Genomic DNA, 57671 nt, shown 5'->3' with positions numbered 1-57671 from the left:
GCCGTTGAGGAACACGTCGTTGGTCGGCACGTTCTGCCAGTCGGCGTCGTAGTCGCGGGTGTCCTCGAGGTCCGGGTTCCAGACCGGCTTCGGAGTGGCGTTGCGCGGCTGGATCTTCGCCCCGAACAGACCGACGACAGCGGAGCCGTGGGTGCCGTCGACCTGGAACTCGACGAGCTCGTCGCGGTTGACGCGGACGGTCCAGCTCGAGTTGATCTCGGCGACGATGCCGCCCTCGATCTCGAAGATGCCGTATGCAGCGTCCTCGGCGGTTGCGGTGTACTTCTCGCCGTTCTCATCCCAGCGCTCCGGGATGTGCGTCGCCGCCTGCGCGTAGACGCTCTTCACCTCGCCGAAGAGGTTCTCCAGCACGTAGTTCCAGTGCGGGAACATGTCGCTGATGATGCCGCCGCCGTCTTCGGTGCGGTAGTTCCAGCTCGGCCGCTGAGCCGGCTGCCAGTCACCCTCGAAGACCCAGTAGCCGAACTCGCCGCGCACCGAGAGGATGCGGCCGAAGAAGCCGGAGTCGATGAGGCGCTTGAGCTTCTGCAGGCCGGGCAGGTAGAGCTTGTCGTGCACGACGCCGGTCTTGACGCCGGCTTCCTGGGCGAGGCGCGCGAGCTCGAGGGCCTCTTCGAGGGACTCGGCGGTCGGCTTCTCGGTGTAGATCGCCTTGCCTGCGGCGATCGCCTTGCGGATCGCGGATGCGCGGGCCTTCGTGACCAGGAAGTCGGCGTAGATCTCCCACCGCGGGTCGGCGAGCGCCGCGTCGAGGTCGGTCGTCCAGTCCTCGATGCCGTGGAGGGCAGCGAGCTCGGCGAGCTTCTGCTCGCTGCGGCCGACGAGGATCGGCTTGACCGTGACGCGGGTGCCGTCGGAGAGTTCGATGCCGCCCTGGTCGCGGATCGCGAGGATCGAGCGCACGAGGTGCTGCCGGTAGCCCATGCGCCCGGAGACGCCGTTCATGATGATCCCGATCTCGCGGGTCGTCGTCTGTGACATTGCTGGTCCGTTCTCTGGGAAGTCGTTGCGCCGCCATTCGGGTAAGCGCTTTCCGACAGCATGCCACGGTTCCGTGAGGACTGCAAGCGACTCCTCCCGCCGCGGCGCTTCGCAGAGCGCAAACGGCTGGATCTCGCCGCCAGATGGAGCCGTTTGCGCTCTGCGAAGAAGACGACATCGGCATGTTCAACTCTGTTCATCTGTTCACGTCTGTGCAGCCGCGGCTGTCACGATGACAGCAGCCGTCTCCCGACGACGGCTCATCATGCTGATTCGAGGAGGAGTCACGTGCACAAGACACGAACACGGATGCTGGCGGCAATCGCGGCGAGCGCGATCTGCCTGACCGCAGCACCCCTCTCGGCCGCGGCCGTCGAGGGCCTGCCCGGCGGAGTCCACTACGCCAGCGATCTCGACTGGATCACGGCGGACAACGGCTGGGGACCGGTCGAGAGGGACTTCAACAACGGCGCCAGAGCCGTCCCCGACACCACGCGCCAGAAAATCTCCATCCGCGGCACCGTCTACGACAAGGGACTCGGCACGCACGCTCCCTCGAAGATCGTCTACGAGGTGAACCAGGAGTGCACGCAACTGCTCGGCTACGTCGGGATCGACGACAGCCAGGCGGGCAAGGGACGCGTCGACTTCGTGGTCGCCGTCGACGGTGTGGAGCAGTTCCGTCTGCAGCGCACCGGCTCCGATCCTGCTGGCCGGTTGAACCTCGATCTCCGGGGTGCCGACCTGATCGAGCTCCGCGCCGAAGCGGGCCCTGAGGGGAACGGCAACGATCACGCGGACTGGGCCGACCTGAGGTTCAACTGCACCGACGCCTTCCTCGCGCAGCCCCTCACGCTCACTCCGCAGGACGCGGATCTCTCGCTGCTCTCGCCGGGGATGCCCGTCACCCTGCGGGTCGAAGGCGCGAACCCGCAGACCCCGGTGACCGTTGCGTTCGACGGCGAGCCGACCGTCACCAACGCCGACGATCAGGGCGTCGCCCTCGTGACATTCGTCGTGCCGGCAGACGCCCAGAAGGGCGACCACACGATCACCGCGTCCGCTCCGTCTCTGTTCGACACGATCGCCGAGGGGACCATCGCGGCACGCGTCGTGCGCGTCTCCGACCAGGCCTACTTCGTCGACTGCTCGCGCGAGGAACCGGGCGACGGCACCGAGCAGGCGCCGTTCTCGTCGCTGGAGGAACTGGCCGGCGTCGGCGCGTTCTACCCCGGCGAGCGCGTGCTGTTCCGGCGCGGCACCGAATGCCTCGGCACCTTCGCCCCGAACGGGTCCGGCTTCGACGACGCGCCGATCGTGGTCTCCGGTTACGGCGAGGGTGAACAGAAGGCCACGATCAACGGGAACGGCGCCCTCGCCGGCATCCACCTGCTGAACGTGAGCAACTGGACCGTCGACGGGATGCGGGTGATCAATCCGGGCACCCCCGATCAGCGCCGCGTCGGCATTCTTTACGAGATCAATGACGGCACCGTGCGACGAGGAGTCGTGCTCACGAACAACCACGTCGAGAAGGTCGCCGGCTGGTCAGACAAGACCACACTCGGCAATGCGTTCTCCCGTTCGGCCGGAATCTCGGTGCTCGGTGACGGCGTCGGAGCATTCGCGGGCATCACGATCACCGACAACGAGGTGAACGACACCGCGGCCGGCGGAATCAAGCTCTCCGCGCCGGACACGACGAAGCTCTACAACACCGACGTCTACGTCGCCCGCAACGACATCCACGACGTCGGCGGAGACGGCATCGTGATCCACAACTCCGACAAGCCGGTCATCGAGTACAACTCGGCGATCGACCTCGGACACGGCGAGTACCCGTTCATCAACGGCAACTTCGCCGGCATGTGGCCGTACAACTCGGTCGACCCGCTGTTCCAGTACAACGTGGTCGGCAACAGCGTGCGCTCGATCTACGACTCCACCGCGTGGGACTGCGACATGAAGATCAAGGGCACGTGCACGTTCCAGTACAACTACTCATACGGCAACGCCGGCGGCTTCTACCTGGACTGCATCTCCGGCTGCGGGACGGCCTCCACGACGGCGAACGCCGTGCTCCGCTACAACGTCTCGCAGGACGACTGCCGCCTCGGCGGCGCCAGCGGAGGTCCCGGTATGCACCTCATCTACAACAACACCTTCTCGTGCATGAACCGACCGTTCGAAGACGACATGACCGCGCCGCGTGAGATGAAGAACAATATTTTCATCGCGCCGGGCGGAACGTTGAAGACCGCGAACGCCGTGTACTCGAACAACGCGTACTCGGGTGGCATCCAGCCCCCGGCGATCGAGACCGGCGCGGTCACCGCCGATCCCGGCCTGATCGCGGCGGGCAGCGGCCAGCAGACGCGTGAGCTGCCCGGCTATCGCCTCGCGGTGGGCTCGCCCCTGATCGGTGCGGGCACGGCGATCGCCGACGCCGGTGCGCAGGACTTCTTCGGGAACCCGATCCCCGCGGATGCTCCGAACATCGGCGCCGATCAGGGAACCGGGGTCGCCGTCGCCCCACTCCCCTTCACCGCCCTGGTCAACCAGACGTCGGTGGCGAGCGCGGCGAATCCGCGCAACGGCGCGATCACGACCGACTACCGGGTGTTCTCCGCGTCGGCGCTGGCGGACGCCGGACTGCGGGTCGGCGAGCAGGTCAGGGCGTTCGACACCGAGATCGACTGGCATCCGAATGCGATCGGCACGCCGGACACCGTGAAGGCGGCCGGGCAGCAGTTGGCGCTCGAAGGATCCGGCGATGCTCTCGTCGTGGTCGGCTTCTCGACGGGGCAGGCGACCGCCGGAACGGCGACGGTGCACTATCAGGACGGCAGCAGCCAGAAGGTCGTGATCGAACTGCCGCTGTGGTCGACGGCGGACGCCGGCAGCGACCCCGACACGACCCTCATCGGCAGCGCCTCGTCGTATCTGAAGCGCGACCGCCCGTATCTCGGCGGCACCGTCGCCGAGATCCAGGGCGCGGCATCCGTCTTCGCGCAGCGGATTCCGCTGTCCGGGAAGCCGGTCGCCAGTGTGACGCTGCCCGCGGGCAGCGCGATGGTGGGCGAAGGGCTGAACCTGTTCGGTGCCGGACTGCATCAGGCCGACGTGAACGCGGCGGCCTCAGTGAGCACCCGCTGCAACGGCGGCAAGGCAGAGCTCGCCGTGACAGTGAGCAGTTCGGAGAACCGGGCGATCACGGTCACCGTGACGACACCATTGGGCACCAAAGCCGATCAGCGCCTCGCATCCGGGAAATCGATGACGGTGTCTTTCAAGGCCCCGCTGCGGTTCCCTGCCGGAACCGTCGAGGTGACGGCGACGGCCGGCGGCGACACCACCACACTCGAGGTCCCCTACGCAGCGCGCAGCTGCCGCTGAACCCTTCACCCGGGCGGCACGTCTCTCGCGAGAGACGTGCCGCCCGGACTCACGCAGGATGCATGCCCATGAACACGCCCACCCGGCGACTCGCTAGCCTGATGCCGTGATAGCCGAGGAGAGACGCGAGCGGATTCTTCGCGAACTCGTGCTGCGGGGCCGGGTCGAGGTGCCAGAGTTCGCCGCACGCCTCGGCCTCTCCGGCATGACGATCCGCCGCGATCTGGCTGTACTCGCCGAGCGCGGGCTGCTCCGGCGGGTGCACGGCGGCGCTGTGCTGCCCGACGCGGCGGATGCGCCGGCGATCGGCGCGCGCGGCATCGGCTCGTCAGGCAGGCCGATCGCGACGATCGGGCTGATCGTGCCGGATGCCACGTATTACTTCCCGCCCGTCATCCGCGGCGCGAGCGATGCGGCCAGGGCGGCCGGTGTCCGGCTCGTGCTGGGAACGACGAGCTACGACGCCCGCGAGGAGGCGCGCCAGCTCATCCGGCTCAGCGAAAGCGGCGTCGACGCGATCATGCTCGTCACGGCACGGCCGCAGATCGACGACCAGGCCACGTGGGACACGATCGCGAAGATCGGCACGCCCGTGGTTCTGGTCGAGCGCTCAGCCGGCGGCGCTCCGACCTCGCTGCGCATCGACGCGGTCCGCAGCGATCACAGCTACGGCGCCGAGATCGCGGTCGATCACCTGGCTGAGCGCGGTCACCGCAGCGTCGGCCTGCTCTGCCGCGAGAGCGCGACGGCACCCTGGATCGTGCGGGGTCATGCCAGGGCGATCGAACGGTGGGGACTCGACCCGAGCGCGCCGGTCGCCACCGCCCCGTCCCCGCGATGGGGCGACGGGTCGACCGCTGACGTGCTGCGGCAGTTCCTGGACGGCTGTCTGGCCGCCGGGGCACGGGCGGCACTCGTCCTTCCCGACGACCTCGCCCTCGGTCTTCTGGGCGTCGCGGAGGAGCGCGGGCTGCGCGTCCCCGAGGACTTCGCGATCGTCGCATACGACGACGAGATCGCGTCGCTCGCCAGCGTGCCGCTCACGGCCGTCGCACCTCCCAAGCTCGCCGTCGGTCGCCGGGCTCTGGAGACCTGCTTCATGAGGCTCGAGGAACGAGACGAGACGCCCTCGCAGCGCACCAAGCTCGCACCGGCCTTGAACGTGCGCGACTCGACCTAGACGCGCGAGCCCGAGGTCGATTCGGCTCGATTCGATCTCCCGGAGCTCCGTCAGAGCCCCCCGACGGGCTCCGCGCTGAACAGCTCCGTGATCATGTCGTACCCGGCCCCGCGCGCGAAGATGTCGCCATCCGCCGGAACGGTGACCAGGAACGGCGGCACGGCGTCACCGAACGCGTACTCCGCCGTGAAGGCTTCCCGACACGCCTCCTCGAACACGGTCTGGCCGATCTCGGCCGCAAGCACGAGCACCACCCGCTCAGGGCCGAACATCTTCGACGCATTCGCGATCGCGAGCCCGAGCTTCGCCCCGCCATCGCCGAGCACAGCGGAGGCGGCCGGGGCGACGAGATCAGACGGATCGATCCCGCGGGTCTCGAGAGCCTGCCGCAAGCCCCACACGCTGCTCTGCGTCTCGAGGCATCCGTGAGCCCCGCAGTGGCAGAGCGCCCCACCGTCTCGACGACCGATTGCGGAATGCGCGAAGCCCCCCGCCCCGCCCCGGAATCCGCGGTGGATCCGCCCGTGCGTCAGCATCGACGCGCCGAGACTCGCACCGACGCTGAACACGATGACGTCGCGCTCTGCAAGATCGGTGTCGAGGAGGAGGAGTCCCGTGGTGAAGCTGTTGACGAGGCTGTCGATCGCTACCCGCCGACCGAGGCGGCCGGCGAGCATCGCGGCGAACGGCACATCCTCCCAGCCCAGCGCCCCGCTGTGGCGGACGATGCCGCGAGGACGGTCGACGACACCGGAGAGCGCGACGCTGACGCCCCGGAGCTCGGAACCAGGATGGCTCGCGATCACGGATGAGACGGCCGCAGCAACGATGTCGGCGGCAGTGTCGGGAGTCGTCGAGGAGAGCGGGACCTGCAGGGTCGAGACGACGTCTCCGCGCAGATCCACGAGCGCGATCTCGACGGCGTCTGGTGAGAGCTGCACGCCGGCGACGACGACCGCATCCCTGCCGAGCTGGAGCAACCGCGCGGGGCGGCCTCCCGTGCCACGCAGCACATCGCTTTCGAGGAGCAACCCTTCCCCGACGAGCTGCCCGGTGATCCCCGTGACCGTGGCCGGGCTGAGACCTGTGGAGCTCGTGATCTCGGCGCGGGACGTCGTGCCCCTGCGACGCACGACATCGAGGACGAGCGCCTCGTTGATCTCCCGAATGAGCGCCTTGCTGCCGACGCGCCCCGCCGCACGCTCCGCTGTTGCCTCGTCGGCCATCGCCACTCCTTCGTCGTCAGGTCGTCCCTTGATTCTATTATTTTTGTCATTGACAAAACGAATATCGGCTGATTGAATTCTCGGCATGTCGAACGACGCCGTCCGAGTAGCGGACTCCGAGCCGCATCCCACCGCGCGCATCCTGGTGAGCATCGCCACGGCCGAGCGCACCGCGTTCTTCCCGACCGCGGCGCTGAACGCCCTCGCGGCACGAGCATCCGCGTTCGATACCGGCGAGCCCGCGGCGATCACCTCATCCGCGGCGCTCGCGCAGACCGAGATCGCCGTCGTCGCATGGGGATTCCCGCGGCTGGACGCCGACCTGCTGTCGCGGATGCCGCGTCTGCGCCTTGTCGTCAACGCCGCCTCCTCCGTGCGCGGCCTCGTCAGCGATGCGTTCTGGGACGCCGGGATCCCGATCAGCCAGGCGGGGGCGGCCATGTCGCCTGCCGTCGCCGAGATGTCGCTCACGCTGACGCTCGCATTGCTGCGCCGCACGCACCGCATGGATCACGCGCTGCGCACAGGTCGCCCCTGGGACCAGGCGCGAGCGATCGATCGTGCACGGGAGATCTCCGGGTCGCGCATCGGCGTCATCGGCGCGTCCCGCACCGGACGCGAGTTCATCCGGATGTGCCGCGCTCTGGGCGCGCAGGTGCGGGTGTACGACCCGTATCTCCCGGCGGGCGACCCGCTCACAGCGTTCGCGACGGATCTCGCCGACCTGCTCGCCACGAGTGACATCGTCGCCGTCCACGCTCCGGCGACGGCGGAGACCTCCGGGATGCTGGGCCGTGAGCAACTCGCGTCGATGCGCGACGGCGCCGCCCTCGTCAACACAGCGCGGAGCTCGATCATCGACATGGACGCCCTGTACGGCGAGGTCGCCTCCGGCCGGCTGGACGCCGCGCTGGACGTGTTCGACACCGAGCCGCTGCCGCTGGACGATCGCTGGCGCGAGCTTCCGAACGCCCTGCTCACCGCCCACGTATCCGGTGCTACCGCAGAATCACGCGCCCGAGCCGGACGGATCGTGATCGATGAGATCGACCGGTTCCTCGCCGGTGCGCAGCTCCAGCACCGCATCACTCGCGAAGCACTCGAGAGGATGGGCTGAGATGGCGCGCAGCATCCTGCTCCTGCACTGCCACGACCTCGGTCGCTTCCTCGGCGCATACGGGGTCACGACGGTCAGCACTCCGCACCTGGACCGATTGGCCGCCGAATCGACGGTGTTCGAGTCGGCCTTCGCCACATCGCCGCATTGCAGCCCTGCGCGCGCCTCGTTGTTCACCGGGTCGTACCCGCAGCAGCACGGCGTGCTCGGGCTCACCCACGAACCCTTCGGCTGGGATCTGATCGACCCGACCACGCACATCGCGCACCGGTTGAGCCGGCTCGGGTACGCCACCGAGCTCATCGGCGTCCATCATGAATCCCGCACGCTCCCCGACGATGAGCTCGCCTCCCGACTCGGATTCGGCCTCGTGCGCACCGGCGGCGATCGCGACGTGGTGGTCGAGCGCACCACCGATGCGCTCCGGCGAGCGGCGTCGTCCGATCAGCCCTTCTACCTCCAGGTCGGATTCCACGAGCCTCACCGCACCCCCTCCCGTCGCGACCGCGACGGCATCATGGGCTTCCTCGGCGACGGCTTCGAGGCCGACGAATCGCGCGGCGTCTCGGTTCCGGCCTACCTCTCCGACACCGCCGAGGCGCACGAGGAGATGGCCGAGCTGCAGGGCGCGGTCCGGCACATGGACGAGGGCGTCGGCGCCATCCTCGCCGAACTCGATCAGCTCGGCCTCGCCGAAGACACCCTCGTCGTATTCACCACCGACCACGGTCTCGCGCTGCCTCGCGCGAAGTGCACGCTGTATGACGCCGGCGTCGGCGTCGCGCTGTTCATGCGGGTGCCAGGTGCGGCGGCCTGGCACGGCCGACGCATCCGCAGCCTGGTCAGCCACGTCGACGTCGTGCCCACGCTTCTCGAGCTCGCGGCATCCGCCGATCCCGCGGGCGCCGCCGGGACCAGCCTGGTCGCACTCGTCGAGCACGACGCGGCACCACGCGCCTTCACGTTCGGGCAGCTGACGTACCACACCTATTTCGACCCGAAGCGCTCCGTTCGGTCGGCCGATGCGAAGCTCATCCTCAACCTGTCCAACGCTCCGCGCGCGATGGACCCGACCCAGTCCTGGATGCACCGCAGCATCCCGGTGGACCTGACCGGGCCCACCATCGGGACCAGCCCACTGATGGAGTTCTACGACCTCGGCGCCGATCCTGAGGAGCTCGTCAATCTCATCGACGAGCCGGCACGGGCACCGCAGATCGCCGAACTCGCCACCGCGCTGCAGGAATGGATGCGCGAAACCGAAGATCCGCTGCTGTCGAGCCCGGCATCGCCGCGGCACCGTCTCGCTCTGACGAGTCTGGACCGCATCGCACGGATGCACCGAGCCGAACCGATCGACGCCCCCGCCTGACCTGCAACACACCCCTGAGAGAAAGATCACTGCAATGACGCACCGCATCGTACGAGCCACCGCCCTCACCGGCGTCGCCCTTCTGGCACTCACCGCCTGTTCCTCTCCCTCTGCGGAGACGGAGAAGCCCGTCGATGGCGAGGCGAAGGGCGAAGTGACGCTGTGGATGTACCCGGTCATCCGCGACGAAGCGGCCAGCAAGAGCTTCTGGGAGGACACCGAAGCGTCCTTCGAGAAGGCCAATCCCTCGATCGATCTCACCATCGAGCTGCAGACGTTCGACAAGCGGGACGAGCAGATCTCGGCTGCTCTCGCCGCCAACTCCGGCCCCGACATCGTTCTGATCACGCCGGACCAGGCGGCGACGTACCTCAATGTCGGCGGCCTGCTCCCGGTCGACGACGCGATCGCTGCCGAGCGCGACGTCTTCTACCCGGCGACGCTGGATGCCGCGACGTTCGAGGACGAGCTGTACGGTGTTCCGCTGTTCCAGAACGTCTTCACCACGGCCTACAACAAGGCCCTGTTCGAGGATGCCGGTCTCGATCTGCCGAAGACCTGGGACGACATCCGCGATGCTGCGCCCGTGCTCGCCGAGAACGGCGCCGCCGTGCTCGACTACGTGGGCTCGCCCGAGCAGACCCTCAACCTCACCTTCTATCCGCTGCTGTGGCAGGCAGGCGGCACCGTCTTCTCCGAGGACGGCACCGAGATCGCGTTCGACTCGAAGGAGGGCGTCGAGGCGCTCGAGTTCCTGGTCGACTTGAAGAAGGAAGGCGGCATTCCTGCGGATGCAGCCACCCAGACCACCGGCATCGAAGGCTCCCCCGTCGCCGCCGGCAAGGTCGGCATCCGTTCCACCACGTCGCCGGCCGAGCTCGCCCAGATGCGGGCCGCGCTCGGCGAAGACGCCGTGGTGGTGGGCCCGCCGCTGAAGGGCGAGGCGCAGGCGACCTACGGGAACCCCGGCCTGCTGTCGCTCACTTCGATCAACAAGAAGGAGAACCGGGCGGCTGCCTACGAGGTGCTCTCGTTCCTCACGTCGGCTGACTTCCAGACCGAGTTGAACGCGACGGCCGGGAACTTCCCGACCCGCACCGACGTCGAGATCGCCGGCGCCGAAGCCGACAGGGCCGCGTACGAGGCGGCCCTCGAGGTGGCGAACCCCGGAGAGCCCAACCCGGCAGCACGCCAGGTCATGGCCGTCCTCGCGCCCTACATCCAGGCCGCTCTGCGCGGCGACATCTCCGCCGAGGAGGCTCTCGAGAAGGCCGCCGCCGAGGCGCAGGCAGCTCTCGACCGCTCCTGACCCGACCGGTGCGGGGGTTCGTCCCCCGCACCGCACATCCTCTGAGAGGAACGACATGTCCGTCAGCACCACATCACGACGAGCGTCGGATGCACGCCTCATCGCGGGCCGAGCCACGCGCCGCCGCGAGGCCTGGGCCGGGGTGCTCTTCATCCTGCCGACGCTGGTCATCTTCGCGCTCTTCAAGTTCCTCCCCATCGCGGGCGCAGGAGCCATGAGCCTGACCAGATACCGCCTGAACGGTGACATCGAGTTTCTCGGCGCCGAGAACTACACCCGACTCTTCGCCGACCCGCATTTCTGGCAGAGCCTCTGGGTGACTCTCGTCTACGTCGTCATCTTCGTTCCACTGATCATGATCATCTCTCTCGCCGGCGCGGTTCTCCTCAACCGTCTGGTGCGGATGAGCGGCTTGTTCCGGGCCCTGCTGTTCGTGCCGTACCTCAGTTCGTTCGTGATGGCCGGCATCATCTGGAAGTGGATCTTCGGCGTCGACGGCCCCCTCAACGCTGTGATCGCCTCGGTCGGGCTCGACCCTGTGCCGTTCCTCACCGGCGACCAGTGGCTCGTGCTTGCCAGCCTCGCGATGGTGGCCGTCTGGAAGGGGTTCGGATACTCGATGCTGATCTTCCTCGCGGGGCTCAAGGCCCAGCCGGCCGAAGTGCACGAAGCCGCGACGATCGACGGCGCGGGGCCGTGGAAGACGTTCTGGCACATCACGCTGCCGCTGCTGAAACCCGTGGTGTTCTTCGTCCTCGTCATCGAGACCATCGTCGGATTCCAGGTCTTCGACACGATCTACGTGATGACAGGCGGCGGCCCCGCCCGTGCGAGCTACAGCCTCATCTACTTCCTCTACGACCAGGGCTTCAAGTTCTTCGACTTCGGATACGCCGCGGCCGTCGGCATGGTCCTGTTCGCCATCGTCCTCATCCTCTCGCTCATCCAGCGAGGATTCTTCGAAAGGAAGGAGCGGTGATGACCTCTGCACTCGCCCCCCGTGTTACCGCTCCGAACTCCGGCGGTCACAGCGCAGCATCCGTTGCCCCCCGTCGCAGGCGGCGATCAGGCCAGCGGTGGACGGTCATCGCGCTCACCGCGATCTCGTTGTTCACGGTCGCCCCGCTGATCGCCGTCGTGGTCCTCGCGCTGTCTCCGGCGGACGCGCCGACGATCCCCTACGCGATCCCGGAGGCGCTGACACTCGACAACATCTTCCGCATCTTCCGCGTCGGCGAGTTCCCGACCTGGGTCTGGAACTCGGTCGTGTACTCCGTGGTGTCGGTCGTGATCGTGCTGTTCACCGCATCGATGGCCGCTTATGCGCTCGCCAGGAAGCGATTCCCCGGTCGCAGCGCGCTCCTGTGGTCGATCATCGCGACGCTCATGGTCCCGATGCAGGCAACACTCATCCCGACCTTCATCCTGGTCGCCGGCGCCGGAGGCGTGAACACGCTCTGGGGTCTCATCCTGCCGACGCTCGCGAACGCCCAGGCCGTCTTCCTGATCCGTCAGTTCATCATCGACATGCCCGATGAGCTCTTCGACGCCGCACGCATCGACGGCGCCGGCGAATGGCGCACGTTCGTCTCGATCGTGCTGCCGCTGCTCAAGCCGGTGCTGGCGACTCTCGCGATCTTCGTCTTCCTCTGGCACTGGAACGACCTCCTCTGGCCGCTCGTCGTCGGCCAGTCCGACGAGGCCCGCACGCTCACCGTCGGGCTGGCGACCCTCAACACCGAGACCGTGTCGACCTCGAACATCATGGCCGCCGCGCTGATCAGCTTCATCCCCTGCTTCCTGATCTTCATCTTCCTGCAGCGTCACATCGTGGAGAGCATCACCGCAAGCGGGATCAAGGGATGATCACGCAGGAGCCGATCAGATTCGGCCTGATCGGCGTCGACTCATCGCACGCCATCCAGTTCACCCGGCTTCTCGGCGACGGCCGCACCGGTCGGATCGAAGGCGGCACGGTTGCCACGGCGTGGCAGGGCCCGGTCTCCGCAGACTTCCCACCGAGCCGCGACCGCAGCGACGCGAACGCCGCCTTGCTGGCGGCAACGGGAGTCGAGATGCGCGATTCCGCTGAGGCGGTCGCCGAGGCGTCCGACGCACTTCTGCTGGTGAGCTCGGACGTGCGCACCCGTCGTGAGCAGTTCGCACGTGTCGCGCCTTTCGGGAAGCCCGTGTACGTCGACACCCGCTTCGCCGCAGGGTTGCAGGATGCCCAGCAGATGCTGCAGCTCGCGGAGGAATCGGGCTGTCTCGTGCTGAGCGGTTCGCCCAAGCGATTCACGCCGGAGTTCCAGACCGTGCTCTCGCAGGAGATCGAATCGATCGAGCTCACCGGGCCTCTGGTCGAGCAGCCAGGGCATCCGGGGCTCGCGTGGTACGGCGTGCATCTCGTGGACCTGGCCGTCGCGATCTTCGGGCCTGGGTGCATTCGCGTCGAGCCCGCGGGCAGCGGCGTGCGCATGGTGTGGCCGGACTCCAGGACAGCGACGATCGACGGACCCGCGGAATGGGCGCCGTGGACGAGAGGTCGCGCACGGACCGCGGAAGGCGATACCGCGTTCGAGATCGAAGCGAACGAGGACATGCTGACCGGCCTGCTGGCCTCGGTCGTGGAGTCCTGCCTCACCCGCGAACCGAACATCGATGCGGCGCAGATCCTCGAGATCTCCGAGCTCGTCGCCGCCGGTACCTCCGTGCGCGCGCGCCACGCGCCGGTCGACCTCACCCGACGACCGCCGCGCCCCAGCGCGATCTGAACCGGCAGGAGTCCATCGTGCTCGCGAATGACCGGGATGCCGAATGGTACGGTGTCCCGCGATGACTCTCGAGACCCCCAACGACTGCGGGGCGTCCTGCACCTGCGGGCCACCAGCTCGCAGCCGGCTGCTGTCGATCAACGTCGGCCCTCCCCAGTTCAGCGCGACCGCGGACCCTGGCGCGCATGCGGTGCGGCAGGCGGAGGTTCCGCCGGGACGATTCCTCATGGGCGATTCCTCCGGCGACGGCAATCACGGCGACGGCGAGGAGCCACGGCATCCGATCACCCTCGATGGGTTCTCGATCGACGCCACGACCGTGACCAACGATGATTTCTCGCGCTTCGCCGAAGAGACCGGGTACCGCACGGAGGCCGAGGTCTTCGGATACTCCGCCGTGTTCCACCTCGCGATCACCGCAGCAGAGAGCGACATCATGGGCCCGGCTGCTCGCACGCCGTGGTGGGTAGGGGTCAAGGGTGCGGATTGGCGGCATCCCGGCGGACGCCTCTCGGATGTCGACGGTGACGGCTTCGGAAGGCATCCCGCCGTGCACGTCAGCTGGAATGATGCCATCGCGTACTGCGAATGGGCCGGTCGTCGCCTTCCCACCGAGGCCGAATGGGAGTATGCCGCGCGCGGCGGACTGGACGCTGCCACGTATCCGTGGGGCGACGACGCGCCGGATGCCGGCGGCTGGCGGGCCAACATCTGGCAGGGGCGATTCCCCCACGACAACTCCCTCGACGACGGGTACCTCACCACCGCGCCGGCCGACTCATTTGCGCCCAACGGTTACGGACTCCACCAGGCGGTCGGCAACGTCTGGGAGTGGTGTCAGGACTGGTTCTCGGCGGGCTACTACCGAGACTCCCCGTCGTTCTCTCCCACCGGCCCCTCGACAGGCACAGAACGGGTACTGCGCGGCGGAAGCTATCTCTGCCATGACTCGTACTGCAACCGATATCGCAATTCGGCACGTTCCCGGAACACTCCGGATTCGTCGATGGGCAACGCCGGCTTCCGGACGGTCGCGCGATGAGCCGCGGGCGCCGCTTCCCGCGGCACGTCTATGACCACGGGCGGGAACCGGATGCACGATTCACGCTCGCCAACGAACGCACATTCCTCGCCTGGATCCGTACATCCCTTGCGCTGCTCGCTGGCGGCGTCGCGTTGGAGCTGCTCGGCCTCGACCTCGAACCGCGGCTGCGCTTGGCCGCGTCGCTGATCCTCGTCATCGCCGGCGCGGTCACACCCGTCCTGGCATGGCTCGGCTGGGGCCGCACCGAGCGCGCACTGCGCGAGGATGCACCGCTGCCCGGATCGCCGCTCGGAATCCTGCTCGGCGTCGCCGTCACGGCATCCGGCATCCTCGTCGTGCTCGCGACACTGCTGCGATGAAGCCGCCGTTCGATCCCGGTCTGCAGCTCGAACGCTCCGAACTCTCCTGGCGACGCACGTGTCTCGCCCTTGGCGCTGCGTCTCTCGTGGCGATGAGGCTGCTGCCGGCGGTCTTCGGCGATGCGCTCTGGACGCTCGGTGGCGCGGCAGGGGTCGCGCTGTCGACCACGCTGTGGATCGCCTCGCGGCGCCGCTCCCGCACGATGTCTGCCGCTCTCGACGAACAGGGTGATCGCGCGCGGCTTCCGGACGGAAGTCTCGCGCTGGCCCTCACCATCGGCCTCACCGCCTGTGGAGTAGCGTCCCTCGTCGTGGTGCTCGCGGCGGCCACCGCCGCTTTCCGGTGATTTCCAGGCTCGGCGCATACGCGCCCTCGATCATGCGACGCTCCCTCGCAGCTCCCACCGCCCGCCCGCCGTCTCCGGTGCGAACACGATCCGCGAGATGAACTCGCCCCACGACCGATGCAGATAGGGATCGTCGACGGTCCGCGTCTCGATCACGACCTCTGCGGGGTCATGGACCAGCAGAAGGGAACGGGATGCGTGCCGACCGGGCACGAGGATGCCGTCGCCCACCCGCTCGGGCACGCCGGCGCATACGACGGCGATGCGGGTGCCCGCTGCGCCGACGGCGGCTCCCTGGTCGCGGATGATCACCTCGCCGTCGCGGAGGCGGATCTCCCTCGTCCACTCGCGCTCGGCGCCCTCGGGCCACGGGTATGCCGCGCTCAGGTCGATCGACCAGCCGTCGTCGAGAGGCCGCATCGGTGCTTCCCATTCCGGACCGGGCAGCTGCTCGAGCCCGGACGGATGCGGAAGGCTGTGCCATTCGCTGCTCAGATGCCACAGCGAGTACCGCTGCTCGGAGAAGGTCGTCGCGGTGTAGACGCCACGGCCGAGATCGGCGAGCAGCGGCACCCCGTCGACCGCGACGGACACGGATCCGAGATCGTTGTGGTTGTGGCTCTCGCCGTTGTGCCCCGCCTTCGCGATGACGGTGAGCCCGGTGGATTCACGTTCACGCTCGCGACGGATGCCGACCGCGATCGAAGCCCACTCGGCGAGGCGGGGATAGGGTGCCCCGCCCGGCGGGGTCGTGCGCCACCGGGCATCGAACGACTCGCCGACCATGCGACCGATTCCACCGACCGTGTCGGCCTCCAGCCCGAGGATCCTTCCCTCGCGCCTCCGGCCCGCCGCGAACGCCGCGGTCTCCTCGAGCCCGCAGAGGTGGGCCGCGCGAAACAGCGAGAACCAGGGCGTATCCGCTCCGATCCGTGCCTCCGCGTCGGAGTAGCTGGCGACCCAATCCTCGCCGAGCAGCATCCTCTCGGGGAAGCGAGCGAGCTCGCGCAGTCCGGCCAGCGCACCGTCGACCGCCTCCGCCCTGATCAAGCCACCGGACAACGTGTCGAGCAGCACCAGGCCGTCGAAGGCACGACCGGCCCCCTGCCACCAGTATGCGAAGCCCTCGTCGATGCCGCCGTCGGCCGGGAGATGCGACAGGTACCGGTCGATGCCGTCGACGCATCTCTCGAGCAGTCGGGCTCGGCGCTCCCCCGCGCTGAACGCGACCGCGGCAGGGATGACGTTGCCGACGATCCACGCCAGCCAGTTGTTGATCTCGCGGTTCTCCCACCACCAGTCACGGCGCTGCATCAACGGCGACAGGATGCGGCGTTCGACCTCGGCGCGCAGCCGCGGGATCAGTCCCGGCACCTCGGTATCGAGGGCGTCGCCGATAATGAGAGCCGCCCATCCGGCGAGAGCCGCGCACTCCCCCGCCCCCAGATCGAGGAATGGTCGGTCGACGTCGGTGGTGAGCAGCCCCCGCGAGAACGAGTCGTCGTGCGCAGGCCAGCACCAGGTCGACTGCTCGCAGAGCGTCCACAGACCGTCGGCCGCCTCGATGACACGCGCCGGTGACGGGTCGATCGCGGCGGCGAGGACGGCCAGCCGAATGCGCCGCTTGTGTGCGAATTCGGCCGCTTCGTAGCCTCGGCGATCCCCGGTCCGTGCGAAGTCCGACCACTGCGAGAGCCGAGGTACGAGCCAGGCTTCGCCTCGCTCGGCGTCGGCCGCCGACAGGATGAGATCTCGCGCCTCCTGGTCGATCGACTCCCAGGCGGCGCGATCGGAGGACTTCGGCACCAGATGCGGCGCGGCGTCTGGCTGCGACGACTGCCAGATGCGCAGCAGCGCTCCGCGCTCGATCAGCCCAGCGGGGCCCTCATCCTGTCCGTCCATGTGCCGCTACGCGCTGAGCTCCATGTCCGGCCGCGTGATCACCTGCGACAGGATTCCGCCGCGGAGCAGGGTCTCGATGTCGTCGAGGGCCGAGTCTGCGAGCCGCCGCGCCTCGGTGCCCATCGATCCGGCGATATGCGGGGTCAGCGCCACATTGGGCAGCTCGCGCAACGGCGATTCGGCCGGCAGGGGGTCGGGCTCCGTCACGTCGAGGACGGCGTCCAGCCGCCCGGAGGCGCACTCCCGCAGGAGGGCCTCGTGGTCGAGGATCCAGCCGCGCGCCGTGTTGATCACGGTGGCACCGTCGCGCAGGGCGGCGAGTTCGGTGCCGCCGATCATGTGGTGCGTCTCCGGCAGGGCCGGAGCATGCAGCGACAGCACATCCACCTGTCCGAGCATCGACCCGAGAGGGACGAGTTCCGCCCCCGCCGCCGCGACGGCATCCGGCGCGACGAAGGGGTCGGCGACGAGGATGCGCACATCATCGAGCTGCCGCAGCATCCGCACCACCCGGCGCCCGATCCGCGAGAAGCCGACGATGCCCACCGTCCTGCCGACGCTGCCGTACTTCGGCGAACCGACCAGGTCTCCCCAGCCGAGGACCGCCGCGGGAGAGCGCATGTGCACGAAGGCACGCTTGAACGCGAGGATGATCGCGGCGAACGTGTACTCCGCAACGGGCACCGCGTTGGCATCGGCCGCGGAGGTCACAGTGATGCCGCGCTCCCACAGCTCATCGGAGACGAGCCCCTGGACGCTCCCGGCGGCGTGCACCACGGCGCGCAGCCGCGGCATGCGGTCGAGCAGCTCGGTGTCGAGACGGGGTGCCCCCCACGAGGTCAACAGGATCTCGGTGTCTGCAAGATCGCCGTCGTCGATCGCCAGACGCGGCGACGACGAGGTCAGCGCGCGCAGCCGCTCGAGACGGGCGGAGTCGAACAGCAACTCGAACACCTCGGGGCTCATCGCGGTGCGAACCCTCACGCCCGCACCTCTTCGAGGTCGAGAACAGGGCGCAACGTGTAACGACTGTTCGCCCACGCGACGTACAGCGCCGGCGCGCAGGTCAGGCCGATCGCGATCGCCGGCATCGTGGTGAACAGCGCCAGCTGCACCCCCAGAACCGCGAACGACAGCGCCGTCAGGTACCAGCGCCGCACGCTCAGGTAGAGCGCCGCCTTGAGGATGTCACGCAGCCGTGCCTGCGGTGCCTCGGCGAGTGCGGCGAGGGCGACGAGCGCAGTAGCGACGGCGACCACGGTGAGCAGGGCCAGAACCGGGACCACGACGACGGACGCCGGCAGCGCCGCCACCGCGCGCACGTCGACGAGCAGGACGACGACGGATGCCGCGGCGGCAGCGCCGATCAGCATCCCCTTGCGCCAGGTCGCCTTCCAGCCTCGGAAGAACGACCGCACCACCTGCGGCTCACCGCGCCCGAACTCACGGAACGCGGCGAACGCGCCCGTGAGCGCCGGCGCAGCCAGGGGCACCGCGAGAGCCAGCAGCGGCCAGGAGAGCACCGGGTCGGTGGTGATCAGCAGCACCATGAGGGGCGCTGCGGTGACGAGCACGAGGAAGTTCACCATCAGGCCGAGGTAGACGACGCCGAGGATCGTCGCCCAGGTGTCGTGTGAGATGCGCTTCATCGGTCAGCCCTTCATCCCGCTCGTGGCGATGCCCTCGACGAAGTACTTCTGGCCGAGCAGGAAGATGATCGCGATCGGCAGGACCGAGATCGTCAGGCCGGCGAACAGCAGGGCGTAATTCGTGTCGAAGAGGTTCGAGACGAAGCTCTTGAGTCCGAGCTGGATCGTCCACAGGTCGGGGTTGCGCAGATAGATGAGTGGTCCGAGGTAGTCGTTCCATGTGTTCACGAAGGTGAGCAGCGTGAGGCTCGCGATCGCCGGGATCGACAGCGGCAGCATGATGCGCCGCCAGATGCCGTACTCGCTGAGACCGTCCAGGCGTGCGGCCTCGCTGAGCTCCTCGGGGATCGTCTCGTAGAACTGCTTCATGAGGAACACGCCGAAGGCGCCGAAGGCCTGCAGCAGGATGATCGACCACAGAGTGTTCGACACCTTGAGGTTCGACAGCAGGATGAACTGAGGGATCATGTACGACTGCCACGGCACAGCGATCGTGCCGATGTAGGCGAGGAACAGGATGTCTCGGCCGGCGAAGCGGATGCGGGCGAAGCCGTAGGCGGCGAACGATCCGGTGAGCACCTGGAGGAACGTGACGCTCACTGCCAGGAACAGGGTGTTGCGGATCCAGACGAGCATGTCCGACTTCGTCCAGATGTCGACGTAGTTCTGCCACACGAAGATCTCGGGCACCCAGACGACCGGCACCGAGAACACCTCGTTGGCGTTCTTCAGCGAGCTCATCACCATCCAGGCGAACGGGGCGAGCAGACCGATCGCGGCGATGATCAGGGCGATGTAGCCGATGACGCGGCCGACCGTGCGGCGGGTGCGTATGCGGCCGGCCGGGGTGGGGTCGCTGAGCTTGCGCAGCGAGCCCCCGGTGACGAGGACCTGGGTCGCGGTCATCATGCGCTCCGCTTCTTGTTCCAGAGGAACTGGCCGATGGTGACGATGATGCAAAGGAAGAACAACGCGACGGCTGCGGCGGATGCATAGCCGAACTGCGATTCTTCGAAGCCCTTCTTGTAGATGAACTGCGACAGGACGAGCGTCGATTGGCCGGGGCCGCCGTCGGTCATCACGAGGATCAGATCGAAGATCTTGAAGGAGTTGATGGTGAGCATCACGGTGACGAAGAACATCGTCGGCCGCAGGCACGGCAGCGTCACGTTCACGAAGCGCTGCCAGACGCTCGCGCCGTCCACCCTGGCGGCCTCGTGCAGTTCTCTCGGCACCGTCTGGAGCCCCGCGAGGAACAGGATCATGTAGTAACCCATGTCTCGCCAGGTGCTGACGATGACCACGGCGGGCATCGCCCACTCCGACGAGGTGAGCCAACCGGGGGGCTCTGAGATGCCGATCGCACGGAGGATCTCGTTGATGGGCCCGTAATCCGGGCTGAAGAGCAGGTTCCAGACGACCGCGATCGCGACGATCGAGGTGATGTACGGGAAGAAAGCGGCGGTGCGGAAGAACGCGACGCCGCGCAGCTTGTTGTTCAGCAGCAGCGCCAGCCCCAGCGAGACGATGATCGTCAGCGGGATGTGCATCACCGAGTAGTAGAGAGTGTTGCCGAAGGCGATGCGGAAGCTGCCATCGCCGATCAGGCGCTGGAAGTTCGCCAGTCCCACCCAGTCGGCCTTGCCGAAGACGTTCCAGTTCGTGAACGCCATGTAGAAGAGGATCAGCACCGGCAGCAGGGTGAGGAACCCGAATCCGATGAAGTTCGGCAGGATGAAGCTCCAGCCGATCAGGGCGTTGCGGCGGCGCAGCGCCGTGCCGCGGGGCGGGGCCTCGGTGGTGGTCATGTCTCTCATCTCCTGGATGCGGCGCGGGGCGCGATGTCGGGGGCCGGCCGGCGGCCGGCCCCCGAGTGGGTCAGCCGACCTCGTTCTTCACGCGGTCTTCGGCCGTCTTGATCGCGTCGCCGATCGCCGCCGAGCCGGACATCACGGCGGTGTGCAGGTCGGCGAGGATGCCCTGGATCGTCGCCGTCTTGCTGGACGTCGGGTTCTCGGGGAGCACCTCGTGGGTCGACCAGGCGAACTTCGACAGCTCGTCGGACGGAGCGCCCTCGACCGAGAAGTAGGTGTCGACCACGGCGTCGTTCGTCAGCGCCGGGGTGATTCCGATCCCGGCGAGCGCCTGGGCGCCGTCCTCGGACGCAGCGAACTCGAGGAACTGCTTGGCCGCGTCGGCCTTCGCGGAGTCGATGTTCGCGTTGATGCCGAAGCCGGTCGGGTCGCCGTAGGTCACCGGGGTGTTGTCGGTGCCCGCGGTCTTCGCGTCGAGCTGCGGAGCGGGAGCGATGCCCCACTCGAAGTCGTTCGCGTCGCCCGAGGCCTGCTGGGCGATCAGGGTCGCCGTGTACCAGGTGCCCATCAGCATCATCGCCGCCTTCTGGGTACCGAACTCGCCCTGATAGGTGAGCTGGTTGGCGGTCGAGGTGTTGAAGTCGACCTGGTAGCCGGCATCCTGCAGCGCCAGCGTGTTGTCGTAGTAGTCCTTCAGATTGCCGTAGTCGCCGTCGAGGACGCTGGTGCCGGTCTGCGCGTTCGCGAAGCCCTGCACGGTCGACTGCCAGCGGTGCAGGTAGGCGCCCTTGACAGTGTCGGTGGTGAGCGCCTTCGCGGCGTCGGCGTAGTCGTCCCAAGTCCACGAGCCGTCGGGGTGTTCGACGCCCGCGGCGTCGAACAGGTCCTTGTCGTAGAAGAGCACCCAGGAGTCCTGGCGGTAGGGCACCGCGTACGAGGCGCCGTCGACCTTGTAGGAGTCGGCGCCGCTGATGCCGTCGGGGAGCTTCACATCGGAGACGTCGAGCAGTTGACCGCCCTCCTGGAAGGTGGTGACGTACTTGACCTCCTTCTGCGTGATGATGTCGGGACCTGAGCCGGCGGCGAGGTCGGCAGTGACGAGCGTGTTGTACTCGGCGGCGTCGTACTCCTTGAGGTCGATCGTGACGTTCGGGTGCTCCTTCGTGAACGCGTCGGCGAGGGTCTGGAACTCGGGCGTGGTCTCGATGCTCCAGCCCGACAGCGTCAGGGTGATGGGGGCGTCGGGGTCGGTGCTCTCAGCGGCGTCGGTGCCACCGGAACAGCCGGCGAGGGCGAGGGCCGCGACTGCGGCGATGCTGCCGGCGGCGAGGATCTTGCGGTTCATGTGGGTACTGCTCCTTTGCAATTGCGGGTGCCCAGGACGGGTCGGGGGTCCGGCTCAGGCGAGCCGGTGTTCGGTGGCGGTGGAATCGGGCCAGGTGACGGCGACAGCGTCGCCGTCGATCCGGACGGAGGGGGCGGATACCGGCGCGTGATCGGAGAGGTGCACCGCGGTGGCGATCCACCCGCCGATCACGACCGGGTAGGTGATGACAGGAACGGATGCCGCAGCACCGAGCGGGCTCGCATCCTTTCGGGTCTCGACGGCAGGCGCACCTCCGGGGGTGAGGGCGACGATCGTGCTGTGACGGCCGCCGGCCGCGGCTGCGGCGCTGTCGGCGGAGACCAGATCGTCGACGGCATCCGCTGCGATCGCCCAGCCGCCGATGCGCAGCACGGTCGGCGCGGCATCCGCTGCCACGGCGTCGACGCGCACCAGGCGCACCTCCCAGGCTCCCCGCACGATCGACCAGGTGGAGACGGCACCGGCGATCTCGACGGAGCCGACGATCCCCGAGCCATGTCGGGTCTGGTTCGCTGCCGGAGCGATCCAGTGCGCATTCGCCAGGGATCCGGCGATCGCCGCCCCGCCATCGAGCCGGATGCCCTGCACCTGCATACCGGCACGGTGCGTCGCCCGGCCGTCGGCGTGGATCAGGGCGGCTGACTGCTCGAGCGGTTCGGCCCAGGCGTCGCCGTTCAGCAACGGGCTCGCAGCGGTGGAGTAGCCCAGGCGGGCGTACAGGGGTGAGTCTCCGACGAGGTCGCCGGGGCGCGCGTGGTCGGCGCCGTGGTTGATGATGCGCACGATGCCGTCATCGACGGTGGCCGAGATGATCCACGCCGGAGCGACGGCGATACGCAGGGTGTCTGCGGTCTCGGCGGGCAGCGGCACGGGCGGCGCTGACCAGACGGGGTGGTCTTCGGGCAGGGCGATGCCGAGCAGCCCCTTGGCCGCCCAGTAGGGCGACCCGGTGCCCGAGTAGTTCTGCGCGAGACGGCGCCATTCTCCGTGCCAGCCGAGGTCGAGAAGCCCCTCGCCGTTCGGCACGCCGTTGGCGGAGAAATGGCGGACGATGCCGGATGCCGCACGGCGCAGCTGCGCCGCCGGAACCGACGGCACCTCCGCGATCACGCCTGCCCAGTACGGCGCGGCCGCCGCGAAGCGGTAGACGAGGCTGCGACCCTGGATGAGCGGCGAGCCGTCGGCGCCGACCATCGCGATCGCGTCCTGCAGGAAGGCGTCGAGACGCGCGATATCACCGGCCGTGCGGCCGTTCGCGAGTTCGGCTGCGCCCTGCATCCGCGCCCACAGCACGGGATAGAGGTGCAGTGCCCAGCCGACGTAGTGATCATAGGCGCGCTCGTCTCCGTCGGAGATCCAGCCGCTCTCACGGAGGTAGGAGTCGTGACGGGCGAGATCGTCGTCGATGTCGGCCTGCGACCACGGGCCGCCCACCGAACGCAGGAAGGTCTGCACGACCACCCGGAACCACAGCCAGTTGTTGCCGGGGTAGGTCTCGTCACCGACGACCGGCGAGAGGTAGTCGATCATGCGTTGCCGGGTGAGAGCGTCGAGGCGATCCCAGATCCACGGCCGGGTCATGTCGAGGATGAGCGCGATGGAGGCGGCTTCGACCTTGGCCTGCGCATACTCATCGAGGCGCACCCAGCGATCCTCGTTCTCGGGATCGACGCCGGCGACAATGCCGCGCGAGTAGAAGTCGATGAGATCGTCGACTCCTTCACCTCGGGCGCCGGCGATGCGGAAGCCGGCCAGCAGGAAGGTGCGCACGAAGCCCTCGAGCCCGTCGACGTCGACGCCGTAGCCGCCGGATGCTCCGGGGAGCGTGATGCGGGCGCCGGTCTCGGACGCCCAGGGACGCACGGCCGCCAGCAGTCCGTCGGCGTAGGCGAGCAGATCATCGCGGGTCCATTCCGCATCGCTGCGGTGACTTTTCGCCGCTTCGCTGGTGGGCTCGAACGCCACGGGCTTCTCCTTTGAATACTGCTCCGGGTACCGCCGTCGGACTCTCTCCGTTCGCGATCGTTTGGAGATTATCATTCTGTTTCGATCAAGACAACCCGTAATTAATCCACATTCGATCATTTTCGATCAGCTATGCTGAATCCATGACCGATCAGCAGCACGTCCCCCTGGCGCCGGCGCGCCATGCGCACATCCTCGCCGCCCTGGTGCGCGACGGGATCGTGCGGGTCTCGCAGCTCACCGAGGAGCTCGGCGTCGCCCCCGTCACTCTTCGCCGGGATCTGCAGCAGCTCGAGGAGGAAGGCCACCTCGAGCGGGTGCACGGCGGAGCCGTTCCCACGTCGGGCGCGGTGTCTGTCGAGGCCACGGAGTCCGTCAGCGGCGGGGCGATCGCCGTGCTGGTTCCCTCGCTCGCGTACTACTGGCCCGGCGTCTTCCGCGGCATGGAGACCGAAGCGCAGCGCCGCGGCCTGCGCCTGGTGCTCCGCGGAGCCTCGTACGAGCTGCAGGACGAGCGACCGGTCCTCGAGCGCCTCGTGGCATCCGATGACATCCGGGGCCTGATCGTGGCCCCGAACCCCGACGCCGCCCACGCGCAGGACGTGGTGCAGTGGCTCGCGTCCTCCGACATCCCGAGCGTGTTCGTCGAGCGCGATGCGGTCGTGCTCCCCGGACGAGAGCCCGTCGAGAGCGTCACGACCGACCACGCGTTCGGCGCCGTGCTCGCTGCCAGGCACCTCGCAGAACTGGGCCACCGCCGCCTCGGCTTGATCGTCTCGCGCGACTCCCCCACCGGCCGCAAGGTCGTGAAGGGGTGGGCCGCCGCGTGCGAGGAACTCGAACTGGGTCCCGATGCCCACTTCGAGAGCCTGATCCCCGATCGCAACGTCCCCGGCTTCACCTCGGCCGTGAACGCCGCGATCGACACCGCGCTCGAGAAGGGGGCGACCGGGCTGCTCATCCACCCCGACCCCGCGGCGATGGCCTTCATCGACATCGCCCTCAACCGCGGCCTCGCCGTGCCGGAGGACCTGTCCGTCATCGCCTACGACGATGAGGTCGCCCAGCTGTTCACCCCGGCGCTCACCGCGGTCAGCCCTCCGCGCGGTGCGGTCGGCGCCGCGGCGGTCGATCTGCTCGCTCGGCGCCTCGCCGACCCCTCGCGCCCCGTGCACCGGGTCATCCTGAGCCCGACGCTGCATGCGCGCGAATCCACGGCGCCGGCGCGCTGACAAGTGAGTGCGTGATCTCGGCCTGAGGCGAGGAGGCGTCAGCGCACGCTCGCGCGTTCGATCAGGGACGTCGGCACGATGACGGGACCTGCCGCCACGCTGCCACCCTCGATCTCTGCCACGAGCGCCTCAACGGCGCGGTGCGCGAGGGCTGCGAAGTCCTGTCTGATCGTGGTCAGCGGCGGCCGGTAGTTCGCCGCATCCGGCACGTCGTCGAAACCGATCACCGCGACGTCCTCCGGCACCCTTCGACCACTGTCCGCGAGAGCGCGCAGCACGCCGAGAGCCATCTGATCATTGGCGCAGAAGACGGCGGACGCCGCGTCCAGGGCGACCCCGGCCGCGTACCCCGACTCGGCACTCCAGTCGCCGCGAACAGGAGCCGGCGCATCGGCCCCCGCGGCGACGAGCGTCTCGCGCCAGCCGCGCTCGCGCTCGGCCGCAGCGAAGGAGTCGGCGGGGCCGGCGACGTGATGCACCGCGACGTGCCCCTGGGCGAGGAGATGCGCGGTGGCGGCGGCTGCACCGCCCGCATGATCGCTGTGCACGGAGACGAACCCGGCATCCACAGCCGCGTCCACGACGACCAGTCGCAGCCCACGAGGGCGCTCGACCGTGGCGACCTGGGCCGAGGCCTCGTTCAGGACGATCGCGCCATCGACCTCCTGTTCGGCGAGGCTCTCGAATGCGGCCGCGACGCCGTTCGACGCGGTGACGAGAGTGAGTGCATAGCCCCGCTCGGCTGCAGCCTCGGCCGTCGCCTGCAGCATGCGCGAGTTGCCGACGGTGGCGAGTGTCGTGACGACGAGACCGATGGTCTGGGAGCGACCGGTGCGCAGGGCGCGGGCGGCGCGGTGCGGGCGATAATCGAGCTCGGCCATCGCGGTCTCGACGCGCGCACGGGTCTCGGGGTCGACGCGGGGGCTGTCGTTCACGACGCGGGAGACGGTCTGGCCCGACACCCCGGCACGCGCGGCGACCATGGCCATCGAGACCCGTCCGGTCGAGCCGCGGCGGCGACGTGGTGTCGGCTCTGCCTGGTCCGATCCAAGCACGAGATCCTCAGCGGTCATCGCAATCCCCCTCTCCGTGTTGACGTTACCACGGAGGCTATGTCACCATGTTTACGTGAACACGCACGAAACCCCCCAGACGCGAATCGAAGCACTGAGCGCCGGCGTCACGAAGCGCGCCACCGTGCTGGCCGACGGCCGCGACCTCATCTACTACGACGACCCAGACACGACGCTCGACGCCGAGCGTTCCGTCGACGCCCGCACCCTCGACCCGCGGCCCGCGACGGCGACGATGCGCCTCGATGTGCTCACCGCCGACTGGATCACGGTCGCCGCGAACCGTCAGAACCGCGTCATGATGCCCAGCGCCGACGCAGATCCGCTCGCGCCGCAGACGCCGACGAACCCGTCCGAGGTGCCGTCGCTCTATGACGTCGCCGTCTTCGAGAACCGCTCTCCCGCGTTCGGCCCTGCCCTCGCCGAGGCCGTCGGCACCGCGCCGGGCGCGAGCAATCCGCCACGAGGCCTCGATGATCTCGCGGCCCTGGGCCTCGGCCGCACCCGCACCTCGGTCGGCCGCTGCGAGGTCGTGTGCTTCAGCCCCGAGCACGCAGGATCCTTCGGCACCCAGTCCGTCACCCGCGCCCGCACCGTGATCGAGGCCTGGGCCGACCGCACCGCCGCGCTCTCGCTCCTCCCCGGCATCGAGCAGATCTTCCCGTTCGAGAACCGCGGCGAGGCGATCGGCGTGACCCTCCCGCACCCCCACGGCCAGATCTACGCCTATCCGTACGTCACCCCGCGCACCGCCCGGGTATTGGAGAGCATCGACCGCACCGCGCCCGATCTGTTCCAGCGCATCCTCGAGTTCGAACAGGGGTCGGAGCGCGTGGTGTTCCAGGGGGAGCACTGGACGGCGTTCGTCCCCTTCGCAGCCCGCTGGCCGCTCGAGGTACACCTCATGCCGCACCGCCACGTGCCCGACTTCGCCGAGACGACGGAAGCGGAGCGCGACGAACTCGCCCCCCTCTACCTGAAACTGCTGCGCGGTGTTGACGCCCTCTACGACACCCCGACCCCGTACATTGCCGCCTGGCATCAGGCGCCGGTGCACATCGGCCGCGAGAGCGTGCGCCTGCACCTGCAGCTCACCAGCCCCCGTCGCGCCGCCGACAAGCTGAAATTCCTCGCCGGATCCGAGGCCGCGATGTGGGCCTGGGCCGCCGAGGTCGCCCCCGAACAGGGTGCCGCCCGTATTCGCGAGGCCATCGAAAGGGCATCCGCATGATGCGTCGGCAGCCCTCGACCGGATCGACCGAAGGAAACGAGATGGCTGAGTCGAATCACGCCACCCAGGTCGCCGCACGCACCCTCTTCACCGACCTGACCGGCCGCGAGCCGGACGGCCTCTGGTCGGCACCGGGTCGCGTGAATCTCATCGGCGAGCACACCGACTACAACGACGGCTTCGTGCTGCCCTTCGCGATTCCGCACCGTACCGTCGCCGCGGTCGGCAGGCGCGAAGACGGGAAAGGCCGTGTGCGCGTCGCATCGACGTTCGCCGCGGAGCCGGTCGAAGTCGCGCTCGACGATCTCGACGAGATCTTCCCGACAGCGACCGGCAGCGAACCGGCCGTGCCGGAGTGGGCGGCGTACCCGCTCGGCGTCGCGTGGGCGCTCCGGCAGACCGGACTCGTCGGCAGCGGTGTCGACATCGCGATCGCCTCGGATGTACCGGTCGGCGCCGGGCTGTCCTCCTCCGCCGCGATCGAGGGGGCCGCCGCATCCGCGCTGAACGACCTCTGGAACGCCGATCTCGATCGCACGGCTCTTGCCCGCATCGGTCGTCGCGCGGAGAACGAGGCGGTCGGCGCACCCACCGGGATCATGGATCAGATGGCATCGATGCTCGGTGAGCCGGATGCCGCGATCTTCCTCGACTGCCGATCACTGGAGGCGCAGCTGGTGCCGGTCGGCATCGCCGAGGCCGGCCTCGCGATCCTCGTCATCGACACCCGGGTGAAGCACGCGCACTCCACCGGCGGCTACGGCGAGCGCCGAGCGTCCTGCGAGCTGGGCGCATCGATCATGGGTGTCGCCGCGCTGCGCGACGTGTCCGTCGACGATCTCCCCCGCGCGCAGGAGCTCATGGACGACATCACGTTCCGCCGCGTGCGCCACATCGTGACCGAGAACCAGCGCGTGCTCGACACCGTCGAGGTGCTGCGCACAGAGGGTGCCCGCGCGATCGGCGATCTGCTCGTCGCCTCGCACGTCTCGATGCGCGACGACTTCGAGATCTCGGTGCCCGAGCTCGACACCGCGGTCGAGGCCGCGCTGGCGGCCGGCGCGCTCGGTGCGCGGATGACCGGCGGCGGCTTCGGCGGCGCGGCCATCGCGCTCGTCGAGCAGGACGCCGTGGCATCGGTGTCCGATGCCGTGAACGCCGCGTTCGCCGCATCCGGATTCTCCGAACCGCACATCTTCACGGTGACCCCCTCCGCGGGCGCGCACCGCGACGCCTGACAGACTGAATACCGCGCGCCAGCGCGATGAGAGGAACACACATGTCTTGGATCGTCACCGGCGGCGCCGGCTACATCGGAGCGCACGTCGTGCGCGCACTCGCGGATGCCGGCCTCACCCCCGTCGTCCTCGACGACCTCTCCAGCGGCGTCGCCTCGTTCGTCCCTGAGGGTGTGCCGTTCGTGCACGGCAGCATCCTCGACCGCGACCTCGTCGAGAAGACGCTCCGCGACCACGACGCGCAGGGCGTCATCCACGTCGCCGGCTTCAAGTACGCCGGAGTCTCGGTGCAGCGGCCGCTGCATACCTACGCGCAGAACGTCGAGGGCACCCGCGTGATCCTCGAGGCGATGGATGCTGCGGGCGTGACGAACATCGTCTTCTCGTCATCCGCCGCTGTCTTCGGCACCCCCGATGTCTCGCTCGTCGTCGAGGAGACCGAGAAGAAGCCGGCGAGCCCGTACGGCGAATCCAAGCTCATCGGCGAATGGCTGCTGCGTGACCAGGCGACCGCGACCGCCGGCTCGGAGAAGCCGCTGCGGCACACGTCTCTGCGCTACTTCAACGTCGTCGGCTCGGCCGACCCGACGGTGTACGACGTGAGCCCGCACAATCTGTTCCCGATCGTGTTCGAGAAGCTGATCGCCGGCGAGACCCCGCGGATCAACGGCGACGACTACGCCACGGAAGACGGCACGAACGTGCGCGACTACGTGCACGTCGGCGACATCGCCGCGGCGCACGTCGCCGCCGCGAAGCGCCTTGCCGCCGGTGAAGCGATCGAGGCCGCGTACAACCTCGGCTCCGGCGACGGCCTGAGCGTGAAGCAGATCATGGATGCCATGGTCCGCGTCACCGGCATCGACTTCTCGCCCGAGATCGGCCCTCGCCGCGCCGGCGACCCCGACCGCATCGTGGCGACCGGTGAACTCGCCGCCCGCGACTTGGACTGGACGATGCGCTACACGGTCGACGAGATGGTGCGCACCGGCTGGGAAGCCCGACGCAACGCCGGTTGAGTTCTCCGGCCAGCCGCTGGCAGGGGACGCACTCGGCCGCATCCCCCGCCGTCAGGCGACCATCTCCGACACCTCCCCCGCGAGAGGGGACGCACTCGGCCGCATCCGACGCGGCGAGGCGGCCATCTCCGCCCCCTCCCGCCCTCGCCGCTAGCCTGAAGCGATGACGCAGCTGGTGATACGCGAGGCTCTGATCGATGATGCCGACGACGTCGCAGGCGTGCACGTGCGCTCCTGGCAGGCCGCCTACCTCGGGCTCATCGACCAGAAGGTGCTCGACGAGCTCTCGGTCGCCGATCGCGCCGATCGCTGGCGGAGCATCATCGCCGAGCCGCTGCCGACGACGCTCGCCCTCCTGGTCGCGGAGCGCGATGGCGAGGTCGTCGGCTGGACGTCATTCGGATCCGGCCGCGACCAAGACGGCGCGGCGGATGGCGAGGTCTACGGAATCTACGCAGACCCCGCCGCGTGGTCCACCGGCATCGGGCATGCGCTCCTCGCCGCAGCCGAGGAGCGCATCGCCGGTGCCGGGCACACCCGCGCCTACCTCTGGGTGCTCGACGGCAACGTTCGCGCCGACGCGTTCTACGAAGCGCACGGCTGGGTCGCCGACGGCGCGACGAAGGTCGAGGAGCGCCCCGACGTCGCGCTCGCCGAGCACCGTCGAGTGAAGGAACTCGTCAGGGCACCACGGGTGCGCTGACCTTGTAGACCTTCGCGTCATCTCCGCCGAGATACATCGTCGCGCCATCCACGGCGATCGACGTGTACATGCCGTAGTCGGGGATCATCTCCCCGTTGTGATCCCAATAGGTGGTCGCGGGGATGACGGCGGGAGTCGCCACCTGGGTCCAGTTCGCGCCGTCCCTGGTCGCGAAGACGACGTTCTTCGTCATGTCGATGCCGGTGCCGGCGAACCAGTTCCCGACCGAATAGACGACCCCGTTGTGCACGGTGATGTCGCGCGAGGCGAAGGATGCCGGGAGGTTCGACATCTGCACTCCGCCGTTCTTGCCCTTCGCGTTCAGGTCGATGTACCCGGTGGTGTTGCTGTCCGACAGGATGATCCTGCTGCCGAGGACCTCGTACTTGGTCGGCTCGTGCCGGTGTGCGAGTGAGAACAAGCGCCCCAGGTCGATCGTGCTCCATCGGCCGCCGCTGTACACGTCCAGCACACGGTTCGTGTTGCCACTCGCATCGCGGACCTCCGCGATCGCCGCGATCTTCCCCCCGACGTTGGCCAGCCAGTAGTAGCGGTCGTAGGCACTGGAACCACTGGCCGACGACCTCGCCTTGGTGATCGACCAGGTCTTTCCGCCATCAGAGCTCTTCTTGATCACGGCGAGGTCAGGGGTCGGCCCGTACACCGCGGGATCCGGGTTGACGATGCTGCCGGCGAGGAAGATCTCGCTGCCGCTCTTCGCGATGTCGAAGACGTGCTGGAACGGGGTGGCCGCGTTATATGTCCAGGATCCGCCGGCGTTCGTGGCGTACCCGACGTTGGCCGTCCACGCGGCCTTCGGGTCGACATCCGCGGCGTAGACCTTGCCGTCGATGACGCGGAGTGCCTTCAGCTCCTCGCTGTTCAGAGTCAGCTGCTTCGTCAGCGCACCCGTGGTGACGTTGAGCGAGTTGAGATCGACCGGGCCGGTGTTGGCGTCATAGTCGCCGTAGCTGGAGTAGACCTGTCCGCCTGCCACCGCCAGATCGGTGAGGACGTCGGCAGCCGCCGCGGCCGAGGTGTTGGTGCCGAGCAGTATCGGGGTGTCGTCGGCGGCGAAGGCGGGTGAGGAGAATACAGGGATGAGAAAAGCCGTCGTTGCAGCGACAACGGCGGCTTTGGTGGGTGTGCGCACGAGCCCTCTTTCGTAGGCGTTCATTGGGGACGCCATTCCCGTAGATCGGCAACTTCCCCAGCGCACGCTTACGACAGCGTCACTCTATTGCCGCGACTCATTCCGCCGACACGTGACTTTCGTCGCGTGTGGCCAGACTTTCGTCGGGCGGTTCCCCGTTCCCCGATCAGCCGAGCGCCGACATCACGTGTTTGATGCGCGTGTAGTCGTCGAATCCGTACTGCGAGAGGTCCTTCCCGTACCCGGAGTGCTTGAAGCCGCCGTGCGGCATGTCCGAGACGAACGGGATGTGCGTGTTGATCCAGACGCACCCGAAGTCGAGGTCTCGGGAGAAGCGCATCGCCCGCGCATGATCGGTGGTCCAGACGGATGACGCGAGCGCGAAGTCCACGTCGTTCGCCAATTCCAATGCCTCTTCATCGGTCTCGAAGGACTGCACGGTGAGCACAGGGCCGAAGACTTCGCCCTGCACGACCTCGTCGTCCTGCCGCACGCCCGAGACGATCGTCGCCTCGAAGAAGTACCCACGATCGCCCTGCCGCCGACCACCGGTCTCGATCTTCGCGTGCGCGGGAAGCCGCTCGATGAAGCCGGAGACCTGAGCGAGCTGCGCCGCACTGCTGAGCGGGCCGTAGAGCACGCCCTCCTCGTGCGGGCCGCCGGTGCGAGCATCCGACTGCGCCCTCTTCACCAGCGCTTCCACCAGTTCATCGTGCACGGACGCGTGCACCAGCACGCGCGTCGCGGCCGTGCAGTCCTGGCCAGCGTTGAAGAACGCACCGGTGATGATCCCCTCCACCGCCTTCTCGATCGAGGCGTCCGCGAACACGATCGCAGGCGCCTTGCCGCCGAGTTCCAGGTGCACGCGCTTGACATCGTTCGCGGCCGAACGCGCCACGGCCATGCCGGCGCGCACGGACCCGGTGATCGCGACCATCTGCGGCGTCGGATGCTCGACCAGGGCCACACCGGTGTCGCGATCGCCGAGCACGACGTTGAGCGTTCCTGCCGGGGTGTGCTTCGCCACGATCTCGGCCAGCAGCAGGGTCGACTGCGGGGTCGACTCTGCCGGCTTCAGCACGACCGTGTTGCCAGCGGCGAGCGCCGGTGCGATCTTCCAGACCGCCATGTTCAGCGGGTAGTTCCAGGGAGTGACCTGCCCGATCACGCCGATCGGCTCGCGGCGCACGAACGAGGTGTGTCCGGCGAGGTACTCCCCCGCCGCTCTCCCCTCGAGACTGCGGGCAGCACCCGCGAAGAACCGCAGTTGATCGACGGACTGCATGATCTCATCGGCCACCAGGGTCGCCCGCGGCTTGCCGGTGTCCTGCGACTCGAGATCGGCGAACTCCTCCGCGCGGTCCTGCATCTCGTCAGCGATGCGGAACAGCGCGAGCTGACGGTCTGCCGGCGTCGTGTCGCGCCAGAGCGGAAAAGCGGCGGATGCTGCCGCGTACGCGGTGTCGACGTCGTCGCGATCCGAGACCGGGAGCGTCCCGTACACGTCTTCGGTCGCGGGGTCGATGAGCGGCATCGTGCCGTCCCCGTGCACAGGGACGTAGCGGCCGCCGATGAAGTTCTGCAAAGAAAGCTCTGTGCGCATGACCGTCATCATATCCGGAGCGCTACGAATTCTGTAGCACTCATCCAGTTTTCACGACTGAATCAGTTGCATCGACCGACCCAGCGTGTCAATATCGACACATGAGCGCCAAACAGAAGCAGCCTGCCCTCGATGAGGTCTCGAAGAAGATCATCGAGCTCCTCCAGGAAGACGGCCGCCGCCCCTACGCCGAAATCGGCCGTGCGGTCGGCCTCAGCGAGGCCGCTGCCCGGCAGCGCGTGCAGCGCATGACGGAGGCCGGGATCATCCAGATCGTCGCCGTCACCGACCCGATGCAGCTCGGATTCCATCGCATGTCGATGATCGGCATCCGCGTCTCGGGGGACCCGCGAGCGATCGCACAGGAACTCACGCAGATCACCGAGCTCGCCTACGTGGTGGTCACCCTCGGCACCTTCGACATCCTCGTCGAGGCCGTCTGCGAGAGTGACGAGCACCTGATCGATCTGATTGCGACCCGCATCCGCACCCTTCCGGGTGTCACGCACACCGAGAGCCTGCTCTACGCGGGGCTCTACAAGGACCTCTACAACTGGGGAACGCGCTGATGGGCACCACTGTTTTCGAGCGCCGCCGCCCCGCGGCATCCGTCGTCGACCACGCCCTGCAGAGCACCGCATTCGCCGCCTTCTGGCTCGACGACGTGCAGCGCACGGAGTACCCGCGTCTCGCGGGCGACGTCCGGGCGGATCTCGCGATCGTCGGCGGCGGGTACGCCGGACTCTGGACGGCGATCCGGGCGAAGGAGCGCGAGCCCGACCGCCGTGTCGTGCTGCTGGAGGCCTCGCGCGTCGCCTGGGCGGCATCCGGACGCAACGGCGGCTTCTGCGAGGCGAGCCTCACGCACGGTCACGAGAACGGGGTCAACCGCTGGCCGGAAGAGATCGACCGCCTCGAGGAACTGGGCGTGGAGAACCTCGACGGCATCGCCGACACCGTGCAGCGCTACGGCATCGACGCCGACTTCGAGCGCACCGGCCAGCTGGCCGTGGCGGTCGAGCCGCATCAGGTCGAGTGGTATCGCGGCGAGGAGGGATTCCTCGATCAGGATGCCGTGCGCGCCGAGGTGCACTCGGACACGTACCTCGCCGGCTCTTGGGACCGCGAGGGGTGCGCGATGGTGCACCCGGCGAAGCTCGGTCTCGAACTGGCGCGCGTGGCCACCGAACTGGGCGTCGAGATCTTCGAGCAGTCGCGGGTGCGCCTCGTCGACGGTGACGGCGCCGACCCGGTCGTGCTGGAGACCGACGGCGGGCGGGTGACGGCGGATGCGGTCGCCCTGGGCACGAATGTCTTCCCGTCGCTCCTCAAGCGCAATCGCCTGATGACGGTTCCCGTGTACGACTACGTGCTGATGACCGAGCCGTTGACCGACGCGCAACTGGCCTCGATCGGCTGGTCGAACCGGCAGGGGCTCGCCGACAGCGCGAACCAGTTCCACTACTACCGGCTGTCGGCCGACAACCGCGTCCTGTTCGGCGGCTATGACGCCGTCTACCACTTCGGCGGCAAGGTGCGCCCGGAGTACGAGGACAGGATGGAGAGCCATCGCCGCCTCGCGGAGCACTTCTTCACGACGTTCCCGCAGCTGGAGGGCGTGCGCTTCACGCACCGCTGGGCCGGGGCGATCGACTCGTCCAGCCGCTTCTGCGCGTTCTTCGGCACCGCGCGACGCGGACGCGTGGCGTATGCCACCGGCTTCACCGGACTCGGCGTCGGGGCCGCCCGCTTCGCCGCCGACGTCATGCTCGACAAATTGTCGGGAATCGAGACCGAGCGCACGCAACTGCGGATGGTGCGGGAGAAGCCGATCCCGTTCCCGCCGGAGCCGGCGGCTGCCATCGGCATCAACCTGGTGCGGGCAGCGATGAACCGCGCCGACCACAACGAGGGCAAGCGCAATCTGTTCCTCAAGGCGCTCGACGCCGTCGGTATGGGGTTCGACTCGTGAGTCGTGAGGAGCTCGCGGGCGAGCTGGCGGCAGGGACCGGCGTGGATGCGGCGGGCTTGGCGCTCGCGCACGAGCCGCTACCTGCCGCGGAGGTGCTGTCAGGTGCACCGACGACGGCGTCGCACGCCCTCGCGACAATCGACGACACCGAGATCGGCATCTGGGAGATGACGCCGGGAACGGCATCCGACACCGAGGTCGACGAGGTGTTCGTCGTGCTGTCCGGGCGGGCGACGATCGAGTTCGTCTCGCCCGCGCTGCCAGCGCTCGAGGTCGGACCTGGCAGCATCGTCCGCCTCGATGAGGGGATGCAGACCTTGTGGACCGTCGCCGAGACGCTCCGCAAGGTCTACATCGCCTGAGACGAGCTGCCCGTCAGCGCTGACTGACCCGGATCTTCACGAGGTTGCGTCCCTGGATCGCGTAGAAGTCGTCGTTCTCGTCGACCGCGGCTCGCGGGATCCCGTACCACTCGCCGTTCAGCGTCACGAGGTCGGTCCGGTCGAAGGTCCGCGGGTCGAACCGGAAGAAGGCCGCGCTGGATGTTCCGTAGACGACCCCGCGATTGACCAAGAGCGTCCCGTAGTTCGGCACCACGTCGCGGTGGCGCGATCGATGGATCACGACGCGGGTCTCCAGATCGACCACGGCGAGTTCTCCGCGATACCCCATGACGTAGAGATGGTGCCCGTGGACCGCAAGGCCGGTGACCCCGGCCGTGTCCGTGAGCGGATCGACGCGCCAGAGCTCGGTCTGCCCGACCGGATCCCACGCCACCACCACCCCTCTGCCTCCGGTGACGTCACCGCCGAGATACGCGATGCCGTCGTGCGTGGCCACTGAGCGGATCATCTGCCTGGCATCGATCGGGTTGATCGCCGAAGTGAGGACGTCCCGCACGGGATCGTAGGTGAGCAGACTGCCGCCGCCTTGCGTGTCGTTCTGCAGGCCGAGCAGGAGCAGCTGGTTCGCCTCGTCCCAGACGACCTGATGCGGACGGTTCTGACCTGCCGGGAACTTCTCGACGAGACGGGGCCACGCGCCGTCGGCCGCGGGGTCGTGACCCAGGATGCCGACGCTGCTGTACTGCCCGAAGTACGCCACGCCGTTCACGATGCCGATGTCCTTGGCCTCCGAAGGCGCGAAGAGGCGCGTCACCGCTCCGGTCGCGGTGTCGCGGCGCGAGACGGCATTCGTCCCGCCCACATACACCCCGCCTCCGCCTGCCGCGACCGACATGGCGAGCAGAGCCCCGGCGGGGGCGCCGGCCGCGATCAGGTCGTGCAGGGTGTGCTCACCTGTCGCGAGGTCGACCTCGACGGCGAGCGCGAACGCCGAGACGGTCCACAACTTGCCGTCGCGGACGAACAGCCCCCAGAGCTCGCCGAGTTCGACGCCCTTCGGAGTGAGATCACGGACCGTGCGGGTGGCGGTGTCGTACTCGAAGAGCCCGCCGAGGATCGCGTAGATCTTGCCGTCGGCGTGCGCGAGATTCTTCGCCGAGCCACCGCGCCCGGCAGGCGCGATGACGTACGACGACGGGTCCGCCCGGTTGATGAAAGCCAGCGCCGCCCCCTGCGGCGTGATTCCGCTCACGCACAGGGTGTTCTCGTCCACGATGATCAGGTCGCGCACCTCGACGCCACCTGCGAACTCCGGAGGGAGGATGGAGCGGACGGCGTTCGTCGCCCTGTCCAGCACCCACAGACCCGCCTTGCTGCTCGTCGGGAGAGCGTTCAGCACGCTGCCGGTGCCGATGTACACCTCGGTCGCGGTGGCGGCGACGCAGCGGATCATCGTGGCCTTCGGGTCGGGGATCGCGACTTCGTCCAGAACCCCGGTCGTCGTGTCGTATCTGCGCAACCTCGGGCGAAGATCAGCGCTCATCTCGCGGCCGCCGAAGTACACCACGCCGTCCGGCGTGACGCTCAGGCCATAGGGGTCGAGGGCGGGGATGTCGTGCAGATCCTCCTTGGGCGCGTCGGGCTGGCCGAGGTCGATCCGAATGAGACCGGGACCCGGCGCGGTGGCGTACTGGCGGATCGCGGAGTACAGGTAGCGGCCGTCGACATCCGGGACCAAGAGCTGCGTGCTGACGCCCGGACCATCGGTGACGCTCGTGACCGTGCCAGTCGGGATGTGATAGCCGACGACCCGCATCGGGGCGATGTTGCGCGAGGCGACGTAGACGGTGTCACCGACTCGCGTCGCTGCGGCGTGCGTGAATGCCGTCACCCCCGGACCGAGGTCCGTCACAGTGACGCCAGGACCCGCGGAGCCTGCGGAGGGACCGCGGCCGGCGAGCGCCGGCGGGGCGGCGAAGACGGGCGTCGCGGCCGACGCGGCGAGCGCGAGACCTCCGGCGACGCCGAGTCGAAGGATCTGGCGGCGGGAGAACGAAGGGCAGGACTGAGCGTTCATGAGCTTCCTCATCGTCGAGGCGGGCTGGGGTGCTCACACCGTAGCCACGGCAGCCCGCGGAAATCGACGAAGATAACAATCTCTAACAGCGGTGCACTCAGCGCGACGTCGCCGTGTACGCCGAGAGCGCCAGGTGCAGGGCGGCGAGCGTCTCGCCGTCTTCGAGGTCGGCATCCAGCAGATCGCCGATGAGGGTCAGCCGCTGGTAGAACACCGAGCGCGAGAGATGGGATGCCGCCGCGGCGGCCGTGCGACTGCCCGGGTGCTGCACGAGCGCGCCCAGCACGGCGAGCAGGTCGCCGCCGGAATCCTGGTCGTATCGGATCAGCGGCCCGAGCATCCGCTCGCTGTGCTCCTGCAGCCGGTGATCCCCGTGCAGCGCATTCACCAGACGCGCGAGGGGTCGGTCGTCCACGCGCCGGAAGCCGCCGGGCGGCAGCCGCCGCGCGAGGGCACGAACAGCCGGCAACGAGTCCAGCAACTCGGCGAGGGAATCGGATGCCGCGCCGACGGCGAGTCCTCCGGCGTCATCGAGACCGGCGGCGATGCGACGGGCGGCCGCATCCGACACGGACGCACCGGCGGGAAACGACAGCAGGATGACGGCAGCACCATCGAAGACGGCGCCGATCGAGCGCGCTGCGGGTTCGGTGTCTTCGATGGCGGCGCGTACCGCCTCCGCGCTGCTCGGCGAGGCGGCATCCACGACCAGCGCCTGCAGCCGTCGCCCCCGCACGGGAAAGCCGCTCGCCTCCAGCCGCGCCTGCGCATCCGCGGTCGTCGCATGCTGCTGCTCGAGCAGGGATGCCAGCAGCCGGCGCTGCGAGAGCAACTCCCACGCGCCGTCGCCGTCGGCGAGCCGGGCCAGAGCGAGTGCCGTCGCCGCCTGCTCGAGCACCGTCGTCCGGCCGGCAGGATGCGGCGCTCCCGGAGCCACGAGCAGGCTCCCCCAGCGGATTCCGCGGCCCTCGACCGGCACCAGGATCCATCCCTGTTCGCGCCCGTCGGCGATCCGCCGCGAGCGCGCCGCCCATCCGTCCAGAAGGCCGGCGTCATCGACGGTGCGGGCATCGGCCGCGACGACCTCGTGCGCGAGGTTCTCCAGCACGACGCCGGCGTCGAGGGCTCTGGCGGTCTCGCGCACGATCACGTCGGCCGGCGCGCCGCGCAGGCTGAGCGTGGTGAACAACTCGTGCAGTTGCTGACGCTGCTGCAGCGCGTCGAGCTGACCGGCGATGATCCGCCGATGCACGGCCTCGGTGACGGCGACGAATTTGACCTCCCGCTCGAGGCTGATCAGCGCGACCCGGAATCGGCGGCATGCGGCGACGAATGCCGGTGGAGTCACCGTGAAGCGGGTGCCGAGTTCGAGCACGATCCCGGCGACACCGGCATCCGCGAGTTCGGATGCCAGCACCGACAGCCCTTCGGCATCCCCCGGCCAGCCGGCGCCGGTGGACAGCAACAGCTCACCCCCGTCGAGAAGCGCGGCGACCCGCGGGCTGTCCGAGACGTGCACCCAGCGGACCGACGGCTGCAGGGTGGTGACGTCCGTGAGGACCTCGGGGAAGCCGGCCTGCAGGGCAGGCATCGACAGCACCTCGGCGACATCAGGCAATCCGGCGAGCTGTTCGACGATGCGATCCATACACTCTGTCCGGATTCTGGTGAAGTTCACGACGTTCTGCCGCCTCCCATCGATCCTGCCCTCTGAAAACATGGAAAGCAAGCACGTTCATCTCGCCGGTCAGAGTGTTCGACCGCCGCACATCACCTGGGAGTCCATCCGTGAGCATCGTCCGCCACCTCATCAACGGCACAGAGACCGCCGAGGCCGCCCGCACCGGCGACATCTTCAACCCGGCTACCGGCGCGGTGCAGCGACAGGTCGCATTCGCCTCCGAGGCCGAAGTGGCCGCCGCCGTCGCCGCCGCGAAGGCCGCGCTCCCGGGCTGGCGCTCATCGAGCCTCATCAAGCGCGCGGACGTCTTCTTCCGGCTGCGCCAGATTCTCGCCGATCGGACCTCGGAGCTCGCGGCGATCGTCACCGACGAGCACGGCAAGGTGCTCTCGGACGCGGCCGGCGAGGTCTCCCGCGGCATCGAGAACGTCGAGTTCGCCGCCGGGCTCGTGCACCTGCTCAAGGGCGAGCGCGCCGAGCAGGTCTCGCGCGGCGTCGACGTGCACTCCGTCAAGCAGCCCGTGGGCGTCGTCGCGGCGATCACCCCCTTCAATTTCCCGGTCATGGTGCCGCTGTGGATGGTGGCCTCGGCGATCGCCTGCGGCAACACCGTCATCCTGAAGCCCAGCGAGAAGGACCCGTCAGCCGCCGTCTGGCTCGCCAAGGCTTTCCAGGAGGCAGGACTCCCCGACGGCGTGCTGAACGTCGTGCACGGCGACAAGGTCGCGGTCGACGCGCTGCTCGACGCACCCGACGTCGCCGCCGTCAGCTTCGTCGGCTCCACCCCGATCGCCCGCACGATCTACCAGCGCGCCTCGGCGAACGGCAAGCGCGTTCAGGCCCTCGGCGGCGCGAAGAACCACATGGTCGTGATGCCGGATGCCGACATCGACGGCGCCACCGCAGCCGCGATCTCGGCCGCGTACGGCTCGGCCGGCGAGCGCTGCATGGCCGTCTCGGTGCTCGTCGCCGTCGGCGACATCGCCGATGACCTCGTCGCGAGCATCCGCGACCGCATCGCCACGCTGCAGATCGGTCCCGGCACGGACCCGTCCAGCGAGATGGGTCCGCTGATCACCCGCGAGCACCGCGACAAGGTCGCCTCCTACGTGACCGGTGCTGCGGCCGAGGGCGCCACGGTCGTCGTCGACGGCAGCCGGAAGTCGTTCGCCGGAGACGGGTTCTTCATCGGCGTGAGTCTGCTCGACGACGTGAAGCCCGGCATGAAGGTCTACGATGACGAGATCTTCGGACCGGTTCTCTCCGTCGTCCGCGTCGAGACGTACGCGGAGGCGGTCGCGCTGATCAACGCCAACAACTACGGCAACGGCACCGCGATCTTCACCCGCGACGGCGGCACCGCTCGTCAGTTCGAATTCGACATCGAGGTGGGCATGGTCGGCGTGAACGTGCCGATCCCGGTTCCGGTCGGGGCGTTCTCCTTCGGCGGCTGGAAGGACTCGCTGTTCGGAGACTCGCACATCTACGGTCCCGAATCGGTGCACTTCTACACCCGGTCGAAGGTCGTCACCACCCGCTGGCCCGACCACACGTCCGCACAGGTCGACCTCGGGTTCCCGAGCAACCACTGACCGTCGTCCGATTCTGAGGAGTCACGCATGAACTTCACCGACCGGCACAACGCCGCCCACACCCTCCCCGCTCCGGATGCCGAGGCGCAGGTCCGCGCGGACGACCGCGGTCACGTCTTCCACTCCTGGAGCGCCCAGGCGCTCATCGACCCGATGCCCGTCGCCGCCGGCGAAGGCGCCACGTTCTGGGATTACGCCGGCAACGCCTACCTCGATTTCTCCAGCCAGCTGGTGAACCTGAACCTCGGGCACCAGCATCCGGATCTCGTCTCCGCGATCCAGCAGCAGGTCGGCCGACTCGCGACGATCCAGCCGTCGTTCGCGAACGACGTGCGCGGCGAGCTCGCCCGGCGCATCGCCGCGGTCGCTCCCGACGGTCTCGAGAAGGTGTTCTTCACGAACGGCGGCGCCGAGGCGAACGAGTACGCGGTGCGGATGGCGCGCCAGGTGACCGGCCGCCGCAAGGTGCTGTCGATGTACCGCAGCTACCACGGCTCGACGTCGACCGCGATCTCGATGACCGGCGACCCGCGCCGCTGGGCGAACGACCCGAGCGACATCGCGACCGTGCGCTTCTTCGGCCCGTACCTGTACCGGTCGGCGTTCCACTCCTCGACGATCGAAGAGGAGTCGCAGCGCGCCCTGGAGCACCTCGAGCAGACGATCCTGCTGGAGGGCCCGGCGACGATCGCGGCGATCATCATCGAGACCGTCGTCGGCACGAACGGCGTGCTGGTGCCGCCGCCCGGCTACCTGCAGGGCGTCCGCGAGCTGTGCGATCGCCACGGCATCCTGTACATCGCCGACGAGGTCATGGTGGGCTTCGGGCGTCTCGGCGAGTGGTTCGGCATCGACGCGTTCGACGCGAAGCCCGATCTGATCACCTTCGCGAAGGGTGTGAACTCCGGGTACGTGCCGCTCGGCGGTGTCGTCATCTCCGCAGAGGTGGCGGCGCACTTCGATCGGGTGCCGTTCCCTGGCGGACTCACCTATTCCGGGCATCCTCTGGCGTGCGCCGCGGGCGTCGCGACCTTCGAGGTGTTCGAACGCGACGGCATCCTGGAGCGCGTGCGCGATCTGGGTACCCGCATCGTCGAACCGACGCTGCGTGCCTGGGCGGAGACGCACCCCAGCGTCGGCGAAGTCCGAGGGCGCGGACTGTTCTGGGCCGTCGAGCTCGTGCGCGACCGCGAGACCCGCGAGCCGCTGGTGCCGTTCAACGCGAGCGGAGCGGATGCGGCACCGATGACCGAGTTCGCCGCGGCGGCGAAGCGGGGCGGCGTGTGGCCGTTCACGCACTTCAACCGGATGCACGTCGCTCCTCCCCTGGTGATCTCCGAAGACGACCTCGTACGCGGCCTGCGTGTGCTCGACGAGGCGCTCACCGTCGCCGACGGCTACGTGCGGGGCTGACGACCCCTCTCCGCCCTCGGACCACGGCGAGGGGTCGCACATGGTCGCCTCCTGGCACTCGAGACGACCATGTGCGACACCTCCTGCGCCGCGAGGGCCGCACATGGTCGCTTCTGCAGACGCAGGGCGACCATGTGCGACTCCTCTCGACGCGGGGCATCCGCCCGCGAGAGTCCCGAGTCAGGCGTTGGCTGCGGCGATGAGCTGATCGACCTGTGCGCGGTCGATGCCCATCCCGGGGAAGCCGGCCATCCGGCCGATCGGGAATGACGCCATCATCTTCATGATGGCCTCGTCGCCCATGATCCCGGCATCCATCGCGCCGTCCGCCTGCTCCCGCATCGCCGCGAGCTGCTGGGCGACGACCGGACCGACGACCGGGTGCGCGAGCACCTCGGTGATCGACGAGTGAGCGGTCAGCGGAAGGCGGACCTCGTCGCCGCCGACCTCGACGAAGGCCGTGCCCCGGATATCGCGGCTGGATGCTGCGACCTCGACCCGATAAGAGCCGCCCTCGACGACGAAGCGATCGACGCGGATGTCCCAGTACGCGAGGTCCTCGCGACGGACGACCAGTTCGACCTCCCGCCGCGACCCCGCAGGGACCTCGACCGAGGCGAAGGCCTTGAGTTCGCGCGGGGCGCGCTCGACGTTCGACGCCTCGGGGGCGACATAGACCTGCACGACCTCGCGGCCGTCGCGGCTCCCGGTGTTCGCCACGGCGAGCGACACGACGATGTCGCCGTCGGCGTTCACCGCTGCGGTGGGCTCACCGTACGAGAACGTCGTGTACGACAGACCGTGCCCGAACGGGAACGCCACCTCCATGCGGCGCGCGTCGTACCAGCGGTATCCGACGAAGATGCCCTCGGAGTAGCGGACGTGCCCGAACGAACCGGGGAAGCTGCCGAAGGCCGGAGTGTCCTCCAGACGGTGCGGGATGGTCTCGGCGAGGCGACCAGAGGGGTTCACCGCACCCGTGAGCACGTCGACCGTCGCCGATCCGCCCGCTTGTCCGAGCAGCCACGCCTCCACGATCGCGGGGACCTTCTCGGCGAACGGCAGCGTCACGACCGCACCGTTGGAGAGCACGACGATCGTGCGCGGGTTCACCGCGACGACCGCGTCCACCAGTTCGCGCTGCACCGCTGGCAGGTCGAGATGCGCGCGGTCGAAACCCTCCGACTCCTCTGCATCCGGCAGCCCCAGGAACAGCACGACGACGTCCCGTTGCGCGGCGAGCACCACGGCCTCATCACGCAGCGCCTCGGCATCCGCCCCATTGAACGTGAACCCCGGCGCGAACGCGACCCGGTTCCCCGCGACATCGCGGAACGCATCGAGCGCGGTGTCGATCCTGGTCGGATTGATGTGCGAGGACCCGCCGCCCTGGTAGCGCGGGGTGCGTGCGAACTCGCCGATCACAGCGACGGAGACCTCGGATGCCAGCGGCAGCAGAGCGCCCTCATTCTTCAGCAGCACGATCGAGCGTCCGGCGACCTCTCGCGCGAGCGCATGGTGCGCGTCGACGTCGAGCGGGCCCGGGACCGGCGGACGCTCCTGCGCCTTCGCGACCAGGTCGAGTACGCGCTGCGCCGCCGTGTCCAACACGTCCTCGGCGAGCCGGCCGCCGCGGACGGCGGCGACGATCTCGGCATCCGTCTCGCCGCCGCTGTACGGCATCTCCAGATCGAGTCCGGCGGCGAGAGCGGCGACGCGGTCCTCGACGGCACCCCAATCCGACACGACGAGGCCGTCGAAGCCCCACTCGTCGCGCAGCACCTGGGTGAGAAGCCACGGGTCCTCGGAGGCGTAGACCCCGTTGATGCGGTTGTACGAGCACATCACGGTCCACGGCTGGGCGTCCTTGACGACGCGCTCGAACCCGCGCAGATAGATCTCGCGGAGTGTGCGCGGATCGACATCGCTGGACGAGCGCATCCGGTCGTCCTCCTGATTGTTTGCGGCGAAATGCTTGAGCGAGGATCCGACCCCCTGCGACTGGATGCCGCGGACGAGACCGGCTCCGATTCCACCCGACAGGAGCGGGTCCTCGGAGACGTACTCGAAGTTGCGGCCGCACAGCGGAGACCGCTTGATGTTGATGCCAGGGCCCAGGATGACGGCGACATCCTCGATCGCGGACTCGATGCCGAGCGCGACGCCGACGCGTTCGGCGAGCTCCGGATCGAAGGTCGAACCGAGTGCCGCCGCCGGCGGGAAGCATGTCGCGGGGACCGACGCGTTGAGACCGAGGTGATCGCTGGCCTCCGCCTGCTTCCGCAACCCGTGCGGGCCATCGGTGAGCATGAGGGAGGGCACGCCGGCGCTGTCGATCGCCTTCGTCGTCCAGAAGTCGGCGCCGCTGGTCAGGGATGCCTTCTGTTCGAGGCTGAGGTTTTCAGGAGTGGTCATCGGTTCACCTTTTCTTGGGATTCGGGAGTCGCCACGGGGATCGAGGAGCGGCCGTGCGGCAGGAACCACACGGGCCGGCGATGATCCTGCGCCAGTTGGGGCCAGAACGCCCACCAGAGCAGCAGCGCCACGCCCGCGCCACCGATCAGTCCGGCACCGGCGTCGCTCAACCAGTGCGCGTTGATGAGGGTTCGCTGCCACACCATTCCGACGGCGAGGAAGGCACCGAGCACCGCCCAGATCCGACGCGCCCAGACGGCGGATGCCGGGATCAACGCGAACACGCTGACGATGATCACCGCCATGCTGACCGCGTGCCCGGACGGGAACGAACCGTGGTCGACTGGGACGAGCGGGCCGAACAGTCCCGCCGCTGCGTCATCGGCGGGTCGCGGACGGTCGACCAGATTCTTCGTGAGTTGCGACAGCAGCCCGGGACCTGCGAGTTGCACCGCGATGACGAACAACGCGGAGCGCCAGCGTCCGACCGCGACGAGCACCAGCGGCAGCAGAAGCATCATCAACACGGCGCCGGGCAGCTGTCCGAGGTGCTGGAAGAGTTGCGCCCACGCCGTTCCGGGAAGAGACGATGCCGGGTCCACCCCGGCGAATCGTCGCCAGGCATCGTCCACTGCCTGCGTCCAGGGGGACTCCGGAGCGGCGAGCACGCCGACGGCCAGCAGGAGGAACGCGACGAGCAGGCCGAGGGCGGTCCAGAGCATCGGGCGCGGCCGCACAGCGTGATGGCGCGCCGGCACGGCCTCCGCCGGGGCGACGGCCGTCACGATGCGAATCCCCGCAGCGGACGGACCGAGGCATAGGCATCCACGACGTCCCGTGTCTGCGTGTCGTACACCCGCACGATTCCGCGGTCCTCCTGGTGTCGCTCCCAGCCGGGAACGCCCGTGACGATGAACGCGACGGCGGCCGAGTGCACCTCGTCGGCGAGCGCTTGCGGGGGGTTGGGGCCGGCGAGCGGCTCCATGGCCGGTCCGTCGAGGCAGTCGAAGAAGAAGGGCACATCGAGGCAGTGCTCGGCGAATCCGAAGGTGCCGGAGGGCCACGAGAATCGGTACAGCCACGTGGGCGCCTCGGCGCGATCAGCCGCAATGTTCACGAGTGGAGCACGGAACATGCGATCGGTGAGATAGCGACCGGCGATGCGTACGGAGCCCTTGGCCACGACGTCGGCGTTCGCGGCGAGATAGGCCCGCATCGCCGCTTTCGGCATGCCGAGCTTCTTCAGCAGCAACGACTTCGGCACCCAGCGCAGGATCTTCGGAGCCGCCGACAGCGCCATCGTGAACTCGTCATCGGTCGCGCCGAGTACGAGGGGCTTATCGGCACCGATGCCGGCACGCAGCGCCTCCCGCGTCGACCTGGGCAGGAGATCACCGTCGACGGATGGGCCGAGGGCGAGGCCCTCCTCGATCATCGAGGTCAACGAGTCCGGCCCGAGCTGCGTCGCCTTCTTCTGCAGCTCCAGGAGCCGTTCCTCCGGCACCGTCCCGAACCCGGCGATCGTCGGCTCGACACCGGCATCCGCGGCGAGCACGCGCCCGAACGCTTCGGCCCGCGGCCGAGCCACATCGGCGAGCGCCCCGGAGATCGCGTACACGCCGTGGAAGAGGTGCTGCGCCTTCTCCATGCCCAGCAGCGTGAGCACCGCCCCACCGCCGGCGGACTGCCCGGCGATCGTGACGCGGCCCGGGTCTCCTCCGAACGCCGCGATGTTCTGCTGCACCCACTCCAGGGCGAGCAGCCAGTCCCGCACACCGCGATTCGACGGCGCATCCTCGATCCAGCCGAATCCGTCGAAGCCCAGCCGATACGACAGCGTGACGGTGACGACGCCGTCGCGATTGAAGTTGCGCCCGTCGTACCACTCGCTCGCCGGCGACCCCGCGAAGAACCCGCCACCGTGGATCCAGACCAGCACCGGGAGCCCGGATGCCGTGGGATCGGGCGTGAAGACGTTGACGTTGAGCGTCGACTCCCCTGGAACGGACGGCTCGGGAATGAGCGTCACACCGGGATCGCCGCGTTGGGCGGTCGCCCCGAACCCCAGCGCATCGAGCACCCCGTCCCACGGCGCCTTCGGCACCGGAGCCTGGAATCGCAGCGCTCCGACCGGCGGCTCGGCGAACGGGATGCCGAGGAAGGCGGCCGAGCGCGGCCTGCCTCTGCCCCCTGTCGTCGGTCTCCAGCATCCGCGCACCCGCCCGGCTGCCGTCTCCACCTCGACGTATTCGGTCATCACAGCATTCTTCTGGTCGATGGCGGTCATCAGCGCACTCCTCTGATCGGCGCGGTGGCGATGGCGGCGAGGATCACGAACACGATCCCGAAGACGAACAGCATCGGATACCCGCCGAACGAGGTGATGATCACGGCGGCGATCGCCGGGCTCATCGCCTGCGGGATGTTCGTCGCGATGTTCAGGATGCCGAGATCCTTGCCCGCCGACGTGCCTTCACTCGGCAGCACCTCGGTCATCAGCGCGGCATCAACGGCCATGTACAGGCCGAATCCGATCCCGTTGATGATGCTCATGGCGATCATCCCGGTCATGTCCGGCATCAGCAGCGGCATGGCGAGCCCGGCGACCATCACGAGGGATGCCGCGTAGATGAACACCTTGCGGCGTCCGACCTTGTCACTCCACCAGCCGGAGACGGCGATGGCGAGCAGCGTGGGTACGAGTGCGACGAGGGTCAACGTGACGACAGCGCCCTGCGCCTCGGTCAGGGACATGCCGATGTAGTCGGTGAGCAGGTACAACTGGTACGTCGTGACGACGAAGTATCCGAGGATCAGCAGGAAGCGCGCACCGAACGCCCAGGCGAAATCGGGATGGCGGCGCGGGCTGATCCAGAAACCCCGGAAGAACGCGCCCCAGCGGAAGCCGTCGACGGCGGCATCCTTCGATGACCAGTCGCGATTGACGACGACGAACAGCACCGTCACGACGAGCACCGCGACACCGAAGACCGAGTAGCCGACCCCCACCTGGGCGGCAAGACCGGCCGCGAGCATGATCCCGACGGTCATGCCGAGCTGCGTGCCCAGGCCCATCATGGCACTGGCTCCGCCGCGCTTGGAGCGCGGGAACCGGTCGGCGGTGATCGTGGTCAGCGGGGCCTGGAAGAAGTTCAGCGCCACCTGGATGATGACCCAGAACACGGTGATCCACAGGAGGTCGGTGAGGGATCCGAGGCCGAAAAGGAAGATGGCGCCGACGACGGCTCCCATCACCATCCAGGGTGCCCGGCGGCCGAAACGTGAGCGCGTGCGGTCGCTGAACGCGCCGGCGAGCGGCTGCGCGAACAGGGTGAAGACGAACGAGATCGTCGTCACGATGGCGAGGTTCTGCACCTTGTTCGCCTCGTCGATCATCGCGACCTGCGACGGGAGCAGGATCGCGATGAGTCCGCCGTAGGTGGCGAACAGCGTGAGCGAGGCGATCAGCAGGCTCGGCAGCAGCCGTTTCGTGGCGGGCGGGCTGGCTGCGGCTTCGCCGGGAGCGGGAGCATCCGTGGAGATGGTCCCGGTGGGCGCCAGATCTGCGGCCGGGTCGGGCGTGGATTGCATTGTCATGGTTCTGCTCCTCTTTGAGCACGGTTCACGGGGTAGGACGAGCCTCGGATCGGGGCCGAAGCTCAAAAACCAAACGTCGTTCGGTAATCAGGATGGCAGGACCCGCGGTCCGGCGCAAGAGGGAAACAGAATGACGTTCGGTTTCTTCCGATCGGCGTGGGCGGATACGCTGAGGCCATGTCAGGACGAGCCGTGTACGCGAAGGGAATCGCGAAACGCGAGGAGATCCTCGAGGCGGCGCTCGACGTGATCGCGACCCGCGGATACCGCGGCGCATCAGTACGCGAGATCGCGGAAGCGGTAGGTCTGAGCCCCGCCGGCCTCCTGCACTACTTCGAGAGCAAGGAAGAGCTCTTCATCGCCATCCTCCGTGCCAGAGACGAACGAGACGTTCGCACTTACGGCACCGACGACGCGATCGAGACCCTGCTCTCCGTCGTCCGCCACAACTCCGCCGTGCCAGGACTCGTGCAGCTGTATGCACAGCTCGCCGCCGAAGCCGGTGACCCCGCGCACCCCGCGCACGCATACTTCCGTGAGCGCACTGCGCTCGTGGAGTCGGCCACCCGCGCGCAGGTCGCCCAGGATCAGGAGGCCGGGTTGATCCGGGACGATCTCGATCCGGCGTGGATCGTCCGCTCGGTGCACGCACTCGCAGACGGGTTGCAGTCCGCCTGGATGCTCGACCCCTCGATCGACATGGCCGCGGAGATCGAGCAGTTCATCGCCCTGCTGCGACCGGCATCCTGACGGCGCACTGATCGACGAGCGTCACCTCGCCTAGCGAGATCCGCCGGCGGATGATCCGGATTCGATCGGAACCGGCACCGATGCGATCAGCAGGCGCGTGTAGTCGTGCTGCGGAGCGTTGAGGATCTGCTCCGTCGGCCCCGCCTCCACGATCTCGCCCCGGCGCATCACGATCGTCTGCTCGCAGACCTTGCGCACCACGGCGAGGTCGTGGCTGATGAACAGCAGCGTCAGGCCTTGGGCGCGACGGATGCCGGCGACGAGATCGAGCACCTGCGCCTGCACCGAGACGTCCAGTGCACTGGTGGCCTCATCCATCACCAGCAGCTCGGGCTCCACGGCGAGCGCCCTCGCGATGGCGACTCGCTGTCGCTGCCCGCCCGATAGCGTGCGCGGCCCCGCGGTGAGATGCTCCTCGCCGAGGCCGACGGCGGTCAGCAGCTCCGTGGCCCGCGACCGCGCCGCCGCCCCGGAGAGACCGGCGTGCAGACGCAGAACGTCTTCGATCGCCCGTCCTGCCTGGATCCTCGGATCGAGCGACAGGTACGGATCCTGGAACACCATCTGCACGCTCTTCGCCCTGGCCAGTCGAGCGGCCGCGGAGCGGTCCGCAGCGCCGATGGTTCGTCCGCCGATCCGGATCTCACCGCTGTCGGGTGATTCCAGACCGACGATCATCCGTGCGAGCGTGGACTTCCCGGAACCCGATTCTCCGACGACCGCGAGGGCGCCGCCACGCGGTACCACCAGGTCGGCCTCGGCGACCGCCGTGACGGCGCTTCGGCCGCGCGGGTGATAGGTCTTCGTGACGGCGGAGACCGACAGCATCGGCTCGGCCGCGACGACGTCCGGGGCCGCGGCCGTGCTTCCCCCGGTGAGCTTCGGCGTGGCCAGGACCAGTTGCCGCGTGTACTCGGCAGCAGGGGCCGTGAGGACGTCGCGGGCGCTGCCCGTCTCGACCACGGCGCCGTCCTTCATGACGACGAGACGATCGCACAGCGCCCCGGCCAGGTTCAGGTCGTGGGTGATGAACAGCATCCCCATCCCTCGCTCCGCGCACAGCTGGCGCAGCACCGCCACGATCTCGGCCTGCGTGGTGACGTCGAGGGCGGTGGTCGGCTCATCGCAGACGAGCAGCTTCGGCGAGGCCGTCAGGGCACCGGCGATCATCACGCGCTGCAGCATCCCTCCGGACAGTTCGTGCGGATGCTGCGCGAGATGATCCGCGGGAGCGGGAAGCCGCACGTCGGTCAGCAGTTCGAGAGCGCGCTCGCGCGCCCGCGCCCGGTCCCACCCTTCGCAGAGCCGCAACGCCTCGGTGACGTGATCGCCGATGGTGCGCATCGGGTTGATGCCGGCCCTCGGGTCCTGGAACACCATCGCCGCGCTGCGCCGACGGACCTCGCGGCGGGAATCGGCATCCCGGAGCGGTGACCGCCCATCGACCGTGACGGTGCCGCCGACGCTCGCGCGGTCGGGCAGGAGTCCGAGCACGGCTCGCGCCGTGAGCGACTTGCCCGACCCGGACTCGCCGACCAGGCCGACGGTCTCGCCCGCGGCGACAGCCAGGCTGATGCCGTGCAGCAGCCGCGCCCCGCTCGGCAGATCGAGCGTCAGGGAGTCGATTTCGAGAACGTTCATGCCGGGGTCTCCCCACCGATGCGATCGGAGAGCTCTTCGCCGATGATGTTGACCGCCACCACCACGATGACGACCATGACGGCCGGCGCGATGGCCGGCAGGAAGTGACCCGCCGCCACACCGGACTGAGCCTCGTTGATCATCGCGCCCCAGTCGGCGGTCGGTGCCTGCACGCCCAGGCCGAGGAACGAGAGCCCTGCCAGTTCGGCGAGCACGTACCCGAAGTTCAGCGTCGACTGGGCGCCGACGATCGGTGTCACGTTCGGGAGCACTCTGCGCACAGCGATCCAGCCGCCGCCGAAGCCCTGCACACGGTACGCCGAGACATACGGCCGCGTGCGCTCTGCTGCCACCAGCGACCGCGTGAGCCGGGCGACGAACGGCGCGTAAGCGATGCTCATCGCGATGATCGGCGCGACGAGCCCCTTGCCGAACAGGGCGACGGCCATGATCGCGATGAGCAGCGAGGGGAATGCGAACAGGACGTCGAACACTCGACTGAGGGCCGCATCCACCCAGCCGCCGCGCCACCCTGCCCACAGGCCCAGCAGGATGCCGATGACGGTGGAGAAGACGACGACCAGCAGCGGGCCGATCAGCGCGGTGCGTCCGCCGTGGATGATCCGGCTGAGCACGTCGCGGCCGAGAGCATCCGTCCCGAGCCAGTGCACCGCAGACGGCGGTGCCAGGAAGGACGTGAAATCGACGGCATCCGGATCGTAGGGGGCGAGCAGCGGCGCGAAGATCGCAGCGAGCGCGACCAGCGCGAGCACGACGACGCTGCCGAGGTACAGGACTCGCGGACGCCGCTTTCTGGGCGCGCGCAGCACCCGCATGGCGAGCGTAGGGGTCGAAGATGTCATCTGGCACCTGTTCCGGCAGCGGATCGCGGGTCGATCCAGGGTTCGAGAACGTCGACGATGGCGTTCATCACGACGAAGACGCCGACGACGAGCAAGACGATCGCCTGCACCACGGGGAAGTCGAGCCGATCGACGGACTGCACCAGGAGCGACCCGATCCCGGACAGACCGAAGGCCGCCTCGACGATGGAACTGGCGACGATGAGTCCGGCGACGAGCACTCCGCCCACGGTGAGGATCGGACCGAGCGCATTGCGCAGAATGTGCCTGCGCACCACGGCCCAGCGGCCGACTCCGCGACTCGTGGAGACCTCGACATGCTCGCGGCTCGACTGGTCGACCATCGCCGACCTGGTCACTTTGGCGACGAGCACGATGAAGACGATCGCCAACGCGATCGACGGCAACGTGAGGTGGCGGACCATGTCGAAGAAACCGTCGCCGGAGCCGAAGGACGGAAACCAGCCCAGCTGCACCGAGAAGATCGCGATGAGCACGATCGCACCGACGAACGACGGGATCGCACCGAGCACGGTGAGTCCGATCAGGATGGCCCGGTCCGCCGCCCTTCCGCGGTTCAAGGCAGCGACCGCGCCGAGGAGGAGACCGACCACCACGATGATCGCACCCGCCATCGCGACCAGCATCAACGTCACCGGAAGCCGATCCCCGATCACGGCGGTGACATCCTGGCGGTACTGCAGCGAACGACCGAAGTCGCCCTGCAGCACCCCCAGGATCCAGCGCAGGTACTGCTCGCCCGGCGACAGATCGAGACCGTATTGCGCGGTGACCTCCGCCACGGCCTCGGCGGTGGGCTTGCGCCCGCGGAGCAGGAACCGGATCGGGTCGCCGGGCACCAGGAAGCGCGAGAAGAAGACGAGCAGCGACGCCAGGAACAGCGTCAGCAGCAGCCCCCCGAGCTTCCCGGCGACACGGCGGGTGGCTGTCATCGGGCGCCGATCGTTGCTGCCCAGGGGTAGTAGAGGAAGGCGACGGAGGGCTGGACGCCCGTGATGCGCTCACCGAGATACAGCGAGATCGGCGCTTCGAACAGCGGCAGCCAGGGCAGCTGCTCGTTCGCGATCTGCTGCGCCTTCGCCGTCAACGCGCCGCGCGCGACCGGGTCGTCGATCGTCGCTGCTTCGTTGACGAGGGCATCGAATTCAGGATCGGACCAGTTGCCGTAGTTGCTGAAGTCGCCGGTTCGCAGCACCGAGTACATCTCCAGCGCATCCGGGCTGGAGAGATACCAGCTCGTGTAGAACAGGTCCACGCCTTCGCGTGCGCTGGGATCGGAGAACAGCGTCGAGTAGGCGCTCGGGGTGACCGTCTCGACCGTGACGTTCAGGCCGATCGACTTCGCCGCAGCAGCGGTGGCCTGCGAGATGACGGAGAAGTCGTTGCTGATGGGCGCCGTGACGTATGTCAGCTCCGCGCCCTCCGCACCGGCCTCGGCGATCAGCTTCTTCGCCTCCTCGAGGTTCTGTTCGTAATCGGCGACGTCATCGAAGGCCGCCGTTCGAGCGGAATCGGATGCCTCCTGCCAGACGGATTCCGTGGTCATCACGTCGGTCCGCTCACCGATTCCGCGCAGAGCGGCCTGGAGGATGCCGTCCCGGTCCATCGCGAGCAGCAGCGCCTTGCGCACGCGCACATCGCCGAGCGGACCCTCGAGATCACTCACCACGACGGATCCGACGGCCGTGTTCAGACCGAACAGCACGTCGCCCTTGCCCGCGGCCTGCAGGGTGGGCACCGCCTCCATCGGCAGCATCCAGGAGCCGTCGACGCTGCCGGACTTGAGCGCGTTGACCCGCGCCGTGGCGTCGTTGATGAAGACGAACTCGACCTCACCGGAGCGCGCCTTGAGGTCTTCATCCCAGTAGTCGTCGTTGCGGGTGAGGGTGATCGACTCGCCGGACTCCCAGCGGTCGAGCGCGAACGGCCCTGTGCAGTTCACACCGCCGGTGGAGTTGCCGTAATCGGCGCCCTTCTCGGCGAGAGTGGCCGCCGATTCGATGACGCCCGCAGACCCGCCCATGCCGAGGTTGAACTGCGCGTCCGGCCCGGTCATCGTCACGGTCACTTCGCGGTCGCCGGTCTGCACGATGGATGCGACGTTCTGGTAGACCGAGTACCAGAACGATCCGACCTCGGGATCGAGGTGCCTGTTCATCGATGCGACGGCGTCGGCCGCGGTCAGCGGCGATCCGTCATGGAAGGTGACGCCCTCTCGGATCGTGTACACCCAGGTCATCGGATCAGGGTGAGCGAACGACTCCGCGAGGCCTGGGCTGAGCGAGTAGTCCGGGTTCAGCCTCAGCAACGACTCGCAGACGTTGGCGAGCACCGAGTTGTCCGGATAGTCGAAGGCGTAGGCGTAGTCGAGCGAGTACGGCTCGGCGTAGCTGGCGAACGTGAAGGAGTCGATATCACCGCTCGGCGCGGCCGTCGTCGCGGTGATCTCCCACTCGACGGACTCGTCGGAGCCTGCGCCGTTCGATGCAGCGGAGCTGCAGGCGACGAGGGCCGCGATGGAGAGGATACCGGCGGTTGCGGCGACGCTGCCGCGGAGGAACGTGCGGTTCATCAGGACTCCCTGCTGGTGGTGGTTTCCGCGGTGTAGACGGGCTGCCCCTCGATCCAGGTCGACGTGACCCTGGTGCGGTACAGCTCGGATGCCGGAACGTCGAACGGGTTCGGATCGAGCACGACGAGGTTCGCGAGGTATCCCTCGCGGATACTGCCGGTGTCGTCGTCACGCCGGTTCACGTAGGCGCTGCCGGAGGTGTAGGCGGCGAGCGCGGTCGCCAGATCCAGGCACTGATGCGCTCCACCCAGCGGCGGCTGCTCGGATTCCGGGTAGGCCCGGTTCACCGCGATGTGGATCGCGGCGATCGGGTCGGCGGTGGAGACCGGCCAGTCGCTGCCGGCCGCGAACCGCACGCCCGCGCGGGCGAAGTCCCCGAACGGGTACTGCCTGGCTTCCTGCCCGTCCTGCAGGAACGGCAGGGTGAGCTCGTCGAGCTGGTCCTCGTGGGTTGCCCACAGCGCCTGGATGTTGGCGATCGCACCGAGCTCGGCAAATCGAGGGATGTCCTCTTCGGCGACGATCTGCAGATGCGCCAGGTGGTGGCGCCCGTCGATCGCGCCGTTGCCGTCGCGCGCCTCCTGCAGGGCATCCAGTGCCTCGCGGACGGCGCGGTCACCGAGGGCGTGCATGTGCACCTGCTGGCCGGCGGCATCCAGCGCCGTGACGTAGTCGCGCAGCCTGGCTGGGTCGATGAAGCTGAGACCGTGGTTGCAGGTGTCGTGACCGGCGTCGTCACGGTAGGGAGTGAGCATCGCGGCGGTCTGGTTCTCGGCGACACCGTCGACCATGATCTTGGTCGATGCGAGATCGAGGCGCCGGTCCGGATGCCTGGCCTCGATACGCGCACGACGGGCGACCATGTGCTCGACCTGCTCGATCCCGCGATCGCGCACCCACCACTGAGCACCGACGACATGGACCTTCAGGGTCCCTTCATCGGCCGCTCGCTCGTAGGCGGTGAGAGGATCGGCGATTCCGGCGACGCTGGATCCGACCATGGCATCCTGCCATCCCGTGATCCCGAGGGCGATGAGGTCGTCCTGGGCACGGAGCAACCCCCGGTAGGCGAGCTCCGGTGAGGTCTTCGGGCGCACATCCTCGAAGAGGTCGCCAGCTCCCTCGTGGAAGGTGCCAGCCGGGTAGCCATCGGCCTCGCGCACGACACGGCCGTCTTCCGGATCCGGCGTCTCAGCGGTGATGCCGGCGTACTCGATCGCCGCGGTGCTCGCCCACGTGCTGTGGTGGTCCCTGCTCTGCAGAAGCACCTTGCGGCCGCCGGCCGCCTCGTCCAGGATGCCGCGTGACGGGTTGCCGCCGGGGAAGTGGTCCATGCCCCAGCCGCCGCCGAGGATCCACTCCTCATCGGGGTTCGCCTCCGCATACGCGCGGATGATGGCCGCGGTCTGCTCGGCATCCTCGGCGTCGGTGAGGTTGCACTGCAGGAGCTCGATGCCGCCGCCGACCGGGTGAATGTGCGCGTCCTGGAAACCGGGGCTGAGCAGAGCGCCCCGCAGGTCGATCCGCGCGGCATCCGGCGAGACGATCCCCTCGACGGCCGACTCGGGCACGACGGCGGCGATGCGCCCGTCGCGGACCACCACGGCCAGGCCGGTGAGCGGCTCGCCGGTGCCGGTGAACACCGCACCGCCCTGAAACACGATCTCGAGCGCCATCGCTCTCCCTCTTCTCTGAAGTGATTTCGCTCACGCTAATCGGCTCGCAAGGCATTGTCAACACTGTTGACCACAGCAATGACAGCACCTAGGTTCGAAGGAGCGCTCTTCGACGCCGGCGGCCCACCTGCTGACATGATGAAGCGAACGAAAGGAGGCGCCCATGCCTGCGGTGTCCGATCACGAACAGACCCCGAAACGGGCTCGGCTGGATCGCGCGCTCATCGTGGAGGCCGGCTTGGAGCTTGCGAGCACACCGGGCGTCACCACGATCTCGGTCCGCGATCTCGGCGCCAGACTGCGAGCCGACCCGACCGCCATCTACCGCCATTTCCAGAGCAAGGATGCCCTGATGGGCGCGCTCCTCGACGAACTCAACGGCCGTGCGGCCGCAGCCGTTCACGCGCCGGCCGAGGATTGGGCGGAGCGCCTGCGCGAGCTCTCCATCTCGACGCTCGACCTGTACATCCAGCATCCGGCGATCGGCGCAGAGGCGATGAGTCTCACCACCCACGGTTCCGGAGAGCTGGCCGCGATCGAGCTCATGCTCGACGCCTTCCGACATGCGGGACTCGACGGCGCGGAACTCGTGCAGCACTACGCCCTTCTCGCCTCTCACGTGCTCTCGCTCGCCGCCGGAATCGCGCGAGCACGGGCCGAGCACCCGAGCGAGACCGACGAAGGCGACCCCTGGGTGGATGCCCCGCTCCTGGCCGATCCTCGTCGGTTCCCGCTGATCGCCCAGCACTCGCTGATGCTGTCCGAGCTGCAGGACCGTGATCTGTTCCTCCGCGGAGTCGACCTCGTCATCGACTCGGCGCGGCGCACGGCATCCGGCAACTGAGTCGCGATCGGCCCCTTGCGCAAAACTAGTTTTGTTGCAAAACTACCCCGGTGACTCGAAAGAGAGTCTCAGAGGGAGAGATCGATGAAGATCATCATCGTCGGCGCGGGCATCGGCGGACTCGCCGCGGCGATCAGCCTGCACGAAGCCGGACTCACAGACGTCACCGTGTATGAACGCAGCGCCGCCATCCGCGGCCTTGGCGTCGGGATCAACCTGCTCCCCCATGCCGTTCGAGAACTGACCGAGCTGGGCCTCGCGGACACCATCGCCGACCTCGGCGTCGCGCCGGCCACGCTCAGCTACTTCAACCGCCATGGTCAGCCGATCTGGAGCGAGCCGCGCGGCCTCGCGGCCGGGTACCACTGGCCGCAGCTCTCGGTGCACCGCGGGCGGCTGCAGCTGGCACTGCGCGACCTCGCCGAAGCGCGCCTCGCCGAGCCGATCCGTCTCGGGCATCGCCTCATCGGCGTCGCCTCGAATTCGGACGGCTCCGAAACCGCGCGCTTCTCGACCGATGCCGGCGACGTCGACGCCACCGCCGATCTGATCATCGGCGCCGATGGCATCCACTCCGCGCTCCGCGCTGCACGCTACCCGGCCGAGGGCGCCCCGCCATGGAGCGGTCTCACACTATGGCGCGGGGTCAGCCGGATCCCGGCTTTCCTCGACGGGCGCACGATGATCATGGCCGGCGACGGCGAGCAGAAGTTCGTCGCGTACCCGCTGTCCGCGGCGGATCCCACCGGGCGGATGCTGGTGAACTTCATCGCCGAGCGCCGAGTCGGCGGCTCCGGCGACGCCGACTGGAATCGAGCCGTCGACCCCGCACCGATCGCTGAGCTGTTCCGCGACTGGAGCTTCGACTGGCTCGATGTGCCGGCCACGATCGCGGCGGCGGACGAGATGCTCGAGTATCCGATGGTCGATCGCGACCCTCTGCCGCACTGGACATTCGGCCGAACGACTCTGCTCGGGGATGCCGCGCACGCGATGTACCCGAACGGCTCGAACGGCGGCTCACAGGCGATCCTCGACGCACGTACGCTCGCCTTCCACCTGGCCACCGCCGACACGATCGACGAAGGCCTCGCCCGCTACGAAGCTGCCCGCCGCCCACGGATGACCGCGCTCCTGG

The 57671-nt window shown here is 68.5% G+C and carries 47 protein-coding genes (2 of these 47 only partly in view); 24 read left to right on the top strand and 23 right to left on the bottom strand.

Annotated features, from left to right (window positions below; translation table 11 throughout):
- Positions 1 to 1002: the 5' portion of a Gfo/Idh/MocA family oxidoreductase gene (locus MRBLWO13_RS07680; RefSeq protein WP_341977612.1), read on the bottom strand. It extends 159 nt beyond the left edge of the window; only the first 1002 of its 1161 coding nucleotides appear in the window; its start codon is at positions 1000 to 1002; its stop codon lies beyond the left edge, outside the window.
- 288 nt (positions 1003 to 1290) lie between these two features.
- Between MRBLWO13_RS07680 and MRBLWO13_RS07675 the strand changes: the two genes are divergently transcribed.
- The gene (locus tag MRBLWO13_RS07675; protein ID WP_341977610.1) at positions 1291 to 4398 is read left to right on the top strand and encodes an NPCBM/NEW2 domain-containing protein; all 3108 of its coding nucleotides are present in this window, start codon (positions 1291 to 1293) and stop codon (positions 4396 to 4398) included.
- A 106-nt stretch (positions 4399 to 4504) separates the two neighbouring features.
- Positions 4505 to 5578, top strand: coding sequence for a substrate-binding domain-containing protein (locus tag MRBLWO13_RS07670; RefSeq protein WP_341977608.1), 1074 nt, complete (start codon positions 4505 to 4507; stop codon positions 5576 to 5578).
- 50 nt (positions 5579 to 5628) lie between these two features.
- Here MRBLWO13_RS07670 and MRBLWO13_RS07665 read toward each other — a convergent pair whose 3' ends face one another.
- Positions 5629 to 6804 carry an ROK family transcriptional regulator gene (locus MRBLWO13_RS07665; protein ID WP_341977606.1) on the bottom strand — a complete coding sequence of 392 codons (1176 nt, stop codon included), beginning with the start codon at positions 6802 to 6804 and terminating at the stop codon, positions 5629 to 5631.
- Positions 6805 to 6889: 85 nt separating this feature from the next.
- On the opposite strand from MRBLWO13_RS07665, the gene MRBLWO13_RS07660 reads away from it, so the two are divergent.
- From MRBLWO13_RS07660 to MRBLWO13_RS07620, 9 genes are all read left to right on the top strand, one after another.
- On the top strand, positions 6890 to 7921 hold the full coding sequence (locus MRBLWO13_RS07660; RefSeq protein ID WP_341977604.1) for a hydroxyacid dehydrogenase: 1032 nt from the start codon (positions 6890 to 6892) through the stop codon (positions 7919 to 7921).
- Position 7922: 1 nt separating this feature from the next.
- Complete coding sequence (locus tag MRBLWO13_RS07655; protein ID WP_341977602.1) at positions 7923 to 9293, top strand: sulfatase; 1371 nt, start codon at positions 7923 to 7925, stop codon at positions 9291 to 9293.
- A gap of 34 nt (positions 9294 to 9327) precedes the next feature.
- Positions 9328 to 10602, top strand: a complete 1275-nt coding sequence (locus MRBLWO13_RS07650) for an extracellular solute-binding protein (protein WP_341977600.1) — start codon at positions 9328 to 9330, stop codon at positions 10600 to 10602.
- 55 nt (positions 10603 to 10657) lie between these two features.
- Positions 10658 to 11581, top strand: a complete 924-nt coding sequence (locus MRBLWO13_RS07645; protein ID WP_341977598.1) for a sugar ABC transporter permease — start codon at positions 10658 to 10660, stop codon at positions 11579 to 11581.
- Positions 11581 to 12468, top strand: coding sequence for a carbohydrate ABC transporter permease (locus tag MRBLWO13_RS07640; protein ID WP_341977596.1), 888 nt, complete (start codon positions 11581 to 11583; stop codon positions 12466 to 12468). The genes MRBLWO13_RS07645 and MRBLWO13_RS07640 overlap by 1 nt, the downstream gene beginning before the upstream one ends.
- The gene (locus tag MRBLWO13_RS07635) at positions 12465 to 13376 is read left to right on the top strand and encodes a gfo/Idh/MocA family oxidoreductase (RefSeq protein WP_341977595.1); all 912 of its coding nucleotides are present in this window, start codon (positions 12465 to 12467) and stop codon (positions 13374 to 13376) included. Before MRBLWO13_RS07640 ends, MRBLWO13_RS07635 begins: the two co-directional genes overlap by 4 nt.
- Positions 13377 to 13437: 61 nt before the next feature.
- On the top strand, positions 13438 to 14418 hold the full coding sequence (locus MRBLWO13_RS07630) for a formylglycine-generating enzyme family protein (RefSeq protein WP_341977592.1): 981 nt from the start codon (positions 13438 to 13440) through the stop codon (positions 14416 to 14418).
- Positions 14415 to 14780 carry a DUF202 domain-containing protein gene (locus tag MRBLWO13_RS07625; protein ID WP_341977590.1) on the top strand — a complete coding sequence of 122 codons (366 nt, stop codon included), beginning with the start codon at positions 14415 to 14417 and terminating at the stop codon, positions 14778 to 14780. The genes MRBLWO13_RS07630 and MRBLWO13_RS07625 overlap by 4 nt, the downstream gene beginning before the upstream one ends.
- Positions 14777 to 15127 carry a DUF202 domain-containing protein gene (locus tag MRBLWO13_RS07620; protein ID WP_341977588.1) on the top strand — a complete coding sequence of 117 codons (351 nt, stop codon included), beginning with the start codon at positions 14777 to 14779 and terminating at the stop codon, positions 15125 to 15127. The genes MRBLWO13_RS07625 and MRBLWO13_RS07620 overlap by 4 nt, the downstream gene beginning before the upstream one ends.
- Before the next feature lie 30 nt (positions 15128 to 15157).
- Here the strand turns inward: MRBLWO13_RS07620 and MRBLWO13_RS07615 are convergent, their stop codons facing one another.
- The 7 genes from MRBLWO13_RS07615 to MRBLWO13_RS07585 form a co-directional block, all read right to left on the bottom strand.
- The gene (locus MRBLWO13_RS07615) at positions 15158 to 17029 is read right to left on the bottom strand and encodes a heparinase II/III family protein (RefSeq protein ID WP_341977586.1); all 1872 of its coding nucleotides are present in this window, start codon (positions 17027 to 17029) and stop codon (positions 15158 to 15160) included.
- A 6-nt stretch (positions 17030 to 17035) separates the two neighbouring features.
- Positions 17036 to 18013, bottom strand: coding sequence for a hydroxyacid dehydrogenase (locus MRBLWO13_RS07610; protein WP_341977584.1), 978 nt, complete (start codon positions 18011 to 18013; stop codon positions 17036 to 17038).
- Positions 18010 to 18678 carry a DUF624 domain-containing protein gene (locus MRBLWO13_RS07605; RefSeq protein ID WP_341977583.1) on the bottom strand — a complete coding sequence of 223 codons (669 nt, stop codon included), beginning with the start codon at positions 18676 to 18678 and terminating at the stop codon, positions 18010 to 18012. The genes MRBLWO13_RS07610 and MRBLWO13_RS07605 overlap by 4 nt, the downstream gene beginning before the upstream one ends.
- Before the next feature lie 3 nt (positions 18679 to 18681).
- The gene (locus MRBLWO13_RS07600) at positions 18682 to 19587 is read right to left on the bottom strand and encodes a carbohydrate ABC transporter permease (protein WP_341977581.1); all 906 of its coding nucleotides are present in this window, start codon (positions 19585 to 19587) and stop codon (positions 18682 to 18684) included.
- Positions 19584 to 20486 carry a sugar ABC transporter permease gene (locus MRBLWO13_RS07595; RefSeq protein WP_341977579.1) on the bottom strand — a complete coding sequence of 301 codons (903 nt, stop codon included), beginning with the start codon at positions 20484 to 20486 and terminating at the stop codon, positions 19584 to 19586. Before MRBLWO13_RS07595 ends, MRBLWO13_RS07600 begins: the two co-directional genes overlap by 4 nt.
- A 70-nt stretch (positions 20487 to 20556) precedes the next feature.
- On the bottom strand, positions 20557 to 21837 hold the full coding sequence (locus tag MRBLWO13_RS07590; protein ID WP_341977577.1) for an extracellular solute-binding protein: 1281 nt from the start codon (positions 21835 to 21837) through the stop codon (positions 20557 to 20559).
- A gap of 54 nt (positions 21838 to 21891) precedes the next feature.
- Positions 21892 to 23823 carry a DUF2264 domain-containing protein gene (locus MRBLWO13_RS07585; RefSeq protein ID WP_341977575.1) on the bottom strand — a complete coding sequence of 644 codons (1932 nt, stop codon included), beginning with the start codon at positions 23821 to 23823 and terminating at the stop codon, positions 21892 to 21894.
- A 143-nt stretch (positions 23824 to 23966) separates the two neighbouring features.
- Here MRBLWO13_RS07585 and MRBLWO13_RS07580 point away from each other — a divergent pair, with 143 nt between their 5' ends.
- Positions 23967 to 25055: a substrate-binding domain-containing protein gene (locus tag MRBLWO13_RS07580; RefSeq protein WP_341977573.1), complete on the top strand. Its 1089-nt coding sequence runs from the start codon at positions 23967 to 23969 to the stop codon at positions 25053 to 25055.
- Between the two features lie 38 nt (positions 25056 to 25093).
- Here the strand turns inward: MRBLWO13_RS07580 and MRBLWO13_RS07575 are convergent, their stop codons facing one another.
- Entirely contained in the window at positions 25094 to 26044 is a 951-nt protein-coding gene (locus MRBLWO13_RS07575; RefSeq protein ID WP_341978321.1) for a LacI family DNA-binding transcriptional regulator, read from the bottom strand.
- 139 nt (positions 26045 to 26183) lie between these two features.
- Here MRBLWO13_RS07575 and galT point away from each other — a divergent pair, with 139 nt between their 5' ends.
- The 4 genes from galT to MRBLWO13_RS07555 all read left to right on the top strand — a co-directional run bounded on the left by galT (position 26184) and on the right by MRBLWO13_RS07555 (position 30319).
- Positions 26184 to 27359: a galactose-1-phosphate uridylyltransferase gene (gene galT, locus MRBLWO13_RS07570; RefSeq protein ID WP_341977571.1), complete on the top strand. Its 1176-nt coding sequence runs from the start codon at positions 26184 to 26186 to the stop codon at positions 27357 to 27359.
- A gap of 41 nt (positions 27360 to 27400) precedes the next feature.
- A complete protein-coding gene (gene galK / locus MRBLWO13_RS07565; protein WP_341977569.1) occupies positions 27401 to 28597 on the top strand; it encodes a galactokinase in 1197 nt (398 codons plus the stop codon).
- Between the two features lie 41 nt (positions 28598 to 28638).
- Positions 28639 to 29616, top strand: a complete 978-nt coding sequence (gene galE, locus MRBLWO13_RS07560; RefSeq protein ID WP_341977567.1) for a UDP-glucose 4-epimerase GalE — start codon at positions 28639 to 28641, stop codon at positions 29614 to 29616.
- A 163-nt stretch (positions 29617 to 29779) separates the two neighbouring features.
- Positions 29780 to 30319, top strand: a complete 540-nt coding sequence (locus MRBLWO13_RS07555; protein ID WP_341977565.1) for a GNAT family N-acetyltransferase — start codon at positions 29780 to 29782, stop codon at positions 30317 to 30319.
- Here MRBLWO13_RS07555 and MRBLWO13_RS07550 read toward each other — a convergent pair.
- Together MRBLWO13_RS07550 and MRBLWO13_RS07545 are read right to left on the bottom strand one after the other, a co-directional pair.
- Positions 30297 to 31496 (bottom strand): hypothetical protein, encoded by a 1200-nt coding sequence (locus tag MRBLWO13_RS07550; RefSeq protein WP_341977563.1) that lies wholly within the window; start codon positions 31494 to 31496, stop codon positions 30297 to 30299. The two genes, MRBLWO13_RS07555 and MRBLWO13_RS07550, sit on opposite strands and share 23 nt — an antisense overlap.
- A gap of 142 nt (positions 31497 to 31638) precedes the next feature.
- Positions 31639 to 33075 (bottom strand): gamma-aminobutyraldehyde dehydrogenase, encoded by a 1437-nt coding sequence (locus MRBLWO13_RS07545; protein ID WP_341977561.1) that lies wholly within the window; start codon positions 33073 to 33075, stop codon positions 31639 to 31641.
- Positions 33076 to 33176: 101 nt separating this feature from the next.
- Here MRBLWO13_RS07545 and MRBLWO13_RS07540 point away from each other — a divergent pair, with 101 nt between their 5' ends.
- The 3 genes from MRBLWO13_RS07540 to MRBLWO13_RS07530 are packed head-to-tail and all read left to right on the top strand — an operon-like array spanning position 33177 to position 35409.
- Entirely contained in the window at positions 33177 to 33644 is a 468-nt protein-coding gene (locus MRBLWO13_RS07540) for an Lrp/AsnC family transcriptional regulator (RefSeq protein WP_341977559.1), read from the top strand.
- A complete protein-coding gene (locus tag MRBLWO13_RS07535) occupies positions 33644 to 35047 on the top strand; it encodes an FAD-dependent oxidoreductase (protein WP_341977557.1) in 1404 nt (467 codons plus the stop codon). Before MRBLWO13_RS07540 ends, MRBLWO13_RS07535 begins: the two co-directional genes overlap by 1 nt.
- Positions 35044 to 35409: a cupin domain-containing protein gene (locus tag MRBLWO13_RS07530; RefSeq protein WP_341977555.1), complete on the top strand. Its 366-nt coding sequence runs from the start codon at positions 35044 to 35046 to the stop codon at positions 35407 to 35409. The genes MRBLWO13_RS07535 and MRBLWO13_RS07530 overlap by 4 nt, the downstream gene beginning before the upstream one ends.
- A 13-nt stretch (positions 35410 to 35422) precedes the next feature.
- On the opposite strand, the gene MRBLWO13_RS07525 is transcribed toward MRBLWO13_RS07530, so the two are convergent.
- Positions 35423 to 37468: a PQQ-binding-like beta-propeller repeat protein gene (locus MRBLWO13_RS07525; RefSeq protein WP_341977553.1), complete on the bottom strand. Its 2046-nt coding sequence runs from the start codon at positions 37466 to 37468 to the stop codon at positions 35423 to 35425.
- Positions 37469 to 37565: 97 nt separating this feature from the next.
- Positions 37566 to 39116: a PucR family transcriptional regulator ligand-binding domain-containing protein gene (locus MRBLWO13_RS07520; protein ID WP_341977551.1), complete on the bottom strand. Its 1551-nt coding sequence runs from the start codon at positions 39114 to 39116 to the stop codon at positions 37566 to 37568.
- 140 nt (positions 39117 to 39256) lie between these two features.
- Here MRBLWO13_RS07520 and MRBLWO13_RS07515 point away from each other — a divergent pair, with 140 nt between their 5' ends.
- The gene (locus MRBLWO13_RS07515) at positions 39257 to 40741 is read left to right on the top strand and encodes a CoA-acylating methylmalonate-semialdehyde dehydrogenase (RefSeq protein WP_341977550.1); all 1485 of its coding nucleotides are present in this window, start codon (positions 39257 to 39259) and stop codon (positions 40739 to 40741) included.
- A 27-nt stretch (positions 40742 to 40768) separates the two neighbouring features.
- The gene (locus tag MRBLWO13_RS07510) at positions 40769 to 42154 is read left to right on the top strand and encodes an aspartate aminotransferase family protein (RefSeq protein WP_341977548.1); all 1386 of its coding nucleotides are present in this window, start codon (positions 40769 to 40771) and stop codon (positions 42152 to 42154) included.
- Positions 42155 to 42334: 180 nt separating this feature from the next.
- Here the strand turns inward: MRBLWO13_RS07510 and MRBLWO13_RS07505 are convergent, their stop codons facing one another.
- Genes MRBLWO13_RS07505 through MRBLWO13_RS07490 form a run of 4 tightly spaced genes read right to left on the bottom strand, consistent with a single transcriptional unit; the run spans position 42335 to position 48166 of the window.
- Positions 42335 to 44569, bottom strand: a complete 2235-nt coding sequence (locus MRBLWO13_RS07505; protein ID WP_341977546.1) for a glycoside hydrolase family 3 C-terminal domain-containing protein — start codon at positions 44567 to 44569, stop codon at positions 42335 to 42337.
- A complete protein-coding gene (locus MRBLWO13_RS07500; RefSeq protein WP_341977544.1) occupies positions 44566 to 45354 on the bottom strand; it encodes a phosphatase PAP2 family protein in 789 nt (262 codons plus the stop codon). The genes MRBLWO13_RS07505 and MRBLWO13_RS07500 overlap by 4 nt, the downstream gene beginning before the upstream one ends.
- Positions 45351 to 46856, bottom strand: coding sequence for a carboxylesterase family protein (locus tag MRBLWO13_RS07495; protein WP_341977542.1), 1506 nt, complete (start codon positions 46854 to 46856; stop codon positions 45351 to 45353). The genes MRBLWO13_RS07500 and MRBLWO13_RS07495 overlap by 4 nt, the downstream gene beginning before the upstream one ends.
- Entirely contained in the window at positions 46856 to 48166 is a 1311-nt protein-coding gene (locus tag MRBLWO13_RS07490; RefSeq protein WP_341977540.1) for an MFS transporter, read from the bottom strand. The genes MRBLWO13_RS07495 and MRBLWO13_RS07490 overlap by 1 nt, the downstream gene beginning before the upstream one ends.
- A gap of 177 nt (positions 48167 to 48343) precedes the next feature.
- On the opposite strand from MRBLWO13_RS07490, the gene MRBLWO13_RS07485 reads away from it, so the two are divergent.
- Positions 48344 to 48916, top strand: a complete 573-nt coding sequence (locus MRBLWO13_RS07485; RefSeq protein WP_341977538.1) for a helix-turn-helix domain-containing protein — start codon at positions 48344 to 48346, stop codon at positions 48914 to 48916.
- Between the two features lie 30 nt (positions 48917 to 48946).
- Here the strand turns inward: MRBLWO13_RS07485 and MRBLWO13_RS07480 are convergent, their stop codons facing one another.
- The 5 genes from MRBLWO13_RS07480 to MRBLWO13_RS07460 are packed head-to-tail and all read right to left on the bottom strand — an operon-like array spanning position 48947 to position 55689.
- Positions 48947 to 50557 carry an ABC transporter ATP-binding protein gene (locus tag MRBLWO13_RS07480; RefSeq protein WP_341977536.1) on the bottom strand — a complete coding sequence of 537 codons (1611 nt, stop codon included), beginning with the start codon at positions 50555 to 50557 and terminating at the stop codon, positions 48947 to 48949.
- Positions 50554 to 51420, bottom strand: coding sequence for an ABC transporter permease (locus tag MRBLWO13_RS07475; protein ID WP_341977534.1), 867 nt, complete (start codon positions 51418 to 51420; stop codon positions 50554 to 50556). Before MRBLWO13_RS07475 ends, MRBLWO13_RS07480 begins: the two co-directional genes overlap by 4 nt.
- On the bottom strand, positions 51417 to 52373 hold the full coding sequence (locus MRBLWO13_RS07470; RefSeq protein ID WP_341977532.1) for an ABC transporter permease: 957 nt from the start codon (positions 52371 to 52373) through the stop codon (positions 51417 to 51419). The genes MRBLWO13_RS07475 and MRBLWO13_RS07470 overlap by 4 nt, the downstream gene beginning before the upstream one ends.
- Positions 52370 to 54013 carry an ABC transporter substrate-binding protein gene (locus tag MRBLWO13_RS07465; RefSeq protein ID WP_341977531.1) on the bottom strand — a complete coding sequence of 548 codons (1644 nt, stop codon included), beginning with the start codon at positions 54011 to 54013 and terminating at the stop codon, positions 52370 to 52372. The genes MRBLWO13_RS07470 and MRBLWO13_RS07465 overlap by 4 nt, the downstream gene beginning before the upstream one ends.
- Positions 54013 to 55689 carry an amidohydrolase gene (locus MRBLWO13_RS07460; protein WP_341977529.1) on the bottom strand — a complete coding sequence of 559 codons (1677 nt, stop codon included), beginning with the start codon at positions 55687 to 55689 and terminating at the stop codon, positions 54013 to 54015. Before MRBLWO13_RS07460 ends, MRBLWO13_RS07465 begins: the two co-directional genes overlap by 1 nt.
- A gap of 163 nt (positions 55690 to 55852) precedes the next feature.
- On the opposite strand from MRBLWO13_RS07460, the gene MRBLWO13_RS07455 reads away from it, so the two are divergent.
- Together MRBLWO13_RS07455 and MRBLWO13_RS07450 are read left to right on the top strand one after the other, a co-directional pair.
- Positions 55853 to 56533: a helix-turn-helix domain-containing protein gene (locus MRBLWO13_RS07455; protein ID WP_341977527.1), complete on the top strand. Its 681-nt coding sequence runs from the start codon at positions 55853 to 55855 to the stop codon at positions 56531 to 56533.
- 84 nt (positions 56534 to 56617) lie between these two features.
- Positions 56618 to 57671: the 5' portion of a flavin-dependent oxidoreductase gene (locus MRBLWO13_RS07450; protein WP_341977525.1), read on the top strand. 191 nt of this gene lie beyond the right edge of the window; 1054 of the gene's 1245 nt are visible here — the first part of the coding sequence; it begins with the start codon at positions 56618 to 56620; the stop codon falls past the right edge of the window.

This window comes from Microbacterium sp. LWO13-1.2, from assembly GCF_038397725.1.
Taxonomy (GTDB): domain Bacteria; phylum Actinomycetota; class Actinomycetes; order Actinomycetales; family Microbacteriaceae; genus Microbacterium.
This window is presented reverse-complemented; position numbering and strand designations above follow the sequence as displayed.

Excerpts from the sequence above, each read along its gene's own strand:
- MRBLWO13_RS07665 (WP_341977606.1), bottom strand. The coding sequence starts at position 6,804 with ATGGCCGACGAGGCAACAGCGGAGCGTGCGGCGGGGCGCGTCGGCAGC.
- MRBLWO13_RS07660 (WP_341977604.1), top strand. The coding sequence starts at position 6,890 with ATGTCGAACGACGCCGTCCGAGTAGCGGACTCCGAGCCGCATCCCACC.
- MRBLWO13_RS07655 (WP_341977602.1), top strand. The coding sequence starts at position 7,923 with ATGGCGCGCAGCATCCTGCTCCTGCACTGCCACGACCTCGGTCGCTTC.
- MRBLWO13_RS07650 (WP_341977600.1), top strand. The coding sequence starts at position 9,328 with ATGACGCACCGCATCGTACGAGCCACCGCCCTCACCGGCGTCGCCCTT.
- MRBLWO13_RS07645 (WP_341977598.1), top strand. The coding sequence starts at position 10,658 with ATGTCCGTCAGCACCACATCACGACGAGCGTCGGATGCACGCCTCATC.
- MRBLWO13_RS07640 (WP_341977596.1), top strand. The coding sequence starts at position 11,581 with ATGACCTCTGCACTCGCCCCCCGTGTTACCGCTCCGAACTCCGGCGGT.
- MRBLWO13_RS07635 (WP_341977595.1), top strand. The coding sequence starts at position 12,465 with ATGATCACGCAGGAGCCGATCAGATTCGGCCTGATCGGCGTCGACTCA.
- MRBLWO13_RS07630 (WP_341977592.1), top strand. The coding sequence starts at position 13,438 with ATGACTCTCGAGACCCCCAACGACTGCGGGGCGTCCTGCACCTGCGGG.
- MRBLWO13_RS07625 (WP_341977590.1), top strand. The coding sequence starts at position 14,415 with ATGAGCCGCGGGCGCCGCTTCCCGCGGCACGTCTATGACCACGGGCGG.
- MRBLWO13_RS07620 (WP_341977588.1), top strand. The coding sequence starts at position 14,777 with ATGAAGCCGCCGTTCGATCCCGGTCTGCAGCTCGAACGCTCCGAACTC.
- MRBLWO13_RS07615 (WP_341977586.1), bottom strand. The coding sequence starts at position 17,029 with ATGGACGGACAGGATGAGGGCCCCGCTGGGCTGATCGAGCGCGGAGCG.
- MRBLWO13_RS07605 (WP_341977583.1), bottom strand. The coding sequence starts at position 18,678 with ATGAAGCGCATCTCACACGACACCTGGGCGACGATCCTCGGCGTCGTC.
- MRBLWO13_RS07600 (WP_341977581.1), bottom strand. The coding sequence starts at position 19,587 with ATGATGACCGCGACCCAGGTCCTCGTCACCGGGGGCTCGCTGCGCAAG.
- MRBLWO13_RS07595 (WP_341977579.1), bottom strand. The coding sequence starts at position 20,486 with ATGACCACCACCGAGGCCCCGCCCCGCGGCACGGCGCTGCGCCGCCGC.
- MRBLWO13_RS07590 (WP_341977577.1), bottom strand. The coding sequence starts at position 21,837 with ATGAACCGCAAGATCCTCGCCGCCGGCAGCATCGCCGCAGTCGCGGCC.
- MRBLWO13_RS07580 (WP_341977573.1), top strand. The coding sequence starts at position 23,967 with ATGACCGATCAGCAGCACGTCCCCCTGGCGCCGGCGCGCCATGCGCAC.
- MRBLWO13_RS07575 (WP_341978321.1), bottom strand. The coding sequence starts at position 26,044 with ATGGCCATGGTCGCCGCGCGTGCCGGGGTGTCGGGCCAGACCGTCTCC.
- galK (WP_341977569.1), top strand. The coding sequence starts at position 27,401 with ATGGCTGAGTCGAATCACGCCACCCAGGTCGCCGCACGCACCCTCTTC.
- galE (WP_341977567.1), top strand. The coding sequence starts at position 28,639 with ATGTCTTGGATCGTCACCGGCGGCGCCGGCTACATCGGAGCGCACGTC.
- MRBLWO13_RS07555 (WP_341977565.1), top strand. The coding sequence starts at position 29,780 with ATGACGCAGCTGGTGATACGCGAGGCTCTGATCGATGATGCCGACGAC.
- MRBLWO13_RS07550 (WP_341977563.1), bottom strand. The coding sequence starts at position 31,496 with ATGAACGCCTACGAAAGAGGGCTCGTGCGCACACCCACCAAAGCCGCC.
- MRBLWO13_RS07545 (WP_341977561.1), bottom strand. The coding sequence starts at position 33,075 with ATGCGCACAGAGCTTTCTTTGCAGAACTTCATCGGCGGCCGCTACGTC.
- MRBLWO13_RS07540 (WP_341977559.1), top strand. The coding sequence starts at position 33,177 with ATGAGCGCCAAACAGAAGCAGCCTGCCCTCGATGAGGTCTCGAAGAAG.
- MRBLWO13_RS07535 (WP_341977557.1), top strand. The coding sequence starts at position 33,644 with ATGGGCACCACTGTTTTCGAGCGCCGCCGCCCCGCGGCATCCGTCGTC.
- MRBLWO13_RS07525 (WP_341977553.1), bottom strand. The coding sequence starts at position 37,468 with ATGAACGCTCAGTCCTGCCCTTCGTTCTCCCGCCGCCAGATCCTTCGA.
- MRBLWO13_RS07520 (WP_341977551.1), bottom strand. The coding sequence starts at position 39,116 with ATGGATCGCATCGTCGAACAGCTCGCCGGATTGCCTGATGTCGCCGAG.
- MRBLWO13_RS07510 (WP_341977548.1), top strand. The coding sequence starts at position 40,769 with ATGAACTTCACCGACCGGCACAACGCCGCCCACACCCTCCCCGCTCCG.
- MRBLWO13_RS07505 (WP_341977546.1), bottom strand. The coding sequence starts at position 44,569 with ATGACCACTCCTGAAAACCTCAGCCTCGAACAGAAGGCATCCCTGACC.
- MRBLWO13_RS07495 (WP_341977542.1), bottom strand. The coding sequence starts at position 46,856 with ATGACCGCCATCGACCAGAAGAATGCTGTGATGACCGAATACGTCGAG.
- MRBLWO13_RS07490 (WP_341977540.1), bottom strand. The coding sequence starts at position 48,166 with ATGACAATGCAATCCACGCCCGACCCGGCCGCAGATCTGGCGCCCACC.
- MRBLWO13_RS07485 (WP_341977538.1), top strand. The coding sequence starts at position 48,344 with ATGTCAGGACGAGCCGTGTACGCGAAGGGAATCGCGAAACGCGAGGAG.
- MRBLWO13_RS07480 (WP_341977536.1), bottom strand. The coding sequence starts at position 50,557 with ATGAACGTTCTCGAAATCGACTCCCTGACGCTCGATCTGCCGAGCGGG.
- MRBLWO13_RS07475 (WP_341977534.1), bottom strand. The coding sequence starts at position 51,420 with ATGACATCTTCGACCCCTACGCTCGCCATGCGGGTGCTGCGCGCGCCC.
- MRBLWO13_RS07470 (WP_341977532.1), bottom strand. The coding sequence starts at position 52,373 with ATGACAGCCACCCGCCGTGTCGCCGGGAAGCTCGGGGGGCTGCTGCTG.
- MRBLWO13_RS07465 (WP_341977531.1), bottom strand. The coding sequence starts at position 54,013 with ATGAACCGCACGTTCCTCCGCGGCAGCGTCGCCGCAACCGCCGGTATC.
- MRBLWO13_RS07460 (WP_341977529.1), bottom strand. The coding sequence starts at position 55,689 with ATGGCGCTCGAGATCGTGTTTCAGGGCGGTGCGGTGTTCACCGGCACC.
- MRBLWO13_RS07455 (WP_341977527.1), top strand. The coding sequence starts at position 55,853 with ATGCCTGCGGTGTCCGATCACGAACAGACCCCGAAACGGGCTCGGCTG.